We start from the raw sequence: 57,671 nt of genomic DNA, 5'->3' as shown, positions 1-57,671 counted from the left end.
TCCAGCCGGTCCTGTACGGGCGCGAGGCCGGCGGCGTCGATCCGGTCGAGGAACCAGCGGTAGGCGGTGCAGCAGCGCAGGTATACGTGCTGGCCGTTGTCGACGGTGAGGTCGCCGCGGCGGAAGGAGAACGCGAGTCCGCCGAGACGCGGCCGTCCCTCCAGGAGGGTGACCTCGAGTCCGGCGTCGGCGAGTTCCAGCGCGGCGGTGACGCCGGCGATTCCGCCGCCGACGACCACGGCGTGCGGGGCGAGGGGGTCGTCGCCCGTCATCGGCTCTCCCTCCTCGGGCGCGCCACGGACATGCCTCCCGCGTCCGTCACCGCGCGGGAGGCGGCTCGGCGCATCCGGGTAGACGGCGCCCCTCCGGGCTCGGCCACGCGGTGACGCGCTCCGCCGGGGCGGGCGGCCGCCCCCGCTGTGCGCGGCCGCCCGCCCGGCTCCACCACGCGCGCGGGCACGTGGGACCCGGGCACGGCCTGCGGCTCCGTCGCCGGGGGGCGCACCGTCCCGAGCGGCGCGCCACCTGTGAGCGAGCGAAGCGTGCGCAGTCGCTGCGGCCGCGACCCGCCGGGCTCCGCCGCGGGACCGGGCAGCTGGATGCCCAGCACGCGTCCGACCTGCGGTACCCCCACGCGGGCGCGCACCGGCCCGAGCGGCACGCCACCCCTGACCCGGCGACCCGCGCACGGCCTCTGCGGCCACAGCCCGCCCGGCTCCATCGCCCGCGTGACGGGCCCGGGCATCGCCGCGCGGGCGCGTGCGACCTGCGGGTGGGCCGTCGGCCCGGCGGGCGGCCGCGGCGGGCACAGGGCGGGGCCGCGCGTGGTGCGGGCAGCGGTCCGCATCACGCGCGTCCTCCCAGGGTGCGGCGGCCGATGGTGCGGGCGTCGAGGCCCGAGAGGCCGCGGACCGCGACGTAGGCCTTCTCGCGACCCGGCAGGGAGACCCGGCCGCGCAGCACCCCATCGGGGTCGCGCTCGATGCGGTCGAGCAGCCGGCGGTAGATGCCGGCCATGGCGGCGACGCAGGCGCCGCTGCGGCGGTCGAGCATGGGCAGCAGCCGGTAGCCCTCGGCGAACAGCGCGCGGGCGCGGCGCACTTCGAAGTGGACCAGTCCCGCGAAGTCGGCCCCGGCAGGCGGGGTCGTGCTGTGGAAGCCTTCGGAGCAGCCGAACTTCGCGAGGTCGTCGGCGGGCAGATAGCTGCGCCCGTTGGCGGCGTCCTCGCGAAGGTCGCGGAGGATGTTGGTCAGTTGCAGGGCCAGCCCGAGCGTATCGGCGTACTCCGCGGCGCGTTCTGCGCCGCGCGCGCCCGGCTGGGTGCCGAACACGCCGAGCGAGAGCCTGCCGATGGCGCCCGCGACGCAGCGGCAGTAGACCTTGAGCTCGTCCCAGGTCTCGTACTCCTCGCCGCGTACATCCATCAGGACACCGTCGATGAGCTCGTCGAGTCCGCCCAGCGGAAGAGGGAAGCGCCGCGCCGCGTCGGCGAGCGCGACGACGACGGGGTCGGTGTCGTTGTGGTCGACGGTCCCGTTGCGGACGCGGTCGAGCAGACTGCGGGTGTCCTCCAGCCGGGCGCGCTTCGCCTCGGGCCTCAGGGCACCGTCACCGATGTCGTCGACGCGCCGGGAGAACGCGTACAGCGCCGACATGGCCTGGCGCTTGTCGGTCGGCAGCAGCCGGATTCCGTAGGCGAAGTTGCGGGCCTGCTGCCCGGTCACGGCCTCGCAGTAGCTGTACGCGGCCTGCACCGGCGCGGGCATCTGGGGCGATCCCTCCATCGTCCGGTTCATCCCTCTCTACGCGCTCTTCGCAAGACCACTCCCGTTTCGCGCAGCACATGGGCCTTTGCGGCTTTGGGTGGTCCGGGCAGCACATCATGTCCGGCCGCGGCGATCGCGGCGAGGGCGGCGCGCCCACCGCCGACGAATCCCGCGAGGAGCAGTCGCAGCCTGCCGTGGACGCTGCCCACCAGCGCCGTGCCCTCGTCGAGGAGGTCGCGGGCCCGCTGGGCCTCGTAGGCGATCAGCGCCCGCACCGAGGCGTTCGCCGTCGGGGCGGCGAGGTCCGCCTCGGTGACACGGAAGCGCTCGAGGTCCTCGGCAGGCAGGTAGACGCGGTCGCGCGCGAGGTCCTCGGCGACGTCCTGGAGGTGCTCGACGATCTGCAGTGCGGTGCACACGGCGTCGGAGCGGCGGATGCGCTCGGGGCTCGTCGTACCGGTGATCTCCAGGACCGTCCGGCCGACGGTGTTGGCCGACAGTTCGCAGTAGGCCACCAGGTCGTCCCAGGTCTCGTACCGGCGTACGAGCTGGTCCTGCCGGTTGGCGGCGATGAGGCCGAGGAAGGGCTCGGGGGTGAGCGAGCGGCGGCGGACGGTGGGGCGCAGGGCGCGCAGCAGCGGGTGCTGCGGGGTGCGGGCCGGGTCGAAGACGCGGTGCAGGTCGGCCTCGAAGGCGTCGAGGAGGACGAGCGGGTCACCGGCCGCGTCGGGCGCGACGCCGAGCCGGCGGGCGTCGGCGCCGCCGGGAGCGAGGTCGCCGTCACCGATGTCGTCGACGAGCCGGGCGTATCCGTAGACGGCCATGAGGTCGTCGCGCCAGGCGCGCGGGAGGAAGAAGGGGGCTACGGAGAAGTTCTCGTCGTCAGCCTTGTCGAGCGTGGCGCGGGTGGGCGCCTGGCATGTCTCCCGGGCGGCTGTCATTGCACACTGCCCACCGCGACGGGGACGGGGACGGCGCAGACCTCGCGGAGCTGGAGAGATCCCGTCATGGCCGTCACATCTCCCGTTCTACACTCCGAACCAATACATCCCATTTCGGACACGCCGCCGCGTTTCCCTGCCCCCGACGGTCGCCTGCACCAGGAGGGGAGAGGAGAAATCGCCGCACTTGCCGCGAATCAACTCCGGTACACCTTACGTGGTACACCGTGCGATGCGGCTCCGGGGTGCCGCGCGCGCCCGGCATCGACACCGCGAATCGCGCAACCTTCCCTGCGCACACCGAACTTGATCATTGTTCGACGATCCGCGCGAATCCGCGGTGGCAGGGAGCTGCGCACGAAGGCCCCGCCACCTCGGCCGGCGGAAGGGCGCCCGGGTGTGGACGCGGCTACTTGCCGGTCTCCTTCTCGTACGCCTTGATGACCTCGTCGGTCGGGCCGTCCATCAGCAGCTCGCCCTTCTCCAGCCACAGCACCCGGTCGCAGGTGTCCCTGATCGACTTGTTGCTGTGGCTGACCAGGAAGACCGTGCCGGCCTCCTTGCGGAGCTCGCGGATGCGCTCCTCGGAACGGATCTGGAAGCGGCGGTCGCCGGTGGCCAGCGCCTCGTCGATCATGAGGACGTCGTGGTCCTTGGCTGCGGCGATGGAGAAACGGAGCCTGGCCGCCATGCCGGAGGAGTACGTGCGCATGGGCAGGGTGATGAAGTCGCCCTTCTCGTTGATGCCCGAGAAGTCGACGATGCTCTGGTAGCGCTCGCGGATCTCCTCGCGCGACATGCCCATGGCCAGGCCGCCGAGTATGACGTTCCGCTCGCCCGTGAGGTCGTTCATCAGCGCGGCGTTGACGCCGAGCAGGGAGGGCTGGCCGTCCGTGTAGACCTTGCCGCTCTCGGCGGGCAGCAGACCGGCGATCGCCCGCAGCAGGGTCGACTTGCCGGAGCCGTTGGTGCCGATCAGTCCGATCGCCTCGCCGCGGTACGCGGTGAAGGACACACCGCGCACGGCGTGCACCTTGCGCACCCCGCGGGACTCGCCCTTTTCGCGGCGCAGGATCCGGCTCAGGGCGGCGGTGGCGCTCCCCCTGCCACCGCTGCCCGCGTTGACGCGGTAGACGATGTGCACGTCGTCCGCGATGACGGTCGGGACGCGGGCATCGGAGTTGACGCGGGCACCGCAGTTGTTGTCGTTCTTGTCGTCAGCCACGGCCGTAACGCTCCTCAGCCTTCCAGAAGTACACGAAGCCCGCGAAGCCGATCACGACCGCCCAGGCAACGGCCGACCCCCACACGTGCGAGGGCAGGTTCTCCGAGCCGTAGCCGTCGATCAGCGCGAACCGGACGAGGTCCATGTACAGGGCCGCCGGGTTGTACATCAGGACGTCCGCGATCCAGGCCGGCCGGTCCGCGAGCATGATCGGAATGGAGAACATCACGCCCGAGGCGTACATCCAGGTCCGCATGACGAACGGCATCAGCTGGGCGAGGTCCGGGGTCTTCGAACCCAGCCGCGCCATGATCAGGGCCAGGCCGGTGTTGAACACGAACTGCAGGGCGAGTGCCGGGACGACCAGCAGCCACGACCAGGTGGGGTAGCTGCCGAAGGCCACCACGATGACGACCAGCACGATCATGGAGAACAACAGCTGCTGGAGCTGCTGCAGCGCGAAGGAGACGGGCAGCGAGGCGCGGGGGAAGTGCAGGGCGCGCACCAGACCCAGGTTCGACGAGATCGCCCGGACACCGGCCATCACCGAACTCTGGGTGAAGGTGAACACGAACACACCGGTCACCAGGAACGGCACATAGACCTCGACCGGCATGCCCCGGCTGGCCTTGAGGATCAGCCCGAAGATCAGGAAGTAGACCAGCGCGTTGAGCAGCGGGGTCGCCACCTGCCACAGCTGGCCGAGCTTCGCCTGGCTGTACTGAGCCGTGAGCTTGGCCTGCGAGAAGGCCAGGATGAAGTGGCGCCGCCCCCACAGCTGTCTGACGTACTCGGCCAGGCCAGGACGGGCGCCGCTGACCGACAGCCCGTACTTGGCGGCGAGCTGTGCCGGCGAGAGGCCGTCGTCGGGTGACGGCGTGGGGCTCATCGCGATGGCACCGTCATGGGTTGTGTCACTCACAAGTTGAAACTTTCGTGTTCAAGATGCGCGGCAGTTCGGGGCTCCGTGTGTCCTCGGGCCTCGGCCCAGATGCTCTCAGAACCGAGCTTGTCAGATGACAGGAGGTCGGCCCAGCCGGGTGAGCCGCCACACAGTACGCCACTTCATGGGACGGCGCGGCCCGCAAGGGGTCCGCCACCCCTCCGCGAACCCTCTGAACCACGCCTTCAGCGCGGGCGCCGTGGGGCGGCGCAGCAGGGTGAGCAGCACCCAGACCCCCAGGTAGAGGGGGATGAGCGGCGCGGGCAGGTTGCGCCGGGCGACCCACACGCGGTTGCGGGCCACCATGCGGTGGTAGACCGCGTGCCGCGACGGCGGCAGCGTGGGGTGAAGCAGGACGATGTCCGCGCGATAGTCGATGTTCCACCCCGCGTCCAGCGCACGCCAGGCGAGGTCGGTCTCCTCATGGGCGTAGAAGAACTCGTCGGGCAGGCCGCCGACCTCCTCGATGACCTTGGTCCGCACGGCGTTGGCGCCGCCGAGGAAGGTTGTCACGCGCGAGGAGCGCAGCGGGTCGGAGGCCCGCAGCCGCGGCACGTGGCGCCGCTGGGTCAGTCCGGTCTCCGGGTCGGCGATACGGAAGCTGATGATGCCCAGCTCCGGGTCGGCCTCGAAGGCCTGCCGCACCAGCTCCCCGGTGTCGGCGCCCGCGAGCAGACCGTCGTCGTCGAGGAAGAGCAGGGCGTCCACGTCCCTGCCGGACGGTCCGAACGCCTCGATGCCCACGTTGCGTCCGCCGGGGATACCCAGGTTCTCGGGCAGATCCACGGTCCGCACGCCCTCGGGGACGTCGAGCACGGGGGCACCGTTGCCGACGACCACGACCTCGATCCGGTCGCCGTGCTGCTCGGCGACCGAGTCGAGGAGTGCGCGCAGTTCGTCGGGGCGGTTGCCCATGGTGATGACGACCGCGCCCAGCTTGAGCGGAGCCGTCATTTCAGCCTGCTCGACGCCAGGATCGAGACCAGGTGCAGCAGTGTCTGCAGCAGGGCGATGCCGGCGAGGACTGCCACACCGAGGCGCGAGAAGAACAGGTCGTCCCTGACGGTGTCCAGGATCGCCAGGAGCAGGATCAGCAGGGAGGCCTCGATCCCGAGGACGAGCCGGTGGAACTTCAGCGCCGCTGCCGCCCTGCGGGCCAGCGCCATGCCGGACGAGCGCGGCTCGGACGCCGCCTCCTTGACCGGCGGCAGCCCGCCCTGGTGACGGGCGACGCCGACGAGGTCGGTCTCGGCCTTGATGAGGATGGCGCCGAGGGCGGCCAGGGTGCCGAGGAACGCCCACAGCCAGTCGACCCGTCCGGGCCCCCACAGGTCGGCGGCGCGCAGACCGAAGCCGACGAGGACCGCGGCATCACACAGATACGCCCCGACCCGGTCCAGGTAGACCCCGCCGAGCGAGAACTGCTTCTTCCAGCGGGCCACCTCGCCGTCGACGCAGTCGAGCAGCAGGTAGAGCTGGACCGCCACCACACCGAGCACCGCGCCCCAGATCCCGGGCACCAGCAGGGCCGGGGCCGCGAGGACGCCGAAGACGGTCATCAGGTAGGTCAGCTGGTTCGGCGTGACCTTGGTGGTGACCAGGATGCGGGTGATGCGCAGGGAGATCTCGCGCATGTACAGGCGGCCGCCCCAGTGCTCTCCGCTGCGCCGGTCCTTCACACCCGCCGGGTGAACGACCGGTCGGAGTTCAGCTACGGATGGTCTTGGCATAGTCGGCGTACGCGTCCCTGATCTGGTCGTCGGTGAGGTCGAGGTGCTCCAGGACGGTGAACCGTCCCGGGCGGGTCTGCGGTGCGTACTCCACGGCGCGGACGAACTCCTCCGTGGAGAACCCGATCTCCTGCGGCAGCACCGGCAGCCCGTGCCGGCGCAGCACGTCGGCGAACTCGGCCGCGTCCTCGCGCGCGCCGCGCAGGTGCATCGCGAACGCGGCGCCGAGTCCCACCTGCTCGCCGTGGCTGGCGGCCCGCTTGGGGTAGAGGAGGTCGAAGGCGTGGCTGATCTCGTGGCAGGCGCCCGAGGAGGGGCGGGAGTCGCCGCTGATCGACATGGCGATGCCGGAGAGGACCAGGGCCTCGGCGAGGACGGTGAGGAACTCGTCGTCGACGACGCTGCCGGGGTGGCGCAGCACGGCCTCGCCCGCGGTGCGGGCCATGGCGGCGGCGAGGCCGTCGACCGGTTCGCCGTTGACGCGGTGTGCGAGCTCCCAGTCGGCGATCGCCGAGATGTTGGAGATCGCGTCGCCGATGCCGGAGCGGACGAAGCGCACGGGGGCGTCGCGGACCACGTCGAGGTCGATGACCATGGCGATGGGCGACGGGACTCCGTAGGAGCCGCGGCCGTTGTCGTTGTCGAGGATGGAGATCGGGGAGCACAGGCCGTCGTGTGCGAGGTTCGTCGCGACGGCGGCGAGCGGGAGGCCGACCCGGGCCGCGGCGTACTTCGCCACGTCGATGATCTTCCCGCCGCCGAGGCCCACGACCGCGTCGTACCGCCTGCCCTTTATGTCGTCGGCCAGCTTGACGGCCGAGTCGATGGTGCCGTCGCTGACCTCGTACCAGTCGGCGCCCGGCAGCGCGGGTTCCAGGCGCTCGCGCAGCGCCTGGCCGGAGCCGCCGCTGACGGCGAAGGCGAGCTTGCCGGATGCGGAGATGCGCTGGTCGGCGAGGAGCGAGGCCAGATCGTCCAGGGCTCCCGCGCGGATGTCGACGACGACAGGTGACGGGATGAGCCGGGTCAGTACAGGCACGCGATCTCACGGCCCTTCGCGAGGTCGTCGTGGTTGTCGATCTCGACCCACTTGACGTCCCCGATGGGGGCCACGTCGATCGTGAAACCGCGGTCGACGAGCTCCTGGTAGCCGTCCTCGTAGTAGAGGTCGGGGTCCCGTTCGAAGGTGGTCTTCAGCGCGTCGGCAAGGTCGGCCGCCGCGTCGGGCTCGATGAGAGTGACACCGATGTACTCGCCGGTGGCGGCCTCGGGGTCCATCAGCTTGGTGATCCGCCGGACGCCCTTTCCGTCCGCGGTGACGACCTTCATCTCCTCGTCGGCGAGGTGCTTCACCGTGTCGAGGGCGAGGATGATCCTCCGGCCGTCGCCGCGGGCGGCGAGCAGCGTCTTCTCGACGGAGACGGGGTGCACGGTGTCGCCGTTGGCGAGGATGACGCCCTCGGCGAGAACGTCACGGGCGCACCACAGGGAGTAGGCGTTGTTCCACTCCTCGGCCTTGTCGTTGTCGACGAGGGTGAGCTTCAGGCCGTACTTCGCCTCCAGCGCCGCCTTGCGCTCGTAGACGGCCTCCTTGCGGTAGCCGACGACGATCGCGGCCTCGGTGAGCCCGATCTCGGCGAAGTTGCCGAGGGTGAGGTCGAGGACGGTGGTGTCCCCGTCCACAGGCACGAGGGCCTTCGGAAGCGTGTCGGTGTAGGGGCGAAGACGCCTTCCGGCACCGGCTGCCAGTACGAGGCCGATCATGCGGGTTCTCCTTCGTCATGTACTGCGGGTGCGCCCGAGGACACCCAGAAGCGGATGCTCTCGGCCAGCACCACGAGCGCGGCGGCCACGGCGATGACCGTCAGCGCGATGGTGAAGTCCGTGTTGTTCAGCAGGAAGGCCAGCAGCGCGACCGCCAGGACCCGCCCCTCGTGCCCGCCGATCGCCCGCACGAGCCAGTGCGGGGGCGCGCCCGTGCCACCGCGTATGCGGTACACCGTGTCGTAGTGATGGTAGGCGACGGCCGCCACCAGCCCGAAAGCTGCCGGTAGTGCCCCGTTCACCTCTGCGTGAGCGGCGAGGATCAGGACGGTGCCGTATTCGGCGGCCCGGAACACCGGGGGCACCAGCCAGTCGAGGGCCCCCTTGAGGGGCCGCGCGACCGCGATGCCCGAGGTGACGGCGTACACGGCGGCCGCGGCGACGGTCCAGACGGATCCGAAGCCGGTGAAGCCGGCCGTGGCAAGAACGGCGGCCGCACCGGTGACGGCGGCGGAGAGCGGTATGAGTCCGGGCAGGTTGCGCACCCGCTGCGCCACGGCACGCGCCACCGAAGCGGCGAGGGGGCCGGAGTCGGCGAGGTCCGCGAGCGCCTGGGCGGCGCGGTCGGTGCGGTGGGCCCTGCGGGTGAGCGAGCGCAGCACGCGGCCCGCGGTGGTGTAGCAGGCGGCGAGCGAGCAGCCGACGAGCAGCGCCCAGAAGACGATCCGCGGCGTGGTCAGGGCCGTGAGCACCGCGATCATGGCCCAGCGCTCGCCGATCGGCAGCACTATCATCCGGCGCACCCACACCGTCCATCCGACGCTGTCGAGCTTGCTGGACAGGGCGGCGGTGGGACTCGTGTTCGCGGTGGCGTCGTGGTTGGCCTCGTTGAACGAGAAGTCGACGACGTGCCGGCAGGTCTGCAGGACCATGGCGCCGAGAGCGAGCGCCCACACGTCGTCGCCACCATGGGCGGCGCCGAGGGCGAGGCCCGCGTAGTACGCGTACTCCTTGGCCCGGTCGAAGGTGGCGTCCAGCCAGGCGCCCATCGTCGAGTACTGCAGCGAGTAGCGGGCCAGCTGGCCGTCCGTGCAGTCCAGGACGAAGGAGACGAGCAGCAGCAGGCCGGCCGCGACGAAACCGAGGCGGGTGCCGGTCGCCGCGCATCCGGCGGCGATCAGCGCGGTGAGCAGCGAGGCGGTGGTGACCTGGTTCGGGGTCAGCCCGCGGCGCGCGCACCAGCGGGCGATGTAGCGGGAGTACGGGCTGATGCAGAAGGTCGTGAAGAAGCCGTCGCGTGCCTTGACGGCGGACCGCAGCCGGACGGCCTCGTCGTCGACGGCCTCGACCGCCGCGCGGACGCGGTGCCTGTCCTGCGCTCCGGCGGGCACCTCGGCGACCAGGGAGCCCAGGTCGGGGCGGTGCACGGTGGTGCCAGCGTCCTCCAGGGCCGTGACGACGTCGTCCACGAGCCCGTCACCGGTGACGGCGGCCGCACCGGCGGGCACGGTCGCCGTGATCGTGCGCACGGCCGTGTCGAGCGCGGCGCGGGCGGCGGGCTGGGCGGTCAGTGCTCCGGTGACGGCGGCGGCCGGGAAACGCGGGTCGGTCAGCGCCAGCCGCAGGGCATGCACATGCCCCACGAACCGGGGGTCGACGAGGGCGATCCGCTCGCCCGCGGGCACGGCCGTGACCAGGGCCGCGGTGTGCTCGGGGCCGCCTGCGACGCGCACGTCGAAGCCCAGCGACCGCAGATCGCCTTCGAGCGGCGATCCGGGTACCGGCGTACCGGTGAGGATGGCGGTCGACAGACGAACTCACTCCTTGGAGCTGACGGTGCGGAGACACGGTGGCTCGGCCCGGTCGCCGGGCGGCGGCACGTCGGCCGAGGCTATCGGATGGAAGGACGCGGGAATTCATCGGCCGTTCACGCCTGGGAAGCCCGCCGAGATCATCATGGTCGATCACCGCCTCGCCGGACAAACCGCGGACGGCCCCCCGCCCGCGCACCGGGCCCCGGCCCGGCGGGCGGGGGGCGACCCGTCGTGCCGCGGGGTGCCGGGCCCGGCGGAAGGGGGGCCTTCGTCTGTGGCGACCCGGCCGGGGAGGGGATGGACTTCCGCCCGGGGGCGAGGCGGCCGAACCCGTCAAATGAGGACGAACCATCCGTCGGTGCGCCAGGCACCGAGCCCGGCGAAAGCGGGCGGATCCCGCACGCGCACCGGGCCCCGGCCCGGCGAAAGTGGGCGGATCTCAGACGCGCACCGGGCCCCAGCCCGGGAACGAGCCCTGTCACGGGACGAGGCACCCGGCCCGAAGTGGACAGATGCTCTCCCCAGGCAAGGCACCCGGTCCGGCCAAGGGTCTGCCCATCTGTGCGAGGCGGCCCGGCGAAAGCGGGCGGACCCCACCGCGCACCTGGCCTGGACCGGCCAGGAGGGGACGGGCCGGGCGCGGACACCCCCTAGGGTTGCCGTCATGACGTGGCTGATCACAGGTGGAGCGGGATACATCGGCGCGCATGTGGCGCACGCCATGGCGGCGGCCGGTGAGCGGATCGTGGTGCTCGACGACCTTTCCTCGGGTATCCCCGAGCGGCTGCCGGCGCGCGTCCCGCTGGTGCGCGGCTCCGTGCTCGACCAGGAGCTCGTGGCCCGCACGCTGGCCGCGCACTCCGTCACCGGCGTCGTCCATCTCGCGGCCAAGAAACAGGTCGGGGAGTCCGTCGAGCAGCCGCTGCGCTACTACCGGGAGAACGTGCACGGCCTGACCGTGCTGCTGGAGGCGGTCGTCGCGGCGGGCGTACGGCGGTTCCTGTTCTCCTCCTCGGCCGCCGTCTACGGGGTGCCGGGAACGGACCTGGTCCCGGAGAGCGCCCCCTGCGAGCCGATCAACCCGTACGGGGAGACAAAGCTCACGGGCGAGTGGCTGGTCCGGGCGACGGGTCGGGCACACGGGCTGGCCACGGCCTGCCTGCGGTACTTCAACGTGGCGGGCGCGGCCGGCCCCGAGCTGGCGGACACGGGCGTGTTCAACATCATCCCGATGTTCTTCGACCGGATCACCCGCGGCGAGGCCCCCCGCATCTTCGGCGCGGACTATCCGACCCCGGACGGCACCTGCATCCGCGACTACATCCATGTCGCGGATCTGGCCGACGCGCATCTGGCCGTGGCCCGGCGGCTGGCCGGACCGGACGCCGCCGGTGATCTGACGGTGAACATCGGCCGCGGGGTGGGGGTCTCGGTGCGCGAGCTCGCCGATCTGGTGCGCGAGGTCACCGGCCGCCCCTTCGTGCCCGTGGTCGAGGAGCGCAGGGCCGGGGACGCCGCGAAGGCGGTCGCCTCGGTCGATCTGATCACCAAGGAACTGGGCTGGACGGCCTCGTACGGGGTCCGTGAAATGGTCGAGTCCGCCTGGGAGGGCTGGCTTCGCCGACACCCGACCGCCGCTGCGACCACTGCGGCCGACTGATCGCACAGGCATCTGCCCTGCCAGCATTTCCGCAGGTCAGAGCATATGACAACGGTGTTCAGTGCCGTGTTGACCATACCCCCCGCCCGTTGTTCACTGAGGTGCCGGGAAGACAGGCCGGACATTCGCTGGGAGGCATCCTCATGGGGGCTGGGCACGACCACGGGCACACGCACGGCGGGCCGCCGCCGACGGGGACCGCGGCCGCGGCCTACCGGGGACGGCTGCGTATCGCGCTCTCCATCACTCTGGGTGTGATGGTGATCGAGATCATCGGTGGTGTGCTGTCCGGCTCGCTCGCCCTGATCGCGGACGCGGCCCATATGGCGACGGACGCCGTCGGACTGGGCATGGCGCTGCTCGCCATCCACTTCGCCAACCGTCCGGCCGTGCTGAATCGCACATTCGGACTGGCGAGGGCGGAGATACTCGCGGCGCTCGCCAATTGCCTGCTGCTGCTCGGCGTCGGCGGCTACCTCGTGTTCGAGGCGGTCGAGCGATTCATCACACCGACGGAGACCCGCGGCGGCCTGACGATCGTCTTCGCGGTCATCGGCCTGGTGGCCAACATGGTGTCGCTCTCGCTCTTGATGCGCGGGCAGAAGGAGAGCCTGAACGTCCGCGGTGCCTATCTGGAGGTGCTCGCCGACGCCCTCGGCTCGGTCACCGTGCTCGTGTCGGCGGGCATCATCCTGGCCACGGGCTGGCAGTACGCCGACCCCATCGCGTCCCTCGTCATCGGCCTGATGATCGTTCCGCGGACCGTGCGGCTGCTGCGCGAGACGCTCGACGTGCTGCTGGAGGCGGCACCGAAGGGCGTCGACATGGGCGAGGTCCGGGCGCACATACTGGCGCTGCCGGGTGTGGAGGACGTGCACGATCTGCACGCCTGGACGATCACCTCGGGCATGCCGGTGCTCTCCGCCCATGTGGTGGTGGCACAGGACGTGCTGGACGCGGTGGGGTACGAGAAGCTGCTCCACGAACTGCAGGGCTGCATCGGGGACCACTTCGACGTCGAGCACTGCACCTTCCAGCTGGAGCCGGTCGGGCACGCGGCGCACGAGGCGAAGCTCTGCCACTGAAGCGCTGCGTGGCAACCGCGGGGCTTGTTAGGGTGACGCGGAGGACGATCCGCGTCCCGGCCGAACCGGTGTCCGGTGCCGGCCGATTCCCCTGGTGGGGCCCCGAGAGGAGCTGAGGTTGATGACTGTCGCAGCGGAGGCTGCCGTGCGCAGCGCCCGGTCCGTCATCTCCCGGGCTCCCGGCCACCACTGATCGGACTCGTCCGCTTCGGCGGACCCGGTCGTGCCGTCGGCCGGAGCCCTTTCACACACAAGGGTTCCACGTTGTCCGACAACACATTGCACGACGCTTTCTTCGCCCTGCACCACGGCCTGCCGCGGCAGGGTCCCGGTTCCGACACCACCTCGCGGCGGCTGCTGGCAGCGGCCGGCCCGCTCCCCGCGCGTGCGCGGGTCCTCGACCTGGGCTGCGGTCCGGGCCGTTCCGCGCTGCTGCTGGCCGCCGAGGCCGGTGCGCAGGTGACAGCGGTCGATCTGCATCAGCCGTTCCTGGACGAGCTGAGGCAGTCCGCCGACGCCCGCGGCCTCGGTGACGCGATCCGTACCGTACGCGCCGACATGGCGGACCTCCCCTTCCCCGACCGGTCGTTCGACCTCGTCTGGGCGGAGAGCTCCGCCTACGCCATCGGTTTCGACACCGCTCTCGCCTCGTGGCGGCGGTTGCTCGCCCCCGGCGGTTGTCTGGTGCTGACCGAGTGCGAGTGGACGGCCGAGCCGTCGGCCGCCGCCCGTGCCTTCTGGGACGGGCACTACCGCCTGCGTACGACCGCCGAGAACTGCGCGGCGGTCTCCCGAGCCGGCTACACGATCCTGACGGTGCACCGCCAGCCCGAGAGCGACTGGGACGAGTACTACGGCCCGCTCGCCGCACGGGCCGCCGCCGCGGACCCCGAGGCGCCCGGCATGGCCGAGGCGCTGGCCGCCACACATGAGGAGATCGCGATGCGCCGCGAGCACGGCAGGGAGTACGGCTACACCGGCTATGTGCTGCGGCCCGACACCCCGGGCCGGAGCACTCGCCCGGGGACCTCGGCGACGCCGCGGCCGTCCGGGAGCTGAATGCCGCTGCCGGCAGCTGAACGCCGCCGCCTTCCCCACGCCCGACGAAGCACGTCTGGTGGACGCGCTCCGGTCGGACAACGAGGCGTGGCTGCCCGGCCTGTCGTACGTCGCCGAGGCGGCGGACGGCTCACCTGCCGCGTACGCGCTGCTCACCCGGTGCCGGGTGGGCGACGCGCCCGCGCTCGCGCCGGCCCCGGTGGCGACCGCGTCCCGGTATCGGCGCCAGGGCGCGGGGCAGGCGGTGGTACGGGCCGTGCCGGACGCGGCGCGGGCGCGCGGTGAAGGCCTGGTGGTGGTTCCGGGCCATCCGGGGTCACTCCGTCCCGCGGTTCGGTTGCGAGCGGGCCTCGCGGCACGGAATCCGGCCAGATTTCGTGGTGCCGGACCAGGCCATGACGGCGTTGACGCTGCACGGATCGGCCACCGTCCGTTCGGGGGTCATCCGCCGGCCGGCGGCCTTCAGGGGCTGACACGCCCGTCCGCCCCGCCGTGCGCCGGCACGGCGGGGCGGACATGCCAGGCTGCCGAAGTGCGGACAAGCCCCGTTTTTGCGGCAGACTGGGCGGGCTCCCCAAGGGCCGAGGAACGATGCGAAGGATGGTCATGCCGATCACACCAGCCACCGCGGCGAACAGTTCGTCGAACGGCACATCACCAGCGATCCTGCTCGAACTGGTCGACGAACAGGGGAACACCATCGGCACCGCGGAGAAGCTCTCCGCCCATCAGGCACCCGGTCGGCTGCACCGCGCGTTCTCCGTCTTCCTCTTCGACGAGCGGGGCCGGCTGCTGCTGCAGCGCCGCGCGCTGAACAAGTACCACTCCCCCGGTGTCTGGTCGAACACCTGCTGCGGCCACCCCTACCCCGGCGAGGCGCCCTTCGCTGCCGCCGCCCGGCGCACGTACGAGGAGCTCGGGATCTCGCCGTCGCTGCTCGCGGAGGCGGGCACGGTGCGCTACAACCATCCGGACCCGGCCTCTGGGCTGGTGGAGCAGGAGTACAACCACCTCTTCGTCGGCATGGTGCAGTCCGCGCTGCGGCCCGATCCGGAGGAGGTCGGCGAGACGGCCTTCGTGACGCCCGACGAACTCACGGAGATGCACGGGCGGGTGCCGTTCTCGGCATGGTTCATGACGGTGCTGGATGCCGCACGCCCGGCGGTCAGGGAACTGACGGGGCCGTCCGGCGGCTGGTGAGGCGTGCGGATGGTGCGGTCCGGGCGCCGGCCGCACCGCCCCGTGGGGGCCAGGGGTGGTCCCGGCGGATCTGGGACGGACACCCCTAGATCGGAGTCGCCTCCCCGTTCAGAACCGGCATCATCAGCGGCAGTTCGGCCCAGATGATCTTGCCGCCGCTCACGGTGTGCTCCACGTCGCACAGCCCGCCCGCCTCCCGGGTGATCTCCCGTACGAGCAGCAGGCCCCGGCCGCCGGTCTGCGCGGAGTCGGTTTCCAGCGCCTTGGGCCGGTAGGGGTGATTGTCCTCGACGGACACACGGACCCACTGGGCGCCGATGGCGACCTCGACGGCGACCTCGGGGGAGAGCAGGGCCGCGTGCCGTACGGCATTGGTGACCAGCTCGGAGACGATCAGCAGAAGTCCCTGCACCACGTCGTCGGCGACCGGCACTCCCTGGCGGTACAGCAGGTCCCGCACTGCGTGCCGGGCCTGCGGTACGGAGACGTCCACCGCCGGAGCGGTGAAACGCCAGACCCCCTCGTACGACAGCGGCCGGGCGGGCACGCTCCCGCGGCTCTCCATAGTTTCACCCTCGGCTCGTTTGCCACTGACCTTCGAGTAACAAGTGTTGACAGGCAGTTGGTTCGGACCGAGCAGCTGAACAAAACTGATTACCTTTCAACGCCTTTTAACCGTTTGCGTATGACAGCGTCAGTTGTGCGACTGGTCGCGACGCCCTTCTGTCCAATTCGTCCGGCCGATCGTTTCAGCAGCCTTTTTCCCGGCACCCTTCGTGATCGACGGTCCTGACCAGGCGGATAGCATCCGGCGCATGGAGCCCACCAAGTCGCCGCAGCCGCAGCTGGCACACACCGTCGAGGACGGTGTCGCCACCGTGGTCATCAGCAACCCCGCGAAGCGCAACGCGATGACCGCCGGGATGTGGCGGGCCCTGCCCGAGCTGCTCGCCGACCTGGCCCGGGACCGCGCCGTGCGGACGCTGGTGCTCACCGGGGAGGGCAAGACCTTCTGCGCGGGCGCGGACATCTCCTCGCTGCGCGACCCGGGCGAGGACCCGCAGGCGCTCGCGGTCCGCGCGGAGGAGGCGCTCGCCGGCTTCCCCAAGCCGACGCTCGCCGTCGTGCGCGGGTACTGCGTGGGCGGCGGCTGCCAGCTCGCCGCGGCCTGCGATCTGCGGTTCGCCGCGGACGACGCGCGCTTCGGCGTGACGCCTGCGAAGCTCGGCATCGTCTACCCCGCAGCCTCGACCCGGCGGCTGGCGGCCCTGGTGGGACCGGCCGCGGCCAAGTACCTGCTGTTCTCGGGCGAGTTGATCGACACGGATCGGGCGCTGCGCACCGGGCTGGTGGACGAGGTGCTGCCGGAGAGCGAACTGGGCCGGCGGGCGGCCGGGTTCACCCGGATCCTCGCCGCACGCTCGCAGCTGACGCAGTGCGCCGCCAAGGAGTTCACCACGGGGCGCACCGACCGGGACGCGTACTGGGCGGAGCAGGCACGCGGCAGCGGCGACACCGCCGAGGGGGTCGCCGCCTTCCTGGAGCGCAGGGCGCCGCGTTTCGACTGGACCGCGGGGCCTACTGCAGGATGAACCGGCTCTTGGTGCGGAACTCCTCGACGAGGTGGGCGGGCGCCTTGTCCGGCGAGCCGGTGTCGTAGGGCGGCTGCGGGTCGTACTCGGTCAGCAGCTGCACGGCCTGGGCGTGCTCGTCGCCCGCGAGCCTGCCCACCAGGGTGAGGCCCATGTCGATGCCCGAGGACACGCCGGCGGCGGTGATGTACTTGCCGTCGGTCACGACCCGGCGCCCGGTGGGCTCGGCGCCGAAACTCCTGAGGACGTCGAGGGCGAGCCAGTGCGAGGTCACCTCGCGCCCCTTCAGCAGCCCGGCGGCGGCCAGCAGCAGCGACCCCGTACACACGGATGTGGTCCATGTGGAGGTCGCGTCGACGGCGCGCAGCCAGCCGAGCAGTGCCTCGTTCTCCATCTGGTCGCTCTGGCCGGGCCCGCCCGGTACGACGACGACATCGGGGCCGGAAATGTCGTCGAAGCCCTTCGTGGCGACGAGGGACAGCTCGCCGCGGTCGTTCACCACGGGGCCGGGCCGCTCTGCGACGAAGACGACCTCCGAGTCCGGGAGGCGGCAGAGCATCTCGTAGGGGCCGACGGCGTCCAGGGCCGTGAAGCGGTCGAAGAGAACGACGGCGATCTGCATGGAAGGGCTCCTTCGCTGGGTGGTGTGCGTGGGCGGGTCGAGGCAGTGGTACGGGGCTCAGACGGTGGGCGCGACCGTGGCGCGGAAGCGGCGGCGGTACTCGGCGGGCGCGACGCCGAGCGCCTTGACGAAGGCCCGGCGCATGGCCTCGGGGGTTCCGTAGCCGCAGGCGCGGGAGACGTGCGCGACGCCGTCGGCCGTGTCCTTCCAGGAGCCGCCGGGCGTGTTCGAGGCGTACGCGTTCGACGTAGCGGCCCGGCGTGATGCCCGTCTCGGCGTGGAAGGCGCGGGCGAAGTGGCGCGGTGACAGGCGCGCCCGGCCGGCGAGCGCCTCCACCGACAGGTCGGCCGCCGGGTGCTCGGTGACCCAGTGCTGCACCTCCCGCAGCGGGTCGCGCCGGGCGGTCTGGGCGGCGAGCTGGGCGCTGAACTGGGCCTGGTTGCCCGGCCGGCGCAGGAACACGACGAGATGGCGCGCCACGGTGAGCGCCACGTCCCGCCCCAGGTCCTCCTCGACGAGCGCGAGCGCCAGATCGATGCCTGCCGTGACACCGGCGGAGGTCGACACCGCACCGTCCCGGACGAAGATCGGGTCGGGGTCGACGTCCACCTGCGGGTGCGCACGGGCGAAGTGGTCGCAGGCGGCCCAGTGCGTGGTGGCGCGCCTCCCGTCGAGCAGCCCGGCCTCGGCGAGGAGCAGGGCGCCCGTGCACACGGAGACGAGGCGCTGTGCGTGCGGGCCGTGCTCGCGGAGCCAGTCGATCACCTGCGCGTCCGGACGCCGGGTGCCCTCACCGCCGGGCACGAGGAGGGTGTGGGGACGCGGGGCGTCGGCGAGCGCGAGGTCCGGGACGAGCGTGAGGCCGCTGGAGGTGCGTACGGGTGCGCGGTCGCGGGACGCGGTACGGATCGGGTACGCCGCCGGGTCGCCGATCACCTTGCGCGCACCGGCGAAGACCTCCACCGGTCCGGTCACGTCGAGGCTCTGCACCTGGTCGAAGAGGACGACGAGGACGGGTCGCTCGGTCATGGCCTCATCCTTCGTGTCGGACCCGGGGGCGGCAATGACGAATGTCCCCCCTTTCCTGCCATCCGGCGGGGGGCGTGTGACGGCCGCCCCTGTGCCGACGTACCAACCAGTCGGTAACCTGCGTTCATGAGCTCTCTTCCCCCGCGCGCGGGACGCCGCTGCCACAACGCGCTGAACCCGCTGCACTCCACCGTCTACTTCTCGCCCGATCTGGGCACGGAAATGGCCGGCATCGGTGTCGAGGACCCCAACGCCGCCTACTTCGCAGCCCGCTCCGCGGCGATGGGCGCCGTCGGTCCCGGAACGGTCGCCGCCGCCTTCTACAACTTCAACCCCGAGCTGATCAGCCGGCACCTGCCCGCCGTGTGGGACACCGCGTCCCCCGAGACGGTGCTGGCGGCCCGGCTGCGCGCCGCCGACGCGACGCTGCGACGGCTGCTCGGCGAGGAGGTCGTCGCGTCCGACGAGCTGGCCGAGGCGGCGGAACTCGCCCTGCGCGCCGCGCAGGCGTGCACGCGGCACGCCCGGCCGCTGTACGCCGCGCACGCCGATCTGCCCGTGCCCGCCGAGCCGCACCTCGCGTACTGGCACGCGGCGACCCTGCTGCGCGAACACCGCGGTGACGCGCACCTGGCCGCGCTGCTGCTCGCGGGGCTCGACCCGCTGGAGGCGCTGGTGAGCCACACCGCCACCGGCAAGGGCATGGCACCGCGCTGGATCCTCGCGACTCGCGGCTGGCGCCGCGCGGACTGGGACGCGGCACAGGACCGGCTGCGGGAGCGCGGACTGCTGGATGCTGAGGGCGCGCTGACGGAGACGGGCACGGCGCTGCGCAGCGAGGTCGAGGACCACACGGACCGCATGGACCTCGCGCCGTACGAACACCTGGGCGCGAAGGGCGTGGAGCGCCTGACGGAGCTGGGCCGCGGCTTCCTGCTGACGGCGTTCGCGGCGGGCGCGTTCCCGTCGGACGCGACGGGCCAGGGCTGACGCGTCGCGTCGCCCCGCCGCAGGCGGTCCGACGGGCGACGGGGCGACGCGACGAACTCGGGCGGGGACCGCCCCTGCCCCCGGGTGCGGCTACGCCCTGGGAACGGATGCGGCCGACGGAACCGCCCTGCCCGTGCAGGCGACGCCGTACGGGCAGGGCAGGCGGTCACCGAGCCGACGGTCCTCCGCCGCCCGGCGTGAACACCGAAGGCCGCGGGCCGCTGGATGTGCCGGGCCGCCGCCGCACCCACCCCCGGCACGCACCGGCGCTACCCGTGGGCGGCGGCTCCTGGCCGGACGGCCGACCCACGCCCGCCACGCGGCCGGGTCGACGCAGACCGGCTCAACTTGGTCGGCAACGGCTCACGGACAAGGGCGGCTCGGGGATACACCGGCCTGTCACCCCCGGTCGAGCGACCGAACAAACAGGGGAAATGCCCCAGTCAGTCCCTCTTCCCGACGCGGCGGCACGCGACACGGCAGGGCGGCACCCGGCACAATGCAGGCTCAAGCACAGCCAGCACCGAGAAGGCGAGTCGGGGAACCGTGACCACGTCCATCGAAGGCAGGATCGCCGAGGAGCTCGGCGTACGCGAGCGGCAGGTGAAGGCGGCCGTCGAGCTGCTCGACGGCGGGTCGACCGTGCCGTTCATCGCGCGCTACCGCAAGGAAGCGACCGAGATGCTCGACGACGCGCAGCTGCGCACGCTCGAGGAGCGGTTGCGCTATCTGCGGGAGCTGGAGGAACGGCGGACCGCGGTTCTGGACTCCGTACGGGAGCAGGGCAAGCTCACCGGCGAGGTCGAGGCGCAGATCCGCGCCGCGGACACCAAGGCGCGGCTGGAGGACATCTATCTGCCCTTCAAGCCCAAGCGGCGCACCAAGGCGCAGATCGCCCGCGAGGCCGGGCTCGAACCGCTGGCGGAGGGACTGCTCGGCGACCCGTCGGTGGAACCGCTCGCCGCGGCCGCCGCGTTCGTCGACGCGGAGAAGGGCGTCGCGGACCCGGCCGCGGCGCTGGAGGGCGCGCGGGCGATCCTGGCCGAGCGGTTCTCCGAGGACGCCGACCTGATCGGTGAGCTGCGCGAGCGGATGTGGACGCGCGGGCGGCTCGCGGCGAAGGTCCGGGAGGGCAAAGAGGAGGCGGGCGCGAAGTTCGCCGACTACTTCGACTTCGCCGAGGCGTTCACCGAGCTTCCCTCGCACCGCATCCTCGCCATGTTCCGCGGCGAGAAGGAGGAGATTCTCGATCTCGTCCTGGAGCCGGAGGAGCCGGTGGACGGCCCGTCGTCGTACGAAGGGATCGTCGCCGCCCGCTTCGGGATCTCCCAGCAGGGGCGGCCCGGCGACAAGTGGCTCGCCGACACGGTGCGCTGGGCGTGGCGGACCAGGATCCTCGTCCACCTCGGCATCGACCTGCGCCTGCGGCTGCGTACGGCCGCCGAGGACGAGGCGGTGCGGGTCTTCGCCGCGAACCTGCGGGACCTGCTGCTCGCCGCGCCCGCCGGCACGCGCGCCACGCTCGGGCTCGACCCCGGCTTCCGTACGGGCGTGAAGGTCGCCGTCGTGGACGCGACAGGCAAGGTCGTCGCGACCGACACGATCTACCCGCACGTCCCGGCCAACAAGTGGGACGAGTCGCTGGCGAAGCTGGCCCGCCTGGCCAAGGAGCACGCGGTCGAGCTGGTCGCGATCGGCAACGGCACGGCGTCCCGTGAGACCGACAAGCTCGCCGGTGAACTCATCGCCAAGCACCCCGGGCTGGGCCTGACCAAGGTCATGGTCTCGGAGGCCGGGGCCTCGGTGTACTCGGCCTCCGCGTTCGCCTCGCAGGAACTGCCCGGCCTGGATGTGTCGCTGCGCGGGGCCGTGTCGATCGCGCGGCGGCTGCAGGACCCGCTCGCCGAACTGGTGAAGATCGACCCGAAGTCGATCGGTGTCGGCCAGTACCAGCACGACCTGTCCGAGGTGAAGCTGTCGCGTTCGCTGGACGCGGTGGTCGAGGACTGTGTGAACGGTGTCGGCGTCGACGTCAACACCGCCTCCGCTCCACTTCTTTCGCGGGTGTCGGGCATCGGCGCCGGCCTCGCCGAGAACATCGTGGCCCACCGCGACAGCAACGGCCCCTTCCGTTCCCGCAAGGCGCTCAAGGACGTGGCGCGGCTCGGCCCGAAGGCGTACGAGCAGTGCGCGGGCTTCCTGCGGATCCGCGGCGGCGACGACCCGCTGGACGCCTCCAGCGTGCACCCGGAGGCGTATCCGGTCGTGCGGCGCATGGTGAAGACGACGGGTGGCGAGGTCGCGTCGCTGATCGGGAACACAGCAGTGCTGCGATCGCTGAGGCCCGCCGAGTTCGTGGACGACACTTTCGGTCTGCCGACGGTGACGGACATCCTGCGCGAGCTGGAGAAGCCGGGACGTGACCCGCGTCCTGCCTTCAGGACGGCGACCTTCAAGGAGGGCGTCGAGAAGATCGGCGACCTGGCCTCCGGGATGGTGCTGGAGGGTGTCGTCACGAATGTCGCCGCGTTCGGGGCGTTCGTGGACGTGGGCGTCCACCAGGACGGCCTCGTCCATGTGTCGGCGATGTCGAAGACGTTCGTCAAGGACCCGCACGACGTGGTGAAGTCCGGCGACGTGGTCAAGGTGAAGGTGCTCGACGTCGACATTCCGCGCAAGCGGATCTCGCTGACGCTGCGGCTGGAGGACGAGACCACCGCGACCGGTGCGCCGAAGCGTGAGCGGGGCGGCCGGCCGCCGCAGCAGCGCCAGGGCAGCGGCGGAGGCGGCACCGGCGGTGGCGGTGCCCGGGACCGGCGCGGTGGTGGGAACGGGAACGGCGGCGGGCGCCCGTCCCAGGCCCCGGCCCCCGCGAACAGCGCGATGGCGGACGCCCTGCGCAAGGCGGGCCTGCTGGACGGTGGCCGCGGCGGCAAGGGGCGCCGCTGATGCGCTGACGCCGACCGCTGAGGTCGTGGGCGGGCAGGCGTTTCCCTGCCCGCCCCAGGCGTTTTCGGCCGACGTGCGGGGGCGGCGGGGTCGTGTGACGCTGGCCGCATGAACCAGGTCGGAGACAAGCCCGAAGAGGTCCGCAAGCACCTCGAAGAGGAGCAGCGGGAGGCCCGGCAGAAGGAGCGCACGGCCGACGACCGTGCCGCGAAGCCCGCCGAGCCCGCCCGGCGCGACGACGACAAATACGAGGAGCCGGAGGACCGCCCGTAGGGGCGGCCGTCCCTACGGCTCAGATCTCGGTGACCTTGCCGGCGGCCACCTCGACGCGCCGCGTGGTGCGGACCGCGTCCAGCATCCGGCGGTCGTGCGTGACCAGCAGCAGCGTGCCCGTGTACGACTCGAGCGCCGACTCCAACTGTTCGATGGCGGGCAGGTCGAGGTGGTTGGTCGGCTCGTCCAGCACCAGCAGATTGACTCCGCGTCCCTGGAGCAGGGCGAGGGCCGCGCGGGTGCGCTCGCCCGGGGACAGGGAGGTCGCCGGGCGCAGCACATGGACCGCCTTGAGCCCGAACTTGGCGAGCAGAGTGCGTACTTCGGCCGGTTCGGTGTCGGGAACGGCCGCGCAGAACGCGTCCAGCAGCGGCTGCGTCCCGTGGAACAGCTGCCGCGCCTGGTCGACTTCGCCGACGACCACGCCCGAGCCGAGCGAGGCATGCCCGGCGTCGAGGGCGAGCCGGCCGAGGAGAGCGCCGAGCAGCGTCGACTTGCCCGCGCCGTTCGCGCCGGTGATCGCGACCCGGTCGGCCCAGTCGATCTGCAGTGACGCCGGTCCGAAGCGGAACTCACCGCGGCGGACCTCGGCCTCGCGAAGGGTCGCGACCACCGAGCCGGAGCGGGGCGCGGCGGCGATCTCCATCCGCAGCTCCCACTCCTTGCGGGGTTCGTCGACCGTGTCGAGGCGTTCGATCATGCGTTGTGTCTGGCGGGCCTTGGCCGCCTGCTTCTCGCTCGCCTCGCTGCGGAGCTTGCGGCCGATCTTGTCGTTGTCGGTCGCCTTGCGGCGCGCGTTCTTCACGCCCTTGTCCATCCAGGAGCGCTGCATATGGGCGCGGCTCTCGAGGGCGGCCTTCTTGTCTGCGTACTCCTCGAATTCCTCGCGCGCGTGGCGGCGGGCGGTCTCGCGCTCCTCCAGATAGGCCGCGTAACCGCCGCCGTAGAGGGTGATCTCCTGCTGGGCGAGGTCCAGTTCGAGCACCTTGGTGACAGTGCGGGTCAGGAACTCGCGGTCGTGGCTCACCACGACGGTGCCCGCGCGCAGGCCCTGGACGAAGGTCTCCAGGCGCTCCAGTCCGTCCAGGTCGAGGTCGTTGGTGGGCTCGTCGAGGAGGAAGACGTCGTAGCGGGACAACAGGAGGGAGGCCAGTCCGGCGCGCGCGGCCTGGCCACCGGAGAGCGACGTCATCGGCTGGTCGAGGCCGACGGCGAGCCCGAGGGAGTCGGCGACCTCCTCGGCGCGTTCGTCGAGGTCCGCGCCGCCGAGGTCCAGCCAGCGCTCCAGGCTGATCGCATAGGCGTCGTCGGCGCCGGGCTCGCCGTCGACAAGGCCCTGGGTGGCTCGGTCCATGGCGGCCTGCGCCGCGGTCACGCCGGTGCGCCGGGCGAGGAAGTCCCGTACGGACTCGCCCTCGCGGCGATCAGGCTCCTGCGGGAGGTGACCGACGGTCGCGGTGGGCGGCGAGAGCCGCAGCTCGCCCTGCTCGGGGCGGTCGAGCCCGGCGAGCATGCGCAGGAGCGTGGACTTGCCGGCGCCGTTGACACCGACGAGGCCGATGACGTCGCCGGGCGCGACGACGAGATCGAGGCCGGAGAAGAGCGAACGGTCCCCGTGGCCGGCGGCGAGGTCCTTCGCGACAAGAGTGGCAGTCATCAGGAGATCGATCCTAAGCCAGCACCGGGGACGGTCGTACGGCCCCGGATAGCTCGTGCCCTGCGCGAGGCCGGGCCCTGGGAGCTGCCCGCCGGCTACGCAGCGGGGCTGCGGGTCCGGATCCCTTGATCCACATGCATGCCCGTCCACCTGCGGTGGCTGGAGCAGCGCCTGTCGGAGGCGGGTGGCACGGTCGAACGCCGCCACGTGACCGCCTTCGGCCGGGCGCAGGCCGAGAGCGGAGCGCCGATGCTCGTGCACTCCACGGGCTGGGCGCCAGGGACCTGGTGCCCGATCCCCCCATGGCCGCCGCAGGCCCGGCTGGGCAGGTTCCGCCGGAACGGCGATCCGGCGGGTGGTCACCGGCGACCATGCCGCGAACGGTCGCCGTCGAGCGCCTCGCGGCACCCGGGCCGGCCCGGGCAGTCGCCCGCCGCAGCCCCGACTTGGCTGGTCCTCCGGAATTCCGGGCCGACGCGCCGCGCAAAGGACCCCACCCCGGCTACAACCGGCCGACGGCGTCGGACCACTCGGCCCAGGCGGCCCGGGGCGAGCCTGCTCGAAGTCAGCCCGCCCCCGAGCCGCCGCGCTCGGCCCTGCCCCCGGCCGGCTTGCGCCGGGCTGACGTGCTCGGCCGGTCCCGGTGCCGGGCCTCCGAGCCGCCGGGCTCCGTCACACCCGCCCGAGTCCGGCCGAGCCCCCGAGCCGCCGGGCTCCGTCACACCCGCCCGGGTCCCGCCGGCCCCCCGACGCACGGGCCCGCGCTCAGCCCCGCTCCGGGCGGTCCCGGTTTCCCTCCTCCGGTGGGGCGGCTTCCGGGGCGCCCTCGTCCCCTTCCTCCGGCGGGATCCGGCCCGCCTCCGGGCCCGGGCCCGGGCCGATGCGGATCTGGAACTCGCCCGCGTACTTCTCATGGCCCGCGATCACCGCCGACTCCACGGCCTCCTCGGCGATCTCGCCGCGGACGATCAGCGGGTCCTGGCGCAGGTCGCGCATGAGGGCGAGGCACATGCCGATCATCACCAGCACGAAGGGGGCCGCCACGAGGATCGTCAGGTGCTGCAAGCCCGCCAGCGCGTCGCCCTTGCCCTCGCCGACGAGCAGCATCACCGCCGCCACCGCTCCGGTCACGACGCCCCAGAAGACGACGACGAGCCGGGCCGGTTCGAAGGTGCCCTTCTGGGACAGTGTGCCCATCACGATCGAGGCGGCGTCCGCTCCGGAGACGAAGAAGATGCCGACGAGGATCATCACCAGCAGGCTCATGACACTCGCGATCGGGAACTCCTGCAGCACGCCGAAGAGCTGGCCCTCCGGCGTCGTCTCCTCACCCAGCCGGCCGTCCTCCTGGAGCTTCATCGCGGTGCCGCCGAAGACGGCGAACCAGACCAGGCTGACCGTGCTCGGCACCAGGATGACGCCGCCGACGAACTGACGGATCGTCCGGCCGCGGCTGATGCGCGCGATGAACATGCCGACGAACGGCGTCCATGAGATCCACCACGCCCAGTAGAAGACCGTCCAGCTGCTCAGCCAGTCCGCGACGTCACCGCCGCCGGTGGCCGCCTCGGTACGGCCGGCCAGCTGCGGCAGCTCGTCGAGGTAGGAGGCCAGCGACGTGGGCACGAGGTCGAGGACGAGGATGGTGGGCCCGGCGATGAAGACGAACAGGGCGAGCACCACCGCGAGCACCATGTTGGTGTTGGACAGCCACTGGATGCCCCGCTCGACGCCGGAGACGGCCGAGACCACGAAGCACACCGTCAGCACCGCGATGATGGAGATGAGCAGACCGGTCCCGGCGGCCTCCATCCAGCCCAGTTCCCTGAATCCGCTGCCGATCTGCAGGGCACCGAGGCCCAGGGACGTCGCGGAGCCGAACAGCGTGGCGAAGATGGCGAGGATGTCGATCACGCGGCCCGGCGCGCCGTTGGCGTTCTTCCTGCCGATCAGCGGCTCGAAGACGGCGCTGATGTTCTGACGCCTGCGCCGCCGGAAGGTGCTGTACGCGATGGCGAGGCCGACCACCGCGTAGATGGCCCACGGGTGCAGGGTCCAGTGAAAGAGCGTGGTCGCCAGAGCGGTCTGCATGGCGTCCGCCGAGTCGACCGGATCGGTGCCCGGCGGCGGTGTCGTGTAGTGCGCGAGCGGTTCGCTGACGCCGTAGAACATCAGGCCGATGCCCATGCCCGCGCTGAACATCATGGCCACCCACGACACGGTCCGGAACTCGGGCCCCTCGTGCTCCTGGCCGAGCGGAATCCTGCCGTAGCGGCTGATCGCGAGCCACAGCGCGAAGACGACGAAGCCGGAGGCGGCCAGGACGAAGGCCCAGCCGCCGTTGTGCATCAGGCCGTTCAGCAGTGTGTCGGAGGCGTCCTCCAGCGTTTCGGTGAACACCGAGCCCCAGATCACGAAAGCGAGGGTGAGGACGGCCGTCACGCCGAACACCACGCGGTCGGTGACGGCCGGTTTCTCCTCGTGCGGGTGGCGGCCCGGCAGCGCTGCCCTGACCGGGTACCACAGCCGTTTGCCCGGCTTCTGTTCCTCGTGCGACACGGGGGCACCTTTCACGAATTCACGGAGTCCGATTGCTCTCCCCGCTACCCCCTACCACACCGGCCGATCAGCTCCCGGGATCAACAGGCGTCAACAGGTTTCCCCTCGGTGAGGTGATGGGCCGCGCGGGTATCGAGCAACAGTGGGACCAGTGTGCGCCGGGACTGCCGCATCGGCACGACGGCGCCTCCCGCCACGGGCCGGACCACGACGCCGTGCAGGGCCAGTTCATCCTGCACGTCCGCGTACTGGGCGGTGTCGAGACGGTAGGCGCAGGGCGGGTCCTGAAGAGTCTCCTCCGGGGTGGCGGGGTCGTTGTCGGCCCCGCCGAGATACACCGGCCCGCGGTCCGCGAAGCCGGCCAGCCGTGCCGCGCCGGTCGCCGCCTCGATCCGGCCGCTGCGTTCCTCGCTGAAGGCGAACAGTCCCCCCAGCGACGCGAGTTGGCTGTGCACGCGACGCCGGTTGTTCAGCGCGGCATCCGCCTGCTCCTCGGGCGTCAGCGCGTCGACGCGGCTCTCGATCAGCAGTCCGACCGCGTTCTTGATGCCGGTCGCGTTGCGCAGGATGCGCTCCTGGCCGTCACCGGCGGTCTGCTTGAGCGGTTCCCCGGTGACGGGGTCGGTCCAGATGCCGTACGTGCCGGTCGAGTAGCCCTGGCGTCCGGCGGCCGGACGGACATAGCGATCGGACAGCGTCCTTGCCTCCCGGTGGACGTCGGCGTGGGTGTTGAGGTTGCGGGGCCACAGATCGAACAGGTCCTTGTCGTAGTAGGGCGGGGTGGCTCCGTACTCGTGGAGGTCGTAGACGACGTCAGGGCGCCGGTCGCGGATCACGGCGGCGACGGCCCGCCCCTCGGCGGTCTTCAGGGCGATGTGATCGCGGTTGATGTCGACGCCGTCGGAGTTGCCGCGCGTGTCCGCTGCGCGGCCGTCGGGGTTGGCGGTGGGCACGACGAGGAGATGGGTGCGGGACAGCAGTCGGCGGGTCGCCGGGTCACTGCCGTAGGCGAGGTCGCGGACGGTGGTCAGACATGCCTCGCGGCCGGCGGGCTCGTCGCCGTGCTGACTGCAGATCAGCAGGACGGTGTGGGCGGCGTCGTGGTTGCCGAGGTGGACGAGCTGGAGCGGGCGGCCCTGCTTGGTGCTGCCGATCCGTTCGACGGACACGGAGGTGCTGTCCCGGTCCACCGCGGCGAGCAGCGCCTGTTCCTCGGGCTGAGTGGTCCAGCGGGCGCCGTTGCTGGTCTCGAAGCCGGTGCGGGGCGCGGCGGGCGCGGCCTGGGCGGGCGCGGTGACCAGCGGGGCGGCCAACGCCACTGCCACGCCGGTCAGCAGGAGGGTGCGCAGACGCGGCATCCGGAGCATCGGTCGTGTGCGGGGTGTCATCGGGTGCTGCCTCCCGGGATCGGACGGATGGAACGCGGCCCTGCGACGCCGTCGGAGCTCCGGCCGCCCGCGCCGGGGGTGCCGGCGGACGCGGCGGACCGGTCGATGGCGCGGGCGAAGGCGGCGGCTCCGCCGACGAGGGGCAGGTCCGCCGTGGTGCGGGCGAGATCGAGGGTGAGCCGCGGGGTGCTTGCGGGCGGTTCGATCAGGTTCCGTTCCGTGCCGGCGACGATGAGGGCGAGCCGGTGCCCGGCCGGGACCACGTGGTCGCTCGCGTGCAGATCGAGGGTGATGGTGTACGGCTTGCCGGGTGTCAGCGGCCTTCCCTCGGCGGCGGACGCGTGGTTGCCCAGGTCGGCCCAGCCACGGCTGAAGACGGTGTGGCCGACCTCGGCGGTGTGCGCCTTCGTCTCCTTGAAGCAGGAGCTGTCGCCTGCGGTGCTCGCACCCCAGCAGGTGCGTGCGGGCAGCGTGGTGATGCCTTCGCCGGCTGCCGCGTAGTCGCGGATGGTGGCGGGGCCGAGGTCGACGAGTACGGCGGTCAGATGGGCGCTGCTGGTCGAGGGCGTGGCGGTGACGGTGACCCGGCCGGAGCCGGACAGGCGCAGGTCCCGGCCGAGCGGGCGGGTGACGAATCCCGCCTTGGCCGCTGTGGTGGTGTCGACGGCGGCGGCCCAGTCGGTCTCGTCCTGCCGCGGGTCGTCGGTGAACGTCTCGGTGGCGCCGGGGCGCGCGGGCGTCAGGGACAGGGTGCCGACGCCGGGAGCTCGGCCGGGGCCCGGGCGCAGGGCGGTCGTGGCGGTGCGGCGCGGAGGCCAGACCCGGTCCGTGGACCACTGGTCGGGGGCGTGCTCGACGTCGGCCATCGGTTCGCGGTCGACGCCGTTGTCGTGGCCGAGCAGATAGTGGTCGAACCAGCGGTGCAGGGTGGTGACCCACGTGCCGCGGCGGAAGTCGAACGGGTCGACGTGACCGGTCTGCGAGAGCCACACCTTGCGCTCGACGCCGTTGTCGGCGAGCGCGTCCCACCACTGGCCGAAGTGCTTGGCCCGGACGTTGAGGTCCTGCATGCCGTGCACGGCGAAGACGCTGGCCCTGACCTTGTCCGCGTCGGGGACGTAGTCGCGTTCGGTCCACAGGGCGGTGAGGTCGCCGCTGCGCGGGGCCCCGTCGACGAGGCGCTGCTGGACGGCCTGGCAGCGTTCGCGGGCCTCGGGGCTCTCGACGTAGCCCGAGAGCCAGTCGGGGCCGGAGTCGTACAGCGGCGCGCCCTTGGCGAAGTAGTAGTCGTACCAGGAGGAGATGGCGCCGATCGGGACGATGGTCTTGAGTCCGCGTACGCCGGTGGCGGCGACGCCGTTGGCGATGGTGCCGTCGTAGCTCTTGCCGATCATTCCGGTGTTGCCCGTGGTCCAGTCGGCCCGGGTGCGTTCGCCGCCCGAGCGCGAGGTCCAGCCGTGGGCGCGGCCGTTCAGCCAGTCGACGACGGCCCTGGCGGACTGGATGTCCGAGCGGCCACCGACGTCTACGCAGCCGTCCGACCGATTGGTTCCGGCCAGATCGACGGCGACGAAGGCGTAACCGCGCGGAACGAAGTAGTTGTCGTAGTAGAGCGGGAACTGGACGGGGTCGCCGTTCTCGTCGTAGGTCTTGCGCTGGCTCTCGTTGCCGCGCCCGCAGCATGAGTAGTACGGGCTGGCGTCCATGATCACGGGAATCTTCCGCCCGGCTCGCGCGGTCTCACGCGGGCGGACGATGTCGACGGCGACCCGGTCGGTGCGGCCGTCGCCGTCCTCGTCGAGCCCGGTGTCGACCCAGACGGACTCGCGGATCGCGTTCTCGTAGGAGTAGACGGGCCGGCTCTCGCGCGGCGGCGCGCCCTGCGCGCCCGAGGGGGCGAGGCCCACGGTGATCAGGGCGGCGGCGGTCGCGGCGACCAGCGATCTGTACGTCAGGCGGGTGGCCCGCACAGGTATCGGCATGGGCGGAAGGTACTCCCGTCAACTCCCGTGCGACAGAGGGCAATCAGGGCACAGACGCGACCGATGGGACACCGGATGCCATGTCGGGCGCATGGCAATCGGATGAAAGGCCGGGCTTCGCTCCTGACCGGCGGCCCCGGCCGTGCATAGAGTCCAACTGATCGTTCTTCCCCACGACTTGGAGCTCCTGTGCACCGCAGACTCATCGTCCCGAGCGCGCTCGCGGCCACTCTTTTGCTGGCGATCCCGGCATCGGCCGCAAATACGTCGAGCGGGGCCCCGGGCATCGGCGACCCCTACTACCCGGCAGCCGGGAACGGCGGTTACGACGTCTCCCACTACGACCTGAGGCTGAAGTACCAACCGGAGACGGACCTGTTGGAGGGGACGGCGACGATCCTCGCCACCACCACCCAGCGCCTGAGCCGCCTCAACCTCGACTTCGGGCTCTCGGTGGGCGAGGTGCGCGTGAACGGCAGGAAGGCGGCGTTCGCGACGAGCGGCGACCACGAGCTGGAGATCACTCCGGTGACGCCGCTGGACAAGGGCCGGCCGGTCACCGTCGTCGTCCGGTACGCGGGCAAGCCGTCCGAGCTCAGCATCGGCGGCTACACCGCCTGGCACCGCACCCCGGACGGCGGGGTCGCCGCGCAGGAGCCCGAGTCGGCGGTGTGGTGGTTCCCGAGCAATGACCACCCGCTGGACAAGGCGACCTACGATGTCTCCGTCTCGGTCCCGGACGGCACCCAGGCCATCAGCAACGGGGTGCTGGTCTCGCAGACGTCGCGGCTGGGCCGGACCCGTTTCCACTGGCGCTCCGACAAGCCTCAGGCGTCGTATCTGGCCACGCTCGCCGTCGGCACGTTCGACATCACGACGGACAAGACGGCGGACGGGCTGCCGATCCTCAACGCGTACAGCAAGGACCTCGGCGGGAACGCGGGGGCTGCGCGGGCCAGCATCGAGCGGACCGGGGAGGTCACCGAGTGGCTGACGGAGATCTTCGGCCCCTATCCGTTCAACGCGCTCGGCGGCTATGTGCCGAACGTGAAGAGCGGCTATGCGCTGGAGACCCAGACACGCCCGTTCTACAGCCCGCGGCAGTTCGCGAACGGCGCCAACGTCTCCGTGGTCGTGCACGAGATGGCGCACCAGTGGTACGGCGACAGCGTCTCGGTGGACGGCTGGAAGGACATCTGGGTCAACGAGGGTTTCGCCCGATACAGCCAGTGGCTGTGGTCCGAGAAGGAGGGCGAGGGCACGGCGCAGGAGCTGGCGGACCATGTGTACGCGACCCGCGCGGCCGACGACCCGTTCTGGACCGTGAAGCCGGGCGACCCGGGACCGGACAACCAGTTCCACATCGCCGTCTACGACCGGGGTGCGCTGGCGCTGCAGGCGCTGCGGAACGAGATCGGCGACGAGGACTTCTTCGCGATTCTCAAGGGCTGGCCGGCGGAGCACGCGTACGGGAACGCGAAGGTGGGCGACTTCGTCCGGTACGCCGAGCGGATCTCGGGCAGGCCGCTGGCGGCACTGTTCGACACATGGCTGTACGAGCCCGCGAAGCCGGCCGCGCAGGCGGCGGCCGGGGCGCGGATCGCCCGGAGTGACGCGGGCGCGCCGGTCGAGCCGAAGTCCTGGAGGAAGATCGCGGAGACGAACACGATCCACGACCACGGGGACGGGCGCGGGCACGACCACTGAGGTGTTTTCCCGGTGCCCCGCCTGCCCAGGAACGGCTGCGGGGCACCGGCTCGTTTCCCTCCGGCGCGGCACACCACAGCCGGGGCCCGACAGGTGGCGCCGGGCGCGGGCTCGGCGAGGAGGCCGTGGTGGGAGCGCTCTCAGGCTCGCCGGTCAGCGAGTTATCCTGTGCGGCGTACAGGGCTCGCAGCCGACGGAGCAGACACGAGGAGCACCCGCCTTGCCCGAGCAGAGCGCAGGGTCCCGTCCCACGCTGGAAGCCGTCGCCGCGCGCGCCGGGGTCTCGCGGGCCACGGCGTCCCGGGTGGTCAACGGTGGTACTGGAGTACGGGCTCCCCTGGCCGACAAGGTGCGGCAGGCGGTCGAGGAGCTGGGCTACGTGCCCAATCACGCGGCCCGTACGCTGGTCACGCGGCGCAACGGGGCAGTGGCCGTGATCATCGCCGAGCCGGAGTTCCGGATCTTCTCCGACCCGTTCTTCGAGCAGCAGGTCCGCGGCATCAGCCGCGAGCTGACGGCACACGACACGCAGCTCGTGCTGCTGTGGGTCGAAGGGCCCGGCGACCACGACCGCATAGCGCGCTACCTCGGCGGCGGCCATGTCGACGGCGCGCTCGCCTTCTCGCTCCACAACGACGACCAGATGCCCGCTGTCATCGGCCGCGCCAGGATCCCCACCGTCTTCGGCGGCCGTCCCGTCACCGGCTCCGCGCCGAGCGTGCCCTACGTCGACTGCGACAACCGCGGCGGGGCGCGTGAGGCCGTGCGCCATCTGGTCTCGCTCGGGCGTACGAGCATCGCCCACATCGCGGGCCCCCGCGACCAGACCTCCGCACAGGACCGCGTCGACGGCTACCGGGACGTGCTGGTCGACGCCGATCCCGGACTGCTGTGCCGGGGCGACTTCACCGAGGAGAGCGGCGCCCGCGCGATGGCCGAGCTGCTGGAGAGGCGCCCGGACGTGGACGGCGTGTTCGTCGCCAACGACCTGATGGCGTCGGGCGCCCTGCGGACGCTGCGCGAGCGGGGCGTGCGGGTGCCGCAGGACGTGGCGGTCGTCGGTTTCGACGACATGGCGTCCGTCGTCGCGACGACCCGGCCGGCGCTGACCACCGTGCGCCAGGACATCGAGGGCATGGGCCGGCTGATGGTCCGGCTCCTGATGCGGCAGTTGAACGGGGGCGGCAGCGACACCCCCGCGTCCGTCATCACCCCGACCACGCTGGTGCGGCGGGCGTCGGCCTGACCTCCGGCGCCCGCCGCGTCCCGCGGCCTTGTCAGCCGAAGGGGATCACCAGCACGGACTTGTCCGTTCCGGTCTGGAGCCTGGACGTGCCGTTGCCGATCGCGCTCCACACCTCCAGCCGTACGGTGCCGCCGACGAGGTTGCCGAGCGTGCCGGTCGCCGCCTTGAGGCCGCGCGACTGTGCGTACTCCTCCCAGCCGGTCACCGGGTCGGTGGCGAAGTAGTGGTAGATCTCGGTGCGTTCGAAGGTGCCGTCGCCGGTGAGGTCGTAGCTGATCCGGGCCTGCTGTCCGAGGCCGACCGTGGTGCCCGCGTCCACCGGGAGCCGGAAGGCGGTCGAGGCACCGGACTTGAGGGTGCCGTTGACCCCCCGGACCTCGTAGACCAGCGGCCGGTACGGGGTGCCGTCGTGGTTGGCCCCGTCCGCGGAGGCGATGGTGTCGCTGCCCGCCGTGCCGCCGGTCGCCGTGGTCAGGGTGCCTCCGCTGCGCAGCTGGAAGGTGTTGCCGGTCGGCGGCTGGGGGTCTGGGTCGGGATCGCTTCCGCCGGTCCCGGTGCCGGTCGCGGTGGAACGGGCCGGCACGGAGAGCGTCTTGCCGTCGGAGAAGGTCACCGTGCGGGCCGTCGCGCCGTGGTTGTGCGCGGCGTACGTCCGCACCGTGCCCCTGGCGAAGACGGCGGAGGTGGGAATGTCGCCGGTCACGGTGGGGTCGGGCGCGCCGAGGGTGTCGAGGGTGCTGATCCAGTGGTAGGTGTGGGCCTTGGACTCGCCCTGCTCGGGGGTGTATCCGGCGTGGCCCGCGTCCCACTTGGCCTTGGCCGTGGCGGGGTCGGCGAGCGACTGGAACTCCCACAGGATGTCGCGCCATTCGACGGCCGGGCCGCCGTTCTCGCGCTCCATCTCGGCGATGTTGCGCCGGATCGCCGCCTTCTCGCCGCCCATGTGCAGTGACCCGCCGGTCACGGGCAGCACGTTGATCCCGTGGATCTCCTCGGGATTCGCGGTCCACCAGGTGGCGTACGCGGCACCGCTGCCCCACACCATGCCGGCCGTGTCATGGCCGAAGGAAGCGGGGAAGACCTGCTCGTCGGCGTCGAACCAGTACTGCGCGATCGACTCCGCCTCCGTCGTCAGCAAGTAGGTGCCGAGGTCGCGCAGCGATGTGTCGCCGGTCGCCGAGCCCCACAGCACCAGCGCGGCGCTGAGGTTGGTGGATTCCGACGACGACTCCTGGTTGTTGCCCGCGGCGAAACCCTGGTGGCCCGAGGCCCAGCTGTGTCCTGCGTACACGTCGAAGCCGCGCAGGAAGGGGAAGGCGGTGTCGGTCCGGCTGGGGTTGGCGGTGTCCCGGACCAGGGTCTTCACCATGCCGCCCCACGCGGAGTCGGCGGCCCACGCCTGGTCGTACTGGGCGACGACGGCCGCGGCGTACACGTAGTAGCCGTAGTGGAAGTGGTGGTCGTTGAGCTCGGTGTCGCTGCCGTAGGAGGCCGGGTAGCCGGTCAGGGTCCGCCAGTTCTTGTCGTACGAGAACTCCGCCGCACCGCCCGATGCGAACCACTCCTGGAGCCTGCCCTTGATCAGGCCGAGCAGCCGGTCGCGGGTGGCGCTCTCGCCGATCTGCTCGGCGACGGGTACGAGCTGGGCCAGGCGGCCGAGCGCCTTGCCGGTCCAGTAGGTGTCGGTGGCGCCGGAGAACGGGTCGGAGGCGTTCACGACGTCGTTGAGGTAGCCGCGCAGCCGCGCGGCGTCGGCACCGTTCGACTTCGGCAGGGCGGGCAGCACGGCTGACGCCTTCTGGGTTGTCGTGAACGACGCGGCCTCGCGGACCTTCATGGTGCCGCGCGGCGAGAGGTAGGTGTGCGGGGTGAGCGGGTCGGTGGTGTGCAGCCACTGATGGCGGTACAGCGCCTGGAGGGTGCCGCGTTCGGCGCCCTCCTTCGCCTCGGTGGTGAGGCCGTAGGTGGCCTTCACGGTGCCGCCGGTGTAGTTCCAGGCGACCTTCGATCCGGTGACGAAGCTGTAGGCGTATTTCTTGTACGTCGCCAGAGCGCCGGTGGAGGGCAGGACGGCGAGGGAGAAGTAGTCCTTGCCGCCCAGGCCGGCGCTGATCGTGGCCCCGGAGACGTTCCAGTCGCTTCCGGTGGGCGCGAACAGGGCGTAGTGGTGTCCGGCGACGGTGATGCCGAGGACGTTGCCCTGGTCGGCGAAGACGGTGGGCGCGCCGGCCGTGGTGATCTGCGCGTTCGCTCCGGTGCCCTTGGCGTACACGAAGGGCAGGCCGTGTCCGATGGTGGTGCGCAGCGTGCGGGCGCCGTCGGACCAGTAGGGGGTCACGGTCCAGTCGGACCAGTCGTCGGCCTTGGTGTCGGGTGAGTTGAGACCGGCGAGACCGATGGTCAGGTCGCGCTTGTGGGCGAATTCGTACTGGCGGCCGTCGCCGACGATCGCGGGCGTGGTCGGGTAGCCGACGTCGAGGCCGCCGGAGGTGGCCTGGTAGGTGAGGGGGTGGCCGTACATCGGGGTGGAGTACGGGTTGTCGCCGTAGCGCTGGAAGGCGAGGGAGGACCACCAGTCGTTGGTGGGCACCGGCCGGGAGGAGGCCGCGGGGGTGAGCTTGGGGGTGACCGGTGTGCCGGTGTTGGTGGTGGGGCCGGACGTGCCGGCGGGGCGGGTGTCGGAGTAACTGCCGGATCCTACGGGGACGGTGGCGGCGGCCGCGGGTGCGGCGGCGGGCCCCAGTCCTACGGCGGCCAGGGTTGTGGCCAGGACCAGCGCGGCGGCTGGTCCGGTGCGTGGGGGTGGCATGGACGGCACCTCAAGTCATCACGGGGAGGGGGACCGAGAGCGCTCTCAGATGGCCGAAACGTAAAACTCCTGAAACGCGGGTGTCAATACATGGGACAGAGACGGGACTTGGGCCCGAGTCCAAGCCGTTATGCCTTCGACTATTGACGGAGAGAGCGCGGAGCGGGCACGCTCCAGTCGCCACATCTGAGAGCGCTCTCACAGAGCAGCCGCGCGCTCTCGCTCCAGCCCGAAGCCAAGGGAGGCTTCCCATGCCCATAGCCCGAGCCGCCAAGAGGGCAGCCGTCCGACTGGGTGCGGTCGCGCTCGCCGGGGCACTGCTCGCCGCCTGTGGAGGTTCGTCCGACGGCGCTTCCGACAGCGCGGGCGGGAAGGTCACGCTCACCGTCGACCTGTTCGGATCCTTCGGCTACAAGGAGGCCGGGCTCTACGCGGAGTACGAAAAGCTCCACCCGAACGTCACGATCAAGCAGACGGACACCGAGGACGAGGCCGACTACTGGAAGTCGCTGCAGACCCGCCTGGCCGGCGGCGGCGGTCTCGCCGACGTCCAGGGCATCGAAGTGGGACGGATCGCGTCGGTCAGCCAGCAGCAGGCGGACACGTTCGAGGACCTGAAGAAGTACGGCGCGGACAAGCTCAGGAGCCGGTTCGCGGAGGCCAAGTGGGCGGCGGCGACCGGCAAGGACGGCCAGGTGCTCGGGCTCGGCACGGACGTGGGCCCGGAGGCCATGTGCTACCGCACCGACCTGCTGAAGCAGGCCGGACTGCCCACGGACCGCGGGGAGCTCGCGAAGAAGTGGTCGACGTGGGAGGGCTATCTGGATCTCGGCCGGCAGTACAAGGCCGGGGCACCCGCCAAGAGCGCCTGGCTGGACAGTGTCGGCAGCCTGTTCTCCATCATGATCGGCCAGGAGGAGGAGCGTTACTACGACGCGTCGGGGAGGCTGATCTGGGAGACCAACCCCGCACTCAAGGCCGCCTGGAACACCTCGGTCGAGGCCGCGCAGGGCGGGCTGAGCGCCGAGCTCGATCAGTGGTCCCCGCAGTGGAATCAGGCCTTCGCCGCCGGTTCCTTCGCCACCATCCCGTGCCCCGCCTGGATGCTCGGCTACATCAAGGGCCAGGCCGGCGCCGGCGGCGAGGGCAAGTGGGACATCGCCGCACTGCCCGGCGGGGCCGGCAACTGGGGCGGCTCCTACCTCTCGATCCCACGCGCCGCCCAGCACAAGAAGGAGGCGTACGAGCTGATCGAGTGGCTCACCGCCCCCGAGCAGCAGGCCAAGCTCTTCCGCAAGCAGGGCAACTTCCCTTCGGCGACCGGCGCGATCGACGAGGTCGCCGACGCCAAGGACCCGTACTTCTCGAATGCCCCCATCGGGCAGATCTTCGGTGACGCGGCGAAGGCAGCCCCGGTCCAGGTCCTCGGGGTGCACGACCAGAATGTGAACCAGCAGATCACCAACGCGCTGAGCGAGGTCGAGCGCAAGGGCATCTCTCCCGACAAGGCGTGGTCGAACGCGAAGAAGGGCGTCGACAACACCATCGGCTGACACCCGCAGCCTCCGGGCCGGTCCGTCGTCCACCCCCGCCCCCGGACCGGCCCGGAGGCCCCGCCCGTACCGACTCCCTTCGAAGGGCCGCACCGTGACCCTCACCGCTTCCGCGAAACCGCTCGGGCCCGCACGGCCGCCGGCCGTGCGGCGCGCCTGGCGCAAGGTCTCGCCGTACGCCTACATCGCCCCGTTCTTCACTCTCTTCGCCGCCTTCGGTCTCTTTCCGCTCCTCTACACGGCCTTCGTGTCGCTGTACCGGGTGGAGTTGCAGACTCCGGGCGAGATGGAGTGGCGGGGCCTCGGCAACTACACCGCGCTGCTGGGCGACGAGTTCTTCTGGACCTCACTGCGCAACACGTTCACGATCGGGGTGCTGTCCACGGTCCCGCAGCTCGTGATGGCGCTGGGCCTGGCGCATCTGCTCAACTACCGGCTGCGCGGGCGCACGTTCCTGCGCACGGCGATGCTGCTGCCGTACGCGACGTCGGTCGCGGCCGCCACGCTCGTCTTCGCCCAGCTCTTCGGCCGCGACTTCGGCTTGATCAACTACGTGCTGGGGCTGGTGGGTTTCGGTCCCGTCGACTGGCAGACCGGCACCGTCGCCTCACAGATCGCCGTGTCGACCATCGTCATCTGGCGCTGGACCGGCTACAACGCGCTGATCTACCTCGCGGGCATGCAGTCCATCCCCAGCGAGCTGTACGAGGCGGCCGAGATGGACGGGGCTTCGCGCCGGCGGCAGTTCTTCCATGTCACGCTGCCCGGCCTGCGGCCCACCATCGTCTTCACCGTGATCGTCTCCACCATCGGCGCCACCCAGCTCTTCGGTGAGCCGCTGCTGTTCGAGGGCTCCATCTCCGGCGGCATCTCGCACCAGTACCAGACGCTCGGGCTCTACATGTACGAGCAGGGCTGGGGTTTCTTCCACCTGGGCCGGGCCGCGGCCATCGCCTGGGTGATGTTCCTGCTGATCCTGGTGCTGGTCGGGGTCAACGCCCTGGTCGCGCGCCGTCGTTCCCGCAAGGAGGCCGGCCGATGACCGCGCTCGCCGACCCGCCGACGAAGCAGCCGGCCCGCCAGAAGCCCGCCCCGGCCAGGCGCGGCCGCTCCCGCGCGGGCCGCACCATGAAGGGCGGCAAGCTCGCCTACGCCATCCTGATCGCCGCCGTCCTCGTCTCCGCGTTCCCCTTCTACTGGACGATCGTGGCGGCCAGCCGCTCCAATGCCGACCTCGCCAAGGTGCCGCCGACGCTCCTGCCCGGCTCCCACCTCATCCGCAACTTCGAGGCGGTGATGGAGGAGGCCGACATCGGCAAGGCGCTGCTCAACTCCTTCATCGTGTCCGGCTCCATCACCGTCGGCACGGTCCTGTGCTGCACGCTCGCCGGTTTCGCCTTCGCCAAACTGCGCTTCCGCGGCCGGGGCGCGCTGCTCGCCGTCACGGTCGGCACCATGATGATCCCGCCGCAGCTGGGCGTCATCCCGCTGTTCATGCTGATCGCCGAACTGCAGTGGGTGAACCAGCTGCAGGCCGTGATCCTGCCCGGCCTGGTGTCCGCCTTCGGCGTGTTCTTCATGCGCCAGTATCTGGTGCAGTCCCTGCCGGACGAGCTGATCGAGGCCGCACGCGTGGACGGCGCCTCCACGGCCAGGATCTTCTGGGAGATCGTGGTGCCCGTCGCCCGGCCCGGCATGGCCGTGCTCGGCATGCTGACCTTCATGGCCGCCTGGAACGACTTCTTCTGGCCCATCGTGGCCCTCTCCTCGCAGGAGCCGACCGTCCAGGTCGCGCTGCGCCAGCTCGGCGGCGGCTATGTCCACGACCAGTCCGTGATCATGGCGGGCACGCTGCTCGGCACGCTCCCGGTACTGCTGGTCTTCGGCGTGCTCGGGCGGCAGATCGTCGGCGGAATCATGCAGGGCGCGGTCAAGGGCTGACCTCCGCCTCCCCCCTCGCACAACGTCTCACTCCTGGGAGTTCCATCCTCATGACCGCGCTCGACGCACGCCCCGACACCACGGCGACGCACCGGTTCCCGGCGGATTTCCGCTGGGGCACCGCCACAGCGGCGTACCAGATCGAGGGTGCGGCAGCCGAGGACGGGCGCACCCCGTCCATCTGGGACACGTTCAGCCGCGTCCCCGGCAAAGTCCGCAACGGCGACACCGGCGACATCGCCGCCGACCATTACCACCGCATGAGCGAGGACATCGCGCTGATGCGGCGGCTCGGCGTCACGGACTACCGCTTCTCGGTCGGCTGGCCGCGGGTGCAGCCCACCGGCCGCGGCCCCGCCGTGCAGAAGGGCCTGGACTTCTACCGGCGGCTCGTCGACGAGTTGCTCGCCTCGGGCATCCGGCCGGTGGCCACGCTGTACCACTGGGACCTGCCGCAGGAGTTGGAGGACGCGGGCGGCTGGCCCCAGCGCGAGACGGCGCAGCGCTTCGCCGAGTACGCGGGGATCATGGCCGGGGCGCTCGGTGACCGGGTGGCGACCTGGACGACGCTGAACGAGCCGTGGTGCGCCGCGTTCCTCGGGTACGGCAACGGGGTGCACGCGCCGGGCCGCACCAGCCCGCTCGCCTCGCTGCGCGCGGCACACCACTTCAATCTGGCGCACGGCTGGGCGGCGCAGGTGCTGCGCTCACAGCTGCCGTCGCACTCGGAGGTGTCGCTCACGCTCAACCTCCATGCGGTACGGCCGCTTTCCGAGTCAGCCGCGGACCGGGACGCGGCGCGCCGGATCGACGCCGTCGGCAACCGGATATTCCTGGACCCGGTCTTCCACGGCCGCATCCCCGAAGACCTGATCCGGGACACCGCGCCGGTCACCGACTGGTCGTTCGTCGCGGACGGTGATCTGGAAGCGGCGTCGGCGCCGATCGACTCGCTGGGCATCAACTACTACTCACCCACCGTCGTCGCCGCCGGTTCCTCCGACGCGCCGTCGCCGTGGGCGGGCGCGGAGGAGCATGTGCGCTTCCTGCCGGCGCCCGGCCCGCGCACCGCGATGGACTGGCCCGTGGACGCGGACGGTCTGTACGAACTGCTGACCCGGCTGCGCGACGACCTGCCGGGCGTGCCGCTGGTGATCACCGAGAACGGGGCCGCCTACGACGACTACGCCGACCCTGCCGGTGAGGTCAAGGACCCGGAGCGGGTGGCCTACCTGCGCGCGCACCTCACGGCCGTGCACCGGGCGATCGAGGACGGCGCCGATGTAAGGGGCTACTTCCTGTGGTCGCTGCTGGACAACTTCGAGTGGGCGTACGGGTACAGCAAGCGGTTCGGCATCGTGCACGTCGACTTCGCCACCCAGCGGCGCACCTTCAAGGACAGCGCGCACTGGTACGCGGACGTCATCGCCCGCGGCGGGCTGAGCTGAGCCGCTGGGCCCGGCGCGCCTCGCGGGCAAGGGGCAGATAGCGCAGCCGCTCGGGGAGGAGGGGCACCACGGCGCGGACGACGCTGCCGAACCGGCGCAGTGCGCGCTCCTGTTCGTCCGTCCAGTCCAGGCCGATGGCCTCGCGGGCCTCGGGCGGCATCAGCCCGATCGTCATGAAGCGGCGGAAGCGGGCGAGCGGGGGCAGCAGCAGCGGCCACAGGATCCGCAGCACGAGCCGCAGCGGCGCGGGTCCCCGGTCCGGCGGCGGCACCCGCTGGTGGACGTCGACGAGTTCGCGCACCACGACGGTCGGCTCGATCTCGTCGGCGAGCACCTTGCGGTAGTACGGCCAGAACTCCTCGATCGTCTGCGGCATGTCCCGGTCGTGGATCCCGAGGATCCGGCCTACCTGGAGCCACTCCGCGTACAGCTGCCGCTCCTCGGCCTCGGTGAGCTCGCGGACCAGGTAGCGGGCGGCGTGGCGGTAGACGGGGAAGCCGGTGGCGTGGACCCAGGAGTAGTAGGCCGGATTCAGCGCGTGGTAGCGGCGGCCGTGGGTGTCGGTGCCCTGGATGGTGCGGTGCAGCTCGCGCAGCCGCCGGCCCTCGTCGGCCGCCTCCTCGCCGCCGTAGATCCACAGCTGGAGCGAGCGCAGGGACCGCTCACCGCGGCCCCAGGGGTCGGTGCGGAAGACGGAGTGCTCGTCGACGCCCGCGCCGACCGCGGGGTGGGCGACCTGCATGGTGAGCGCCGCGGGCAGCATCAGCAGGGCGCGGACGTCACCGGCGAGGCCCCAGAGCACGCCGCCGGGCGGGGGCGGCAGCAGGTCTTCGGCGGCTGCCCTGCTCATCGGTTCTCTCCCTGGGTGCGGCCCGGTCGGTCATCTCCCAGTATGCGACCCGGAGCACATGCGCCCCGCCGCCATCAGGGATTCTCCGGACCCCGGGCGACGCAGAGTCCAGCCGGCTGTCCTCGCCCAGAACGCCGGCTTCAGCGGGACGCGTGCTGCGGTCGCTCGCCCTCTTTTGCCATGAGAGGCCGACGGCCCCCGCCCCGACCTGCGCGCCGGGTCCGGGGCATCGTCCTGCGGTCCACCGCCGTCCCTGGCCGACGAGCGGCACGCCGGCGGCGACCGGCGGCACCATCCTGGTCACCAGTGCGGCGAGGATGAAGGCGCGCCCGCTCGGGGTCCTGAACCGCGTGACGGCGTACGCGGCCGGCACCGCGAGGACCAGCGAGAGCACCTCTGACAGGGGAGAGCCGGCCGACCGCCATGAGCCGCAACGGTGGACAGGGCCGATCATCCTCAGCGGCGGCTCGGCGAGCCCCGCCGGACGACACCGGGAAGCCCGCGTCGTCCATGACCTGTACGGCGCACCGCGCTCGTCCTCCCGAGCGGCCCCGGTGGCGCGAGCTGCCGAATCGCTGCTGTCTGTAAGAAAGGAGTACAGAAAGCGAGGAACCATGGAGTCGAAGCACGAGCGCCTCGGGACACCGCGGGCCGCCGGGATCGCCGGGGTGGTGTTCGCCCTCCTGATCGCCGCGGCGATCGTCCTGGTGCGCCTTGCCCTGCCCGGCGGGGCCGACGGGGACGACATCACCGTCGACGCCGGGCAGCGGGACGCGGTGCAGACGGCGCTGGCGCTGCTTCCGTTCGCCGGGATCGCCTTCCTGTGGTTCATGGGGGCTCTGCGGGAACAGGCCGGTGAGGCGGAGGACCGGTTCGTCTCCACCGTGTTCCTGGGCAGCGGACTGATCTTCGTCGCCACCCTGTTCGGCAGCGCCGCGGCGGCCGGGACCGTGCTCGACGAGAGTCAGCAGCACTCGCCTTTCGGCCGCCACTTCGCCTACACCCTGCTGACCACGTACACGATGCGGATGGCGGCGGTGTTCATCTTCACGACCTCGGCCATCGGCCGCCGACTCGGCGTCTTCCCGCGCCCGCTGGTCGTCCTCGGCTATCTGGCGGGCTTGACACTGCTCGTGGTGGGAGCGGACCTGCCGTGGTCCGAACTGGTCTTTCCCGCCTGGGCTCTGGTCATCAGCCTGTACATCCTGAGCGGCCGGCGTCCCGCCGGGTCACGGCCCGCCGCCCCGGTCTGAGCCGGGGCAGCGCTCACTCCAACAGTCTCTTCCTCGTCGCCACATCTCCTCCAGCCCCCGAAGCTTGTCCCAGGGGGTGACCCGAGCCCACTGGAGAGGACCGATCCCTTGGTAAGGCTTGTCGTGGACCTGAACCGCTGTCAGGGGTACGCGCAATGTGCCTTTCTCGCCCCCGAAGTCTTCGTCATGCACGGCGAGGAGGGGTTGCTGTACAACCCGGAGGCCGACGAGGCACAGCGCGAGAAGCTGGCACAGGCCTCCGCGGCCTGCCCCGTCCAGGCCATCCTCCTCGATGGGATGGACGCACCAACCGAGGCGGTGTCCGGTGAACGGTGACGGATCCCTGGAACGGCTCAAACGTGAGGGCCGCATCGTCGTCGTCGGCGCCTCGCTGGCGGGCCTGCGGGCTGCGGAGACCCTGCGCGACAAGGGCTTCGAGGGTTCCCTGACGATGATCGGCGACGAGCCCTACGAGCCGTACGACCGACCCCCGCTGTCCAAGCAGGTGCTGCTGGGCATGGCGCCCGCCGACCGCACCGCGCTGCCCAGGCGCCGGGCCGTCGACGCGACCTGGCGGCTCGGCGTACCGGCCACCGGCCTGGACATGGCCGCCAGGCGAGTGCGTCTGGCCGACGGCGACGAGGTGCCGTACGACCGGCTGCTGATCGCCACCGGGGTGCGGGCCCGACCGTGGCCGCGTGAGGCCGAGGCGGAACTCGACGGCGTCTTCGTGCTGCGGACCCGCGAGGACGGCGCCGCGCTCGCGCGGCGGCTCGCCGAGGGACCCAAGCGGGTCTTCGTCATCGGCGCCGGGTTCACCGGCTCGGAGATCGCCTCCGCCTGCCGCGAACGCGGCCTCCCCGTCACCGTCGCAGAGCGCGCTGCGGCACCCCTGGTCGGCGCGCTCGGCGGGGTGGTCGGCGCCGTCGCCGCCGACCTCCAGCGCGAGCACGGCGTGGATCTGCGGTGCGGGGTCATGGTCACCGCTCTGGAAGGAGACTCCTCGGGACGGGTACGCGCGGCGCATCTCTCGGACGGCTCCACCGTGGAGACCGATGTGGTGGTCGTCTCGCTCGGCGCCACCCGCAACACCGAATGGCTCGCCGGGTCCGGACTCGGGGCCGGCCCCCGTGGCATCGCCTGCGACGCCGGCTGCCGCGCCTTCGACATCCGCGGAATCGTGACCGACGACATCTTTGTGGCCGGCGACGTCGCCCGCTCCCCGCACGCCTTGTTCGGCTACCAGTTCCTGTCCCTGGAGCACTGGGGCAACGCCGTCGCCCAGGCCGAGATCGCGGCGCACAACATGCTCAGTGAGAGCACCGACCGTCTCCCCCACCTGTGGGTGCCGGCCTTCTGGTCCTCGCAGTTCGGCGTGAACATCAAGTCGGTGGGCGTGCCGTCGCTGGGGACGGAGATCATCATCGCGCAGGGCACGCTCGACAGTGGCAGGTTCATGGGCGTCTACGGGTACCAGGGGCGCGTCATCGGCGCGGTCGCCTTCGACCATGCCCGGTGGCTGCCGTTCTACCAGGAGCTGATCGAGACCACCGCGCCGTTCCCGCCGCCGTTCCCCACGGTCGACCGGCCCACGGACGGACAGCGGCCGATGGACGCGGACTTCCCCGACCCGTCGGTCCCGACCCACGGCCCCACTGTGACCCTCAGCGGATATTCGCCGGCCGACCGCCGGATGACGTTCACTCCCGCGCACTGATCCGCACTGACCCGCACGGCCCCGAGGACCCGCCATGACGCAATCCCTGCTGCACCAGATCCTGGACTACGCCAACCGCCCCGATCCGTACCCGATTTACGAAGAGCTGCGGAAGACACCGGTACACCACGAAGAGGACGGGCCGTACGTCGTCAGCACCTACTACGAGATCCGCAGCCTTCTCCACGATCCCCGGATCAGTTCCGACGCCCGCAATCTGGCATCGACCGCCCGCGACCCGCTGGCCGAGTCGGCCCAGGAGGAGGAGAGCGCCCTGCCACCGAGCTTCCTGCGGCTCGACCCGCCGGAGCACGACCGGCTGCGACGCATGACGAACCGGACCTTCGGTCCGCCGCACTCCCCCCACCGGGTCGACGGGATGCGTGGAGAGCTCCACGGCATCGTCTCCGGTCTCATCGACGGCATCGGCGACACCGGCCGGTTCGATCTGGTGGAGCAGTTCTCGTACCCCTTCCCCGTGACCGTGATCTGCCGGCTGCTCGGGGTGCCGCGCGAGGACGAGGCGCGCTTCCACACCTGGGCGGACACCATCGCCGCGAGCCTGGACCCCGACCCGGACGCGGATCCCGCCGAACGGGGCAAGGCCTCGCACGACGCCCGTACGCAGCTGGGCATGTACCTGGCCGGCCTGATCGAGGAGCGCCGCAGGAGGCCCGGAGACGACATCCTCTCCGAACTGGCCACGGCCAAGGGCCAGGACGGCACGATGACCACGATGGAACTGCTCAGCACCGCTGCGCTGCTGCTGATCGCGGGGCACGAGACCACCGTCAACCTCGTCACCAACGGAATGCTGACCCTGCTGCGCAACCCCGACGTCCTGCAGCAGCTGCGTGCGGATCCGCGGCTGGCCGTGCCCATCGTGGAGGAGTTGCTGCGCTTCGAGCCGCCGGTGCAACTGGTGCCGCAGCGCACCACCCTCGCCGACATCGAGGTCCGCGGCGTCACCATTCCCAAGGGCGCCTCCCTCTGGCTGGTTCTGGCGTCCGGCAACCGCGACCCCCAGCGCTTCGAGGACCCGGACCGCTTCGACCCGGACCGCCGGGACATCCAGCACCTCGGCCTGGGAAGCGGCATCCACAGTTGCTTCGGCGCACCACTCGCCCGGCTGGAGGCCCAACTCGCCCTGTCGGAACTGGCCCGCAGGTTGGAGAACCCACGTCTGCTGGAGGACCCGCCCCCGTACCGGCAGAACGCCGTGCTGCGCGGGCCGCGGCATCTGCCCCTCGCCTGCGACGGGATCCGCCCCTGATCGTGGGACGGCGTAAAGAAAGCGGGCACCTGCCTATTACCAGAAGGTAACTACGGCTGCTTTGATGTGCGGCGCCGGTCCACAGGCCGGCGGGAACCCCCCACCACGAACGGGAGATCCAGTGCCGCACGCAGAGCTCCGCCGTTTCTCCGGCGCCGCCGTGTCCGCCGTCCTGTCCGCCGCGCTCACCGCCACCGCCCTGGCGGGCGCCGCTCCGACGGCGGCCGCGGCCCCGGCCGCCGGTACGCCGAACCTGAAGGTCCTCACCTACAACGCGTTCTTGTTCAGCAAGTCGCTCTACCCCAACTGGGGCCAGGACCACCGGGCGGCCGCCATCCCCGCGGCGCCGTTCTTCCAGGGCCACGACGTCGTCGTGCTCCAGGAGGCCTTCGACAACTCCTCGTCGGACGCACTGAAGAGCAGGGCCGCGAACCGGTACCCGTACCAGACGCCGGTGATGGGCCGGAGCAAGAACGGCTGGGACGCGACAGGCGGCGCGTACTCGGCGACCACTCCCGAGGACGGGGGTGTCACGGTCCTGAGCAAGTGGCCGATCGTGCGCAAGGAGCAGTACGTCTACGCGGACGCCTGCGGTGCGGACTGGTACTCCAACAAGGGATTCGTGTACGCGGTCCTCGACGTGAACGGCACGAAGGTGCACGTCGTGGGCACACACGCCCAGTCGACGGACCCCGGGTGCGACGCGGGCGAGGCCGCCGAGACGCGCAGCCGTCAGTTCCGCGCAATGGACGCCTTCCTGGACGGCAAGAACATCCCGGCCACCGAGCAAGTCGTCGTGGCGGGCGACTTCAACGTGGACTCGCGCACTCCCGAGTACGCCTCGATGCTCGCCGCCGGCGGCTTCGCGGGAGCGGACGCGCGGACGGGCCACCCGTACTCCTTCGACACCCAGGAGAACTCGATCGCCGCGGAGCGCTATCCCGACGACCCCCGCGAGGATCTCGACCATGTGCTGCACCGTGCGGGCCACGCGAAGCCCGCGGGCTGGACCAATGAGGTGATCAAGGAGCAGAGTCCGCCCTGGTCGGTCTCCAGTTGGGGCATCACGTACACGTACACCAATCTGTCCGACCACTATCCGGTGATTGCCTCCGGCCAGTAGGCGCAAGCGCGCGGCACCACCCTTGTGTCGATGTCAGGGCCATGCCAGATTGAGTCCGCACTCCGGACTGGTCCAGTCCATATTGCCGTCCCCGCGGCAATCCCCCCACGGACTCGTAGAAGGAGAAGCCCCGATGAGACGCACGCTCCGCGCGCACATCTGCCTTCCCGCCCTTCTGGCCCTGACGGCCGTCGGACTCGGCTCCACCCCTGCCGCGGCCGCCGACGACCCGAAGGCGGCCGGCAGCCCGGCCCCGGGCGTCGCGGCGACTGCCGCGCACTACGCCCAGCACAGCCGGATCGCACGCGACCTCGGGGACCGCACCGCCGGCTCCTACCTCGACGCCGCGAGCGGCGAGCTGGTGGTCACGGTGACGGACGCCGAGGCCGCCGAGAGGGTACGGGCAACCGGTGCCCGCGCCGAGCTCGTCTCCCGCAGCAAGGCACAGCTGCGGTCCGCGATGGACACCCTGCGGGCCAAGGCCCAGATCGCCGGTACGTCGTGGGGTGTCGACCCCTCGACCAACCAGGTCGCGATCGAGGCCGACTCCTCCGTGTCCGCCCGCGACATGGCCCGGCTGAGGAAGGTCGCCGCCACGCTCGGCGACAGCGTGCGGATCAAGCGCGTCCCCGGCATCTTCACCGAGGAAGTGGTGGGCGGGGACGCGGTCTACGGCGGCGGCTACCGCTGCTCGGCGGCGTTCAACGTCTCCAAGGGGACGACCCGTTACTTCCTGACCGCCGGGCACTGCACCAACTCGGCGAGCAGTTGGTCGGCCACGTCCGGCGGGCCGTCCATCGGCACCCGTGTGGGCACCAGCTTCCCGACCAACGACTACGGCCTCGTCCGGTACACCGACGGCTCGCAACCCGCGGGTGACGTCAACCTCTACAACGGCAGCAACCAGGACATCAGCTCGGCGGCCGACGCGATCGTCGGCCAGTCCCTGAGCAAGTCCGGCTCCACGACCAAGGTGACCAGCGGCACGGTGACCGCGGTGAACGTCACCGTGAACTACGGCGGCGGACCGGTCCACAACCTGGTCCGCACCACGGCCTGTTCCGCGGGCGGTGACAGCGGTGGCGCCCACTTCGCGGGCTCCACGGCCCTGGGCATCCACTCGGGCAGCTCCGGCTGCACCGGCACCAATGGCTCGGCCCTGCACCAGCCGGTGCGCGAGGCGCTGAGCGCGTACGGGGTCGCCGTCTACTGACTGGTCGTTCCGTCACAGCGGGGCGTGCCCACGGTGGTGGGCATGCCCCTTCCGCTTGCTCGGCCCGGTGCGTGTGGTGGAGCGCTTGCCCGGCCCGGTGCGCGTGGTGGAGCTGACGGCGGCCAGTACCGCGGCCGCGGCGGACAATGCGCTGAGGGTGAGGAAGAGCGCGGGGTAGCCGTTCAGGGATCCGGCGAGTGCGGCCCCGGCGAAGGGCGCGAGGGCGGCGGCGATGGTGGCGGGGGCCGTGAGGAGACCGGAGAGCCTGCCGTAGTGGGTGGTGCCCCATCGTTCGGTGACGGCGGTGGCGTGCAGGAGGGTGAGGTTGCCGCGGACCATGCCGGCCACGACCGACAGCACGATCAGCACGGCGTACGGGCCCGGGATCAGCGCGAAACCGGCCGTGGTGACACCGCCGAGGGCCATGAGGGCCGTAGTGCGGGGAGTTGGGCCGACACGGCGGGATAGGGCGGCGTACAAGGTGCGTCCGACGGTCTGTCCGGCGCCGCCGATGCCGAGGATCCAGGCGGCCTGGGTGGTGGTGCAGCCGCGTTCGAGCAGGAGTGGGACGAGGGCGATGACGACGGCGTACATCGCGAAGCCGGAGAGGGTGAAGGCGGTGGCCAGCAGCACAAACGGTCGGCTGCGGGCCACGGAGGCGACACTTCCCTCCGCGGGGGCGGGTGCGGTGGGGGCCGGAGGCCAGGGGCCGCGCAGGGCGAGGGCGTGGGCGGGCACCGTGACCACCGCGAGGATCGCGGCGAGCACCAGATAGGTGCTGCGCCAGGACAGGTGGTCGGCGAGAACGGCCGTGAGGGGCGCGAAGAGGGTGGAGGCGAGTCCTCCGGCGAGGGTGACGAGAGTGAGGGCGCGCACGTGGCCCGGCGCCCACCAGCGAGTCAGTGCGGCGAAGGCGGGCCGGTAGAAGGTGGCGGCCATGGCGAGCCCGGCGAGGAGCCACCCGGCCGTGAACACGGCGGCGTTGGGGGCGGTTGCCACGACGGCCAGGCTCGCCGTGCCGATGAGGGAGCCGACGGTCATGACGGCGCGCGGGCCGCGGTGGTCGAGGATCCGGCCGATGGGGATTCCGGCGAGCGCGGAGACGAGGAGCGCGGCCGAGAACGCGGCCGTCGTCGCACCCGCCGACCAGCCGGTGTCCTCGGTGATCTGCGGGTTCAGCACGGGGAAGGCGTAGTAGACGATGCCCCAGCTGGTGATCTGGGTCGCGCACAGGGCAGGCAGGGCGGCGCGGGGCCGCCACCGGTCCCCTGTTCCGGTCGCGGCCCCGCTCGCATCGAGGTCTGTCACGAGGTTCAGCAGCCGCCGGAGGAGACAGGGGCTCCGACGCCGATCTGGAGGGTGCTCGGGGTGGCGCAGCACCCGCCGCCGGACTCGGCCTGGGCGGCTGCCGGCTGGTCGAAAAGTCCGGCGCCGCCGCAGACTCCGGTCTCGGGCAGGGTCAGTTCGACGCGGTCGGCCGCTTCGAGGTCGCCGGCGAGGGCGGCGGCGATGGAGCGGACCTGCTCGTAGCCGGTCATGGCGAGGAACGTCGGGGCGCGGCCGTAGGACTTCATGCCCACGAGGTAGACGCCCGGTTCGGGGTGGGCCAGTTCGCGGTGCCCGTGGGGGTACACCGTGCCGCACGAGTGCTGGTTGGGGTCGATCAGCGGGGCGAGTTCGACGGGGGCCTGGAGGCGTTCGTCGAGTCCGAGGCGCAGTTCGTCGAGGAAGGACAGGTCGGGGCGGAAACCGGTCAGGACGATGACCTCGTCGACGGGGTCGAGGCGTCGGCCGTCCTCGGCTTCGAGCACCAGCTGCTCACCGGTCCTCTCGACGGCGGTGGTGCGGAAGCCGGTCACCGCGTCGGCGTACCCCTGGTCGACGGCGGCCTTCGCCGCGAGGCCGAGTGCGCCACGGGCGGGGAGCTGGTCCGCCTCGCCGCCGCCGAAGGTGCTGCCGCTGATGCCCCGGCGCAGGATCCACACCGCGTGCGTGCCGGGAGTCTCCTCGGCCAGGTCCGCCAGGGAGGCGAGGGCGGTGAAGGCGGAGGCGCCCGAGCCGATGACGGCGGTGCGCCTGCCCGCGTATCGGGCCCGTACGGCCGGGTCCTTGAGGTCGGGAACCCGGTAGGAGATGCGGTCGGCCGCGGCACGCTCGCCCAGCGCGGGCAGCCCGTCACCACCGATGCGGCCGGGGATGGTCCAGGTGCCAGAGGCGTCGATGACGGCGCGGGCGGTGAGCCGCTCCTCGCGGCCGTCGGCGTACGAGACATGGACGGTGAAGGGCTGCTGATCGCGGTCGGCGTCCACGACACGGTCCCGTCCGAGGCGCGAGACGCCGGTGACACGGGCGCCCGTGCGGACCTTGGCGCCGAGGACGTCGGCCAGCGGCTGGAGGTACTGCTCCGCCCAGTCCCCGCCCGTGGGGTAGGCGGCGGCGTCGGGTGCGGTCCAGCCGGTGGGGGCGAGGAGCTTCTCGGCCACGGGATCGACGACCTCGGACCAGGGGGAGAACAGCCTGACGTGCGACCAGTCGCGCACGGCGCTTGCCGCGACCGGTCCTGCCTCCAGGACCAGGGGCTCGATGCCGCGCCCGACGAGGTGGGCGGCGGCGGCCAGGCCGGCCGGGCCGGCTCCGATGACGACGACGGGGAGGTCTGGGTGCGAGCTCATGAGGTGAGGCCTCTTTCTGGACGGGTGAGTCAGGTGTGGAAGCCGGTGGCCTCACAGGGAAGCAGAGGACCGGCTGATTGATTCGATATCTGTCGATGTCTTGGCATCAGCATGGCACCTGATTCGACGAACGTCAACATAGACATCCATCGAACCTGGCCCGCGCGGCGCGGCGCCCGAATGCCCTACCGGCTCAGACCTGCCGGGCTCAGCCCTGGCGGCTCAGCCCTGGCGCGGCAACCACTGGTCGAGGTAGCGGAAGAGGCCGTCCAGATCCCTGCCTGCCGCGAGATACCCGATGTAGCCGTCGGGGCGGACCAGGCAGTGAGCGGTGCCCCGCCAGGGCGCATTCGCTCCGGACGTGTGCACATGGAGGAGTGCGTCGCGGCCTTCGAGAGCGCTGCTGATCCGTCCGCGGTCCCAGGCGTTCGCCGGACCGCACAGGAGCAGGTGGTAGCCGGGCCCGGCTACCACTGCCTGCAGGCCGCGCGGGCGGTCGGGCAACCGGTCGCCCGCCTTGGGACCGCGGCGCGGCACCCGCGGCCCTGCGGTGGTGGCCGGGCTCCGCCGGTAGTGGACGGCGAGTTGGCCCAGCCGGCGGAAGGCGGCGGCGCGCAGGGGTTGGGGACGCAGGACGAGCGGTGCGACACGCGGCGCGATGCGGGTGCGTGCCAGCCGGATCAGGGGGTGGCCACTCGTGGCCACCTTGAACGCGCGGTCGGTGAAGCGCAGGACGCTCCGGCCGACCGGGGCCCGTTCGGCCTCATAGCTGTCCAGCAGGACGTCCGGTGCGGCGCCGCGGCAGACCAGGGCGAGCTTCCAGCCGATGTCGAGGGCGTCCTGGATGCCGGTGTTCATGCCCTGGGCACCGGCGGGGCTGTGGATGTGGGCGGCGTCGCCCGCCAGAAAGATCCGCCCCGACCGGTACCTCACGGCACCGCGGTGGTGGATCCGGAAGTCCGTCATCCACACCGGGTCGTGCAAGCGCAGCGGCATGCTCACGTAGCGATCGACCAACGACTGCAGCAGCGCGAGGTTCACGGTGGTGTCCGCACCCGGGGCACCGGGCGGTCGCATCGCGAGCATCCGCCAGCCGGCGGGCGTCTCCAGGGGGAAGAAGAACACCATGCCCGCCTCCGTCATGCAGGCGTGCGCGGCTCCCGGCTCCAGACCGTCGACCTCCAGGTCGGCGAGCAGGAACGTCTGCGGGTAGGCGTGGCCCTCGAAGCCGATGCCCGCCTGCTTGCGCACGGTGCTGCGCGCCCCGTCGCAGCCGACGACGTACCGGGCGGTCAGCATCTCTTCGGGGCCGTCCCGCTTCCTCAGCCGGCAGGCCACCCCGTCGCGTTCATCGGCCAGTTCCACCAGCTCGGTGCCGCGCTCGAGGAGAGTCCCGTTGTCGGTCAGGTGGCGGCCGAGGACGCCTTCCGTCTCCGCCTGAGACAGGAACAGCAGGAACGGGTACGGGGTGTCGGCGACACCCAGGTCGAACAGCGGCAGCCGCACCGTCCGACCGGGGAGATGCAACCGCAACTGCACCGCGGGGTTCCCGCGCCGAACCAGTTCGTCGGAGACGCCGAAGGGGGCGAGAACCTCCAGCGTCCGCGGCTGGACGGCCAGGGCACGCGATTCACGCGCCCGGTCCAGATGCCGGTCGATGACCCGGAACCGCGCCCCGTACCTCTGCAACTGGGCCGCCAGAGCCAGACCGGTCGGCCCTGCACCCACCACCAGCACATCGAGCGACGGCACGGCACTCGTGGCAGCGGCACTCATGGCAGCAGTGTCCCGCGCCGGCCCCTGTCACCCAAGCACGGGCCGGAGGGGGCGGCGGGTCGGGGCGGTCAGGTCAGGTGGTCGGGTCGCTCTGCCAGTGCGTCCGCTGAACGTCGGCAGGCTGAAATCGTTCGTCCGGCACGGCCGTTCGTCCCCTGGGGGCACGTCGGCCCGGGTCGCCGTGAAGCCGCTCGGACACCCGTTGCTCAGCCCTTGGCGTACCAGTCGGTGTCGTCGCTCGCCGCGACCGAGGTGTACGTCTGGTGGATGCCGACCAGGGCCGCCACCAGACGTGGGTCCCAGGCGCCGTCGACCGCCCGGTAATCGTCGAGCATGCCCCGGTACACCAGCGGCGCCCGGCCCGACCCGTCCCGCAGGATCAGCCGTCGCGGGCAGGTCACCGGGTCCTCGGCGAGGCCGGTGAAGGCGCCGATGAGAACGACGAGGTTGTACGGCATGAACGCCGTCCACCACAGCGCCCACCAGATCAGCCGCCCGGCGAATCCGCGCGCGGGGCGCCCGTGCGCAGGCTCGACGGTCCAACGCGTGCGGCCGAGCCGGAGGAGCGACCCGCGCCGCACCCGTATGCGGCCGAGCGGAACGCCGTGCGCGTCCTCGACCCGGTAGACGGCGCCGGGTCCGCCGGAGCCCAGGCCCGGCAGGTCCTCCGTGGTCACCCGGGCCAGCAGCTTGCGAGGGTCCTCGTAGGACCACAGGACGAACTCCCGCGACGCCCCCTCCGCCGGGAACGCGCCCGCCCCGTGGTCGCGCTGCAACGCGGCGACGGGCCACAGCCGGTCCCCGCCCTCGTCGGCCACGACGGCGATCGGCGGACCACCGCTCGGCCCGAGGCCCTTGACCTTGCCGCGCCGCCCGCCGCGGCCGGTGTTGACCAGTGAATACGTCGTCGTCATGTACTGCCCCCGTGGATGCCGACGGCCATCGTAGAGCCCGGCGGACCGGGGCTCTTCAGGCGGTCAGTCGCCGTGGTCGTACACCGTCACGTCGATGCCCCGCGCCGCCAGCCGCTCGGCTATCAGCGGCTCGACCCGCGACCACTTGCCGCCCGCCAGCCCGCAGCCGATGCGCGGCAGATGGACCGAGGCGCCCAGCTCCAGCGCCTTGTCGGCAACGGCGGCGAGCGCCGTGTCGATGGCCTCATAGCGCACGGGGACACCCTTGCTGCCGGTACGTATGCCGCGCTGGCCCACCATGTTGGCCACCCAGACGTACGGGCCGACCTGGACGAACTGGGCGGCGCCCAGCCCGAAGTCGTTCTTCGCGCGGTCCCGGTGCCAGCGGCGGAAAGCCGCCTCGGGCTCCGGCCAGCGGCGGGAGAGGGCGAGCACGAAGCCCTTGCCCCAGCCCCCGAGGTCATTGCACACGTGGGCGATCAGCTTGACGCCTTTGCCGTGCGGCGCGGTGGCGTCCCCCCGGACATATCTGATCTCCGACATGGCACAACCGTACGATGCACCACTGACAGCGCCCTGGCCCTGCGCCCACCGGCTTTCACGCGGCCCAGCGCTTTCACAACAATGGTGAGACAGCAATACTGTTTCACCGGTGCGGTTCAGCAAAGGAGGGTCATGGCGACCGAGACCGAGGAGCCGAGGCTCACCGTCGACGAACTGGCCGCGCGTGCCGGGGTCACCGTGCGGACCATTCGGTTCTACAGCACCCGCGGTCTGCTGCCCCCGCCCGTGATCGGTCCCCGACGCGTCGGGCACTACGGGTCCGGCCATCTGTCACGACTCGCCCTCATCGAGGAGTTGCAGCACCAGGGCATGACGCTGGCGGCGATCGAGCGGTATCTGGAGCAATTGCCTGCGGATCTCAGCGCCCAGGACCTGGCGATCCACCGGGCCCTGGTCGCCTCGTGGGCTCCGGAATCGGCCGAGGAGGTCTCCCGGCAGGAGCTGGAGCGGCGGGCCGGCCGGCCTCTGTCGGAGCAGGACGTGGACCGCCTGGCTGCCATGGGTGTGCTCGACCGCACCGCCGGGGAGGCGTTCCGGCTGGACGGCTCGTTGCTGCGCCTCGGGGTGGAGCTGCTGGACGTGCCCATCGCGCACGAGACGATCCTCGCCTCCCGCACCGTCCTGCTGAACCACGCCCGCGCCGCGGCGCAGGACCTGACGCGGCTGTTCCGCGACGAGGTCTGGGGGCCCTACCGCGAGCGCGAGTCCGGCACGGACCATGTGGCGGCGATGAAGTCGCTGTCGGCGCATATGCAGCCGATGGTGATCCAGGCTCTGGTGACGGCGTTTCAGCGCTCCCTGCGTGAGGAGCTGCGGGGGGCGTTCGTCACCGGCGGGCCGTCGGGAGAGGCGGAGCGGGGCAGCTGAAAGCGCCTTGCGCCGACAGGCGACGTCCGGAGGCTGCGAGGCACGTTGGGCACCCCGGACGGAGTCCGGGGGAGGCGAGCACGATCGACCGTCGACGCCGGCTTGAGCGCTCGCAGGTGAGCCGAGCCACCGAACCACGAGGAACGGCGGCGGCTACCGGCCCCGCCGGTAGCCGCCGCGTCCTCGGGGCGGAGCCGGGTCAGGCGTCGGTGAAGACCTCGCCCCGCTCCGCCTTCTCCAGCAGCAGCGCGGGCGGCTGGAACCGCTCGCCGTACCGCTCCGCCAGTTCACGCGCGCGTGCCACGAAGCCGGGCAGGCCCCCGTCGTAGCCGTTGACGTACTGCAGCACACCGCCCGTCCAGGCGGGGAAGCCGATGCCCATGATGGAGCCGATGTTGGCGTCGGCGACCGAGGTGAGGACGTTCTCCTCCAGGCAGCGGACGGTGTCCAGCGCCTCGGAGAAGAGCATCCGCTCCTTCATGTCCTCGAAGGGGACGTCGGTGCCCGGGCGGGTGAAGTGATCGCGCAGCCCCGGCCAGAGGCCGGCGCGCTTGCCGTCCTCGTCGTAGTCGTAGAAACCGCCGCCGCCGCTGCGGCCGGTGCGGCCGAACTCGTCGACCATCCGGTCGATCACCGCGTCCGAGGGGTGGCCGGCCCAGGTGCCGCCCGCTTCCTCGACCGCGCGCTTCGTCTCGCCCCGGATCTTGCGCGGCAGGGTGAGCGTCAGCTCGTCCATCAGGGAGAGCACCTTGGCCGGGTAGCCGGCCTGGGCCGCGGCCTGTTCGACGGAGGCGGGATCGACGCCCTCGCCGACCATCGCCACGCCCTCGTTGATGAACTGCCCGATGACGCGCGAGGTGAAGAAGCCACGGGAGTCGTTGACGACGATCGGGGTCTTGTTGATCTGCCGGACCAGGTCGAAGGCACGGGCCAGCGCCTCGTCCCCGGTGCGCTCCCCCTTGATGATCTCCACGAGCGGCATCTTGTCGACGGGGGAGAAGAAGTGCAGACCGACGAAGTCCACCGGCCGCGTGACCCCTTCCGCGAGGACGGTGATGGGCAGCGTCGAGGTGTTCGAGCACAGCAGGGCGTCGGGCTCGACGACGTCCTGGATCTCCTGGAACACCTTGTGCTTGAGCGCGGTGTCCTCGAACACCGCCTCGATCACGGCGTCGCAGCCGGCGAGGTCGGCCGCCTCCGCGGTCGGCGTGATGCGCGCGAGCAGCGCGTCCGCCTTCTCCTGGGTGGTACGCCCCCTGGCCACCGCCTTGGCGCACAGCTGCTCGGAGTACCCCTTGCCCTTCGCGGCGGCCTCGGCCGACACGTCCTTGAGGACCACCTCGATACCGGCGCGGGCGCAGGAGTACGCGATGCCGGCGCCCATCATCCCGGCGCCGAGGACGGCGACCTTGCGGACCGTGCGCGGCTCGGTGCCCGAGGGCCGGTTCGCGCCGGAGTTGACAGCCTGGAGGTCGAAGAAGAACGCCTGCATCATGTTCTTGGCGATCTGCCCGGTGACCAGCTCGGTGAAGTACCGGGCCTCGATGACCTGCGCGGTCTCGAAGTCGACCTGCGAGCCCTCGACGGCGGCCGCGAGGATGTTGCGCGGCGCCGGGTAGGGGGCGCCCCCGGTCTGCTTCTTCAGGTTCGCGGGGAAGGCGGGCAGGTTGGCGGCGAACTTCGGGTTCGACGGGGTACCGCCGGGGATCTTGTAGCCCTTGGCATCCCACGGCTGCGAGGATTCCGGGTTGGCGTCGATGAAGGCACGGGCCTTGGCCAGCATCTCGTCCTGCGACTCGGCGACTTCGTGGACGAGTCCGTTCTCCAGCGCCCGCCGCGGGGTGTACTGGGTGCCCTGGAGCAGCAGCTTGAGCAGCGCGTCGGCGATGCCCATGAGCCGTACGGTGCGGGTGACGCCGCCACCCGCGGGCAGCAGGCCGAGGGTGACCTCGGGCAGGCCGATCTTGGAGCCGGGCGCGTCGAGGGCGATCCGGTGGTGACAGGCGAGGGCGATCTCGTAACCGCCGCCGAGCGCCGCGCCGTTGATCGCGGCGACGACGGGCTTGCCGATGGTCTCGATGCGGCGCAGGGCGCGCTTGATGCCCATGCCCGCCTCGAAGACGAACTGCGCGTCGTCCGGACCGGCCTTGATCATCTCCTTGAGGTCGCCGCCCGCGAAGAAGGTCTTCTTGGCGGAGGTGACGATGATGCCGCGGATGGACTCCTGCTCGGCCTCCACCCGGTCGGCGATCGCCGCGATGGACGCCTTGAAGGCCTGGTTCATCGTGTTGGCGGACTGGTCGGGGTCGTCGAGGACGAGGGTGACGATGCCGGTCTCGTCCTGTTCCCAGCGGATGGTGGTGGACTCGCTCATTTTTCTGTCTACTTTCGCAGGCAAGGAGGAGGACGGGGGTCAAAGACGCTCGACGACGGTGGCGATACCCATGCCGCCGCCGACACACAAGGTGGCGAGGCCGTACCGCTTGTCCTGGCGCTCCAGTTCGTCGACGAGGGT

Annotated in this window: 45 protein-coding genes and 2 pseudogenes (2 of these 47 cut by a window edge); 21 read left to right on the top strand and 26 right to left on the bottom strand. The window is 71.6% G+C overall.

Annotation, left to right across the window (positions count from 1 at the left end):
- The 10 genes from hpnE to J7E88_RS04100 form a co-directional block, all read right to left on the bottom strand.
- A protein-coding gene (gene hpnE, locus J7E88_RS04145; RefSeq protein WP_215177247.1) for a hydroxysqualene dehydroxylase HpnE crosses the window boundary here: on the bottom strand, window positions 1-272 show its 5' end (the start). The gene continues 1,114 nt to the left of window position 1, outside the view; only the first 272 of its 1,386 coding nucleotides appear in the window; its start codon is at window positions 270-272; its stop codon lies beyond the left edge, outside the window.
- A 574-nt stretch (window positions 273-846) separates the two neighbouring features.
- Entirely contained in the window at window positions 847-1,797 is a 951-nt protein-coding gene (gene hpnD / locus J7E88_RS04140) for a presqualene diphosphate synthase HpnD (protein ID WP_215177243.1), read from the bottom strand.
- Window positions 1,794-2,708: a squalene synthase HpnC gene (hpnC, locus tag J7E88_RS04135; protein WP_215177233.1), complete on the bottom strand. Its 915-nt coding sequence runs from the start codon at window positions 2,706-2,708 to the stop codon at window positions 1,794-1,796. The genes hpnD and hpnC overlap by 4 nt, the downstream gene beginning before the upstream one ends.
- A 409-nt stretch (window positions 2,709-3,117) precedes the next feature.
- Window positions 3,118-3,933, bottom strand: coding sequence for an ABC transporter ATP-binding protein (locus J7E88_RS04130; RefSeq protein ID WP_215177230.1), 816 nt, complete (start codon window positions 3,931-3,933; stop codon window positions 3,118-3,120).
- Window positions 3,926-4,855 carry an ABC transporter permease gene (locus J7E88_RS04125; RefSeq protein WP_215177228.1) on the bottom strand — a complete coding sequence of 310 codons (930 nt, stop codon included), beginning with the start codon at window positions 4,853-4,855 and terminating at the stop codon, window positions 3,926-3,928. The genes J7E88_RS04130 and J7E88_RS04125 overlap by 8 nt, the downstream gene beginning before the upstream one ends.
- A gap of 90 nt (window positions 4,856-4,945) precedes the next feature.
- Complete coding sequence (locus J7E88_RS04120; protein WP_215177226.1) at window positions 4,946-5,830, bottom strand: glycosyltransferase family 2 protein; 885 nt, start codon at window positions 5,828-5,830, stop codon at window positions 4,946-4,948.
- Window positions 5,827-6,606, bottom strand: a complete 780-nt coding sequence (locus tag J7E88_RS04115; protein WP_215177223.1) for a CDP-alcohol phosphatidyltransferase family protein — start codon at window positions 6,604-6,606, stop codon at window positions 5,827-5,829. The genes J7E88_RS04120 and J7E88_RS04115 overlap by 4 nt, the downstream gene beginning before the upstream one ends.
- Window positions 6,584-7,645 (bottom strand): iron-containing alcohol dehydrogenase family protein, encoded by a 1,062-nt coding sequence (locus tag J7E88_RS04110; RefSeq protein WP_215177221.1) that lies wholly within the window; start codon window positions 7,643-7,645, stop codon window positions 6,584-6,586. The genes J7E88_RS04115 and J7E88_RS04110 overlap by 23 nt, the downstream gene beginning before the upstream one ends.
- On the bottom strand, window positions 7,633-8,370 hold the full coding sequence (locus J7E88_RS04105; RefSeq protein WP_215177219.1) for a sugar phosphate nucleotidyltransferase: 738 nt from the start codon (window positions 8,368-8,370) through the stop codon (window positions 7,633-7,635). Before J7E88_RS04105 ends, J7E88_RS04110 begins: the two co-directional genes overlap by 13 nt.
- Complete coding sequence (locus J7E88_RS04100) at window positions 8,367-10,181, bottom strand: DUF5941 domain-containing protein (protein WP_215177493.1); 1,815 nt, start codon at window positions 10,179-10,181, stop codon at window positions 8,367-8,369. The genes J7E88_RS04105 and J7E88_RS04100 overlap by 4 nt, the downstream gene beginning before the upstream one ends.
- 667 nt (window positions 10,182-10,848) lie before the next feature.
- Here J7E88_RS04100 and galE point away from each other — a divergent pair.
- The 4 genes and pseudogenes from galE (at window position 10,849) to idi (ending at window position 15,188) form a co-directional block, all read left to right on the top strand.
- Complete coding sequence (gene galE, locus J7E88_RS04095; protein ID WP_215177217.1) at window positions 10,849-11,844, top strand: UDP-glucose 4-epimerase GalE; 996 nt, start codon at window positions 10,849-10,851, stop codon at window positions 11,842-11,844.
- Between the two features lie 143 nt (window positions 11,845-11,987).
- On the top strand, window positions 11,988-12,929 hold the full coding sequence (locus J7E88_RS04090) for a cation diffusion facilitator family transporter (RefSeq protein WP_215177215.1): 942 nt from the start codon (window positions 11,988-11,990) through the stop codon (window positions 12,927-12,929).
- Between the two features lie 264 nt (window positions 12,930-13,193).
- Window positions 13,194-14,461, top strand: a pseudogene (locus J7E88_RS36950) (GNAT family N-acetyltransferase).
- A gap of 133 nt (window positions 14,462-14,594) precedes the next feature.
- Window positions 14,595-15,188, top strand: coding sequence for an isopentenyl-diphosphate Delta-isomerase (idi, locus tag J7E88_RS04080; protein ID WP_215177213.1), 594 nt, complete (start codon window positions 14,595-14,597; stop codon window positions 15,186-15,188).
- A gap of 85 nt (window positions 15,189-15,273) precedes the next feature.
- Here the strand turns inward: idi and J7E88_RS04075 are convergent, their stop codons facing one another.
- Window positions 15,274-15,753 carry an ATP-binding protein gene (locus J7E88_RS04075; protein ID WP_215177211.1) on the bottom strand — a complete coding sequence of 160 codons (480 nt, stop codon included), beginning with the start codon at window positions 15,751-15,753 and terminating at the stop codon, window positions 15,274-15,276.
- Window positions 15,754-16,003: 250 nt separating this feature from the next.
- Between J7E88_RS04075 and J7E88_RS04070 the strand changes: the two genes are divergently transcribed.
- Complete coding sequence (locus tag J7E88_RS04070; RefSeq protein WP_215177210.1) at window positions 16,004-16,780, top strand: enoyl-CoA hydratase/isomerase family protein; 777 nt, start codon at window positions 16,004-16,006, stop codon at window positions 16,778-16,780.
- Here the strand turns inward: J7E88_RS04070 and J7E88_RS04065 are convergent.
- On the bottom strand, window positions 16,767-17,402 hold the full coding sequence (locus J7E88_RS04065; protein WP_215177209.1) for a DJ-1/PfpI family protein: 636 nt from the start codon (window positions 17,400-17,402) through the stop codon (window positions 16,767-16,769). The two genes, J7E88_RS04070 and J7E88_RS04065, sit on opposite strands and share 14 nt — an antisense overlap.
- A 57-nt stretch (window positions 17,403-17,459) precedes the next feature.
- A pseudogene (locus J7E88_RS04060) lies at window positions 17,460-18,432 on the bottom strand (GlxA family transcriptional regulator).
- 126 nt (window positions 18,433-18,558) lie between these two features.
- Here J7E88_RS04060 and J7E88_RS04055 point away from each other — a divergent pair.
- The 3 genes from J7E88_RS04055 to J7E88_RS04045 all read left to right on the top strand — a co-directional run bounded on the left by J7E88_RS04055 (window position 18,559) and on the right by J7E88_RS04045 (window position 22,644).
- Window positions 18,559-19,422, top strand: coding sequence for a hypothetical protein (locus J7E88_RS04055; RefSeq protein ID WP_215177208.1), 864 nt, complete (start codon window positions 18,559-18,561; stop codon window positions 19,420-19,422).
- Between the two features lie 546 nt (window positions 19,423-19,968).
- Window positions 19,969-22,371, top strand: coding sequence for a Tex family protein (locus J7E88_RS04050; protein WP_215177207.1), 2,403 nt, complete (start codon window positions 19,969-19,971; stop codon window positions 22,369-22,371).
- Between the two features lie 108 nt (window positions 22,372-22,479).
- Window positions 22,480-22,644 carry a hypothetical protein gene (locus tag J7E88_RS04045; RefSeq protein ID WP_215177206.1) on the top strand — a complete coding sequence of 55 codons (165 nt, stop codon included), beginning with the start codon at window positions 22,480-22,482 and terminating at the stop codon, window positions 22,642-22,644.
- 19 nt (window positions 22,645-22,663) lie between these two features.
- Here J7E88_RS04045 and J7E88_RS04040 read toward each other — a convergent pair whose 3' ends face one another.
- From J7E88_RS04040 to J7E88_RS04025, 4 genes are all read right to left on the bottom strand, one after another.
- On the bottom strand, window positions 22,664-24,301 hold the full coding sequence (locus J7E88_RS04040) for an ABC-F family ATP-binding cassette domain-containing protein (protein WP_215177205.1): 1,638 nt from the start codon (window positions 24,299-24,301) through the stop codon (window positions 22,664-22,666).
- Between the two features lie 765 nt (window positions 24,302-25,066).
- A complete protein-coding gene (locus J7E88_RS04035) occupies window positions 25,067-26,860 on the bottom strand; it encodes a BCCT family transporter (RefSeq protein WP_374196219.1) in 1,794 nt (597 codons plus the stop codon).
- Between the two features lie 80 nt (window positions 26,861-26,940).
- Window positions 26,941-28,218: a M14 family metallocarboxypeptidase gene (locus tag J7E88_RS04030; RefSeq protein WP_215177489.1), complete on the bottom strand. Its 1,278-nt coding sequence runs from the start codon at window positions 28,216-28,218 to the stop codon at window positions 26,941-26,943.
- A gap of 26 nt (window positions 28,219-28,244) precedes the next feature.
- The gene (locus tag J7E88_RS04025) at window positions 28,245-30,230 is read right to left on the bottom strand and encodes a Xaa-Pro dipeptidyl-peptidase (protein WP_215177204.1); all 1,986 of its coding nucleotides are present in this window, start codon (window positions 30,228-30,230) and stop codon (window positions 28,245-28,247) included.
- A 189-nt stretch (window positions 30,231-30,419) separates the two neighbouring features.
- Between J7E88_RS04025 and J7E88_RS04020 the strand changes: the two genes are divergently transcribed.
- Together J7E88_RS04020 and J7E88_RS04015 are read left to right on the top strand one after the other, a co-directional pair.
- Window positions 30,420-31,937, top strand: a complete 1,518-nt coding sequence (locus J7E88_RS04020) for a M1 family metallopeptidase (protein ID WP_215177203.1) — start codon at window positions 30,420-30,422, stop codon at window positions 31,935-31,937.
- A gap of 220 nt (window positions 31,938-32,157) precedes the next feature.
- On the top strand, window positions 32,158-33,183 hold the full coding sequence (locus J7E88_RS04015) for a LacI family DNA-binding transcriptional regulator (RefSeq protein WP_215177201.1): 1,026 nt from the start codon (window positions 32,158-32,160) through the stop codon (window positions 33,181-33,183).
- Window positions 33,184-33,214: 31 nt separating this feature from the next.
- Here the strand turns inward: J7E88_RS04015 and J7E88_RS04010 are convergent, their stop codons facing one another.
- A complete protein-coding gene (locus J7E88_RS04010) occupies window positions 33,215-35,992 on the bottom strand; it encodes a glycosyl hydrolase (protein WP_215177199.1) in 2,778 nt (925 codons plus the stop codon).
- A gap of 251 nt (window positions 35,993-36,243) precedes the next feature.
- Between J7E88_RS04010 and J7E88_RS04005 the strand changes: the two genes are divergently transcribed.
- From J7E88_RS04005 to J7E88_RS03990, 4 genes are all read left to right on the top strand, one after another.
- On the top strand, window positions 36,244-37,545 hold the full coding sequence (locus tag J7E88_RS04005) for an extracellular solute-binding protein (protein ID WP_215177197.1): 1,302 nt from the start codon (window positions 36,244-36,246) through the stop codon (window positions 37,543-37,545).
- A gap of 94 nt (window positions 37,546-37,639) precedes the next feature.
- Window positions 37,640-38,587 (top strand): carbohydrate ABC transporter permease, encoded by a 948-nt coding sequence (locus J7E88_RS04000; protein WP_215177195.1) that lies wholly within the window; start codon window positions 37,640-37,642, stop codon window positions 38,585-38,587.
- Window positions 38,584-39,486: a carbohydrate ABC transporter permease gene (locus J7E88_RS03995; RefSeq protein ID WP_215177193.1), complete on the top strand. Its 903-nt coding sequence runs from the start codon at window positions 38,584-38,586 to the stop codon at window positions 39,484-39,486. The genes J7E88_RS04000 and J7E88_RS03995 overlap by 4 nt, the downstream gene beginning before the upstream one ends.
- Before the next feature lie 50 nt (window positions 39,487-39,536).
- On the top strand, window positions 39,537-40,934 hold the full coding sequence (locus J7E88_RS03990; protein ID WP_215177191.1) for a GH1 family beta-glucosidase: 1,398 nt from the start codon (window positions 39,537-39,539) through the stop codon (window positions 40,932-40,934).
- Here J7E88_RS03990 and J7E88_RS03985 read toward each other — a convergent pair.
- A complete protein-coding gene (locus J7E88_RS03985; RefSeq protein ID WP_215177190.1) occupies window positions 40,909-41,784 on the bottom strand; it encodes an oxygenase MpaB family protein in 876 nt (291 codons plus the stop codon). The two genes, J7E88_RS03990 and J7E88_RS03985, sit on opposite strands and share 26 nt — an antisense overlap.
- Before the next feature lie 614 nt (window positions 41,785-42,398).
- On the opposite strand from J7E88_RS03985, the gene J7E88_RS03980 reads away from it, so the two are divergent.
- The 6 genes from J7E88_RS03980 (at window position 42,399) to J7E88_RS03955 (ending at window position 48,363) form a co-directional block, all read left to right on the top strand.
- Window positions 42,399-43,037 (top strand): hypothetical protein, encoded by a 639-nt coding sequence (locus tag J7E88_RS03980; protein WP_215177189.1) that lies wholly within the window; start codon window positions 42,399-42,401, stop codon window positions 43,035-43,037.
- Between the two features lie 123 nt (window positions 43,038-43,160).
- On the top strand, window positions 43,161-43,373 hold the full coding sequence (locus J7E88_RS03975; RefSeq protein ID WP_308307271.1) for a ferredoxin: 213 nt from the start codon (window positions 43,161-43,163) through the stop codon (window positions 43,371-43,373).
- The gene (locus tag J7E88_RS03970) at window positions 43,330-44,754 is read left to right on the top strand and encodes an FAD-dependent oxidoreductase (protein WP_215177187.1); all 1,425 of its coding nucleotides are present in this window, start codon (window positions 43,330-43,332) and stop codon (window positions 44,752-44,754) included. The genes J7E88_RS03975 and J7E88_RS03970 overlap by 44 nt, the downstream gene beginning before the upstream one ends.
- A gap of 34 nt (window positions 44,755-44,788) precedes the next feature.
- Window positions 44,789-46,027, top strand: coding sequence for a cytochrome P450 (locus J7E88_RS03965; protein WP_215177181.1), 1,239 nt, complete (start codon window positions 44,789-44,791; stop codon window positions 46,025-46,027).
- Between the two features lie 64 nt (window positions 46,028-46,091).
- The gene (gene sph / locus J7E88_RS03960; RefSeq protein ID WP_215177179.1) at window positions 46,092-47,150 is read left to right on the top strand and encodes a sphingomyelin phosphodiesterase; all 1,059 of its coding nucleotides are present in this window, start codon (window positions 46,092-46,094) and stop codon (window positions 47,148-47,150) included.
- A 133-nt stretch (window positions 47,151-47,283) separates the two neighbouring features.
- Window positions 47,284-48,363 carry a S1 family peptidase gene (locus J7E88_RS03955; RefSeq protein WP_215177177.1) on the top strand — a complete coding sequence of 360 codons (1,080 nt, stop codon included), beginning with the start codon at window positions 47,284-47,286 and terminating at the stop codon, window positions 48,361-48,363.
- Window positions 48,364-48,375: 12 nt separating this feature from the next.
- Here J7E88_RS03955 and J7E88_RS03950 read toward each other — a convergent pair whose 3' ends face one another.
- The 5 genes from J7E88_RS03950 to J7E88_RS03930 all read right to left on the bottom strand — a co-directional run bounded on the left by J7E88_RS03950 (window position 48,376) and on the right by J7E88_RS03930 (window position 54,268).
- Window positions 48,376-49,671 (bottom strand): MFS transporter, encoded by a 1,296-nt coding sequence (locus J7E88_RS03950; RefSeq protein WP_215177175.1) that lies wholly within the window; start codon window positions 49,669-49,671, stop codon window positions 48,376-48,378.
- 5 nt (window positions 49,672-49,676) lie between these two features.
- A complete protein-coding gene (locus J7E88_RS03945) occupies window positions 49,677-51,035 on the bottom strand; it encodes an NAD(P)-binding domain-containing protein (protein ID WP_215177173.1) in 1,359 nt (452 codons plus the stop codon).
- Window positions 51,036-51,257: 222 nt separating this feature from the next.
- A complete protein-coding gene (locus tag J7E88_RS03940; RefSeq protein WP_215177172.1) occupies window positions 51,258-52,811 on the bottom strand; it encodes an FAD-dependent monooxygenase in 1,554 nt (517 codons plus the stop codon).
- Between the two features lie 206 nt (window positions 52,812-53,017).
- The gene (locus J7E88_RS03935; protein ID WP_215177171.1) at window positions 53,018-53,725 is read right to left on the bottom strand and encodes a hypothetical protein; all 708 of its coding nucleotides are present in this window, start codon (window positions 53,723-53,725) and stop codon (window positions 53,018-53,020) included.
- A gap of 63 nt (window positions 53,726-53,788) precedes the next feature.
- Window positions 53,789-54,268 (bottom strand): macro domain-containing protein, encoded by a 480-nt coding sequence (locus tag J7E88_RS03930; protein ID WP_215177170.1) that lies wholly within the window; start codon window positions 54,266-54,268, stop codon window positions 53,789-53,791.
- A gap of 132 nt (window positions 54,269-54,400) precedes the next feature.
- Between J7E88_RS03930 and J7E88_RS03925 the strand changes: the two genes are divergently transcribed.
- Window positions 54,401-55,156 carry a MerR family transcriptional regulator gene (locus tag J7E88_RS03925; protein WP_215177169.1) on the top strand — a complete coding sequence of 252 codons (756 nt, stop codon included), beginning with the start codon at window positions 54,401-54,403 and terminating at the stop codon, window positions 55,154-55,156.
- A gap of 199 nt (window positions 55,157-55,355) precedes the next feature.
- Here the strand turns inward: J7E88_RS03925 and J7E88_RS03920 are convergent, their stop codons facing one another.
- Window positions 55,356-57,530: a 3-hydroxyacyl-CoA dehydrogenase NAD-binding domain-containing protein gene (locus J7E88_RS03920; protein WP_215177168.1), complete on the bottom strand. Its 2,175-nt coding sequence runs from the start codon at window positions 57,528-57,530 to the stop codon at window positions 55,356-55,358.
- A 39-nt stretch (window positions 57,531-57,569) separates the two neighbouring features.
- A protein-coding gene (locus J7E88_RS03915) for an acetyl-CoA C-acetyltransferase (RefSeq protein ID WP_215177167.1) crosses the window boundary here: on the bottom strand, window positions 57,570-57,671 show its final stretch. 1,113 nt of this gene lie beyond the right edge of the window; only the last 102 of its 1,215 coding nucleotides appear in the window; its start codon lies off the right edge, out of view; the stop codon is at window positions 57,570-57,572.

The organism is Streptomyces sp. ISL-10, assembly GCF_018614575.1.
In the GTDB taxonomy this organism is placed as follows: Bacteria; Actinomycetota; Actinomycetes; order Streptomycetales; family Streptomycetaceae; genus Streptomyces.
The sequence above is the reverse complement of the archived record's forward strand: the minus strand, read 5'-3'. Positions and strand labels throughout refer to the sequence as shown.

Bases quoted from the DNA above. Each gene is read 5' to 3' on its own strand.
- J7E88_RS04120 (WP_215177226.1), bottom strand. From the start codon at position 5,830: ATGACGGCTCCGCTCAAGCTGGGCGCGGTCGTCATCACCATGGGCAAC.
- J7E88_RS03935 (WP_215177171.1), bottom strand. From the start codon at position 53,725: ATGACGACGACGTATTCACTGGTCAACACCGGCCGCGGCGGGCGGCGC.
- J7E88_RS04075 (WP_215177211.1), bottom strand. From the start codon at position 15,753: ATGGAGAGCCGCGGGAGCGTGCCCGCCCGGCCGCTGTCGTACGAGGGG.
- J7E88_RS03990 (WP_215177191.1), top strand. From the start codon at position 39,537: ATGACCGCGCTCGACGCACGCCCCGACACCACGGCGACGCACCGGTTC.
- J7E88_RS04040 (WP_215177205.1), bottom strand. From the start codon at position 24,301: ATGACTGCCACTCTTGTCGCGAAGGACCTCGCCGCCGGCCACGGGGAC.
- J7E88_RS03980 (WP_215177189.1), top strand. From the start codon at position 42,399: ATGGAGTCGAAGCACGAGCGCCTCGGGACACCGCGGGCCGCCGGGATC.
- J7E88_RS04090 (WP_215177215.1), top strand. From the start codon at position 11,988: ATGGGGGCTGGGCACGACCACGGGCACACGCACGGCGGGCCGCCGCCG.
- sph (WP_215177179.1), top strand. From the start codon at position 46,092: ATGTGCGGCGCCGGTCCACAGGCCGGCGGGAACCCCCCACCACGAACG.
- J7E88_RS03945 (WP_215177173.1), bottom strand. From the start codon at position 51,035: ATGAGCTCGCACCCAGACCTCCCCGTCGTCGTCATCGGAGCCGGCCCG.
- J7E88_RS03955 (WP_215177177.1), top strand. From the start codon at position 47,284: ATGAGACGCACGCTCCGCGCGCACATCTGCCTTCCCGCCCTTCTGGCC.
- J7E88_RS03965 (WP_215177181.1), top strand. From the start codon at position 44,789: ATGACGCAATCCCTGCTGCACCAGATCCTGGACTACGCCAACCGCCCC.
- hpnD (WP_215177243.1), bottom strand. From the start codon at position 1,797: ATGAACCGGACGATGGAGGGATCGCCCCAGATGCCCGCGCCGGTGCAG.
- J7E88_RS04010 (WP_215177199.1), bottom strand. From the start codon at position 35,992: ATGCCACCCCCACGCACCGGACCAGCCGCCGCGCTGGTCCTGGCCACA.
- J7E88_RS03940 (WP_215177172.1), bottom strand. From the start codon at position 52,811: ATGAGTGCCGCTGCCACGAGTGCCGTGCCGTCGCTCGATGTGCTGGTG.
- J7E88_RS03920 (WP_215177168.1), bottom strand. From the start codon at position 57,530: ATGAGCGAGTCCACCACCATCCGCTGGGAACAGGACGAGACCGGCATC.
- J7E88_RS04115 (WP_215177223.1), bottom strand. From the start codon at position 6,606: ATGCCAAGACCATCCGTAGCTGAACTCCGACCGGTCGTTCACCCGGCG.
- J7E88_RS03995 (WP_215177193.1), top strand. From the start codon at position 38,584: ATGACCGCGCTCGCCGACCCGCCGACGAAGCAGCCGGCCCGCCAGAAG.
- galE (WP_215177217.1), top strand. From the start codon at position 10,849: ATGACGTGGCTGATCACAGGTGGAGCGGGATACATCGGCGCGCATGTG.
- J7E88_RS03970 (WP_215177187.1), top strand. From the start codon at position 43,330: ATGGGATGGACGCACCAACCGAGGCGGTGTCCGGTGAACGGTGACGGA.
- J7E88_RS03925 (WP_215177169.1), top strand. From the start codon at position 54,401: ATGGCGACCGAGACCGAGGAGCCGAGGCTCACCGTCGACGAACTGGCC.
- hpnC (WP_215177233.1), bottom strand. From the start codon at position 2,708: ATGACAGCCGCCCGGGAGACATGCCAGGCGCCCACCCGCGCCACGCTC.
- J7E88_RS04105 (WP_215177219.1), bottom strand. From the start codon at position 8,370: ATGATCGGCCTCGTACTGGCAGCCGGTGCCGGAAGGCGTCTTCGCCCC.
- J7E88_RS04065 (WP_215177209.1), bottom strand. From the start codon at position 17,402: ATGCAGATCGCCGTCGTTCTCTTCGACCGCTTCACGGCCCTGGACGCC.
- J7E88_RS04045 (WP_215177206.1), top strand. From the start codon at position 22,480: ATGAACCAGGTCGGAGACAAGCCCGAAGAGGTCCGCAAGCACCTCGAA.
- idi (WP_215177213.1), top strand. From the start codon at position 14,595: ATGCCGATCACACCAGCCACCGCGGCGAACAGTTCGTCGAACGGCACA.
- J7E88_RS04030 (WP_215177489.1), bottom strand. From the start codon at position 28,218: ATGCCGCGTCTGCGCACCCTCCTGCTGACCGGCGTGGCAGTGGCGTTG.
- J7E88_RS04005 (WP_215177197.1), top strand. From the start codon at position 36,244: ATGCCCATAGCCCGAGCCGCCAAGAGGGCAGCCGTCCGACTGGGTGCG.
- J7E88_RS03930 (WP_215177170.1), bottom strand. From the start codon at position 54,268: ATGTCGGAGATCAGATATGTCCGGGGGGACGCCACCGCGCCGCACGGC.
- J7E88_RS03985 (WP_215177190.1), bottom strand. From the start codon at position 41,784: ATGAGCAGGGCAGCCGCCGAAGACCTGCTGCCGCCCCCGCCCGGCGGC.
- J7E88_RS04025 (WP_215177204.1), bottom strand. From the start codon at position 30,230: ATGCCGATACCTGTGCGGGCCACCCGCCTGACGTACAGATCGCTGGTC.
- J7E88_RS04055 (WP_215177208.1), top strand. From the start codon at position 18,559: ATGAGCTCTCTTCCCCCGCGCGCGGGACGCCGCTGCCACAACGCGCTG.
- J7E88_RS04070 (WP_215177210.1), top strand. From the start codon at position 16,004: ATGGAGCCCACCAAGTCGCCGCAGCCGCAGCTGGCACACACCGTCGAG.